This is a genomic window from Pantoea cypripedii, assembly GCF_011395035.1.
Lineage (GTDB): Bacteria > Pseudomonadota > Gammaproteobacteria > Enterobacterales > Enterobacteriaceae > Pantoea > Pantoea cypripedii_A.
This window is the reverse complement of record NZ_CP024768.1, coordinates 4132436-4190106: the sequence shown is the minus strand read 5'-3', so window position 1 is coordinate 4190106 and position 57671 is coordinate 4132436. Positions and strand designations below refer to the sequence as shown.

The 57671-nt window shown below is 53.7% G+C and carries 54 protein-coding genes and 1 riboswitch (1 of these 55 cut by a window edge); of the genes, 29 read left to right on the top strand and 25 right to left on the bottom strand.

Annotation, left to right across the window (positions count from 1 at the left end):
* The 3 genes in view from rfaD to rfaC are tightly spaced (at most 17 nt apart) and all read left to right on the top strand, a layout consistent with a single transcriptional unit that may run on beyond the window.
* A protein-coding gene (rfaD, locus tag CUN67_RS19600; protein WP_208716917.1) for an ADP-glyceromanno-heptose 6-epimerase crosses the window boundary here: on the top strand, positions 1 to 286 show its end. Its footprint begins 647 nt before the window's first position; 286 of the gene's 933 nt are visible here — the last part of the coding sequence; its start codon lies off the left edge, out of view; it ends in the stop codon at positions 284 to 286.
* A gap of 17 nt (positions 287 to 303) precedes the next feature.
* Positions 304 to 1347, top strand: coding sequence for an ADP-heptose--LPS heptosyltransferase RfaF (rfaF, locus tag CUN67_RS19595; protein ID WP_208716916.1), 1044 nt, complete (start codon positions 304 to 306; stop codon positions 1345 to 1347).
* Positions 1348 to 1349: 2 nt separating this feature from the next.
* Positions 1350 to 2318, top strand: coding sequence for a lipopolysaccharide heptosyltransferase RfaC (gene rfaC / locus CUN67_RS19590; RefSeq protein WP_208716915.1), 969 nt, complete (start codon positions 1350 to 1352; stop codon positions 2316 to 2318).
* Between the two features lie 57 nt (positions 2319 to 2375).
* Here the strand turns inward: rfaC and CUN67_RS19585 are convergent, their stop codons facing one another.
* The 4 genes from CUN67_RS19585 to envC all read right to left on the bottom strand — a co-directional run bounded on the left by CUN67_RS19585 (position 2376) and on the right by envC (position 6945).
* On the bottom strand, positions 2376 to 3287 hold the full coding sequence (locus tag CUN67_RS19585) for a glycosyltransferase family 2 protein (protein WP_208716914.1): 912 nt from the start codon (positions 3285 to 3287) through the stop codon (positions 2376 to 2378).
* A gap of 165 nt (positions 3288 to 3452) precedes the next feature.
* A complete protein-coding gene (locus tag CUN67_RS19580) occupies positions 3453 to 4574 on the bottom strand; it encodes a glycosyltransferase family 9 protein (RefSeq protein ID WP_208716913.1) in 1122 nt (373 codons plus the stop codon).
* A gap of 167 nt (positions 4575 to 4741) precedes the next feature.
* Positions 4742 to 5641 (bottom strand): divergent polysaccharide deacetylase family protein, encoded by a 900-nt coding sequence (locus CUN67_RS19575; RefSeq protein WP_208716912.1) that lies wholly within the window; start codon positions 5639 to 5641, stop codon positions 4742 to 4744.
* Between the two features lie 2 nt (positions 5642 to 5643).
* Entirely contained in the window at positions 5644 to 6945 is a 1302-nt protein-coding gene (gene envC, locus CUN67_RS19570) for a murein hydrolase activator EnvC (RefSeq protein WP_208716911.1), read from the bottom strand.
* A 248-nt stretch (positions 6946 to 7193) separates the two neighbouring features.
* On the opposite strand from envC, the gene CUN67_RS19565 reads away from it, so the two are divergent.
* The 5 genes from CUN67_RS19565 to cysE all read left to right on the top strand — a co-directional run bounded on the left by CUN67_RS19565 (position 7194) and on the right by cysE (position 10314).
* A complete protein-coding gene (locus tag CUN67_RS19565; protein WP_013511012.1) occupies positions 7194 to 7625 on the top strand; it encodes a rhodanese-like domain-containing protein in 432 nt (143 codons plus the stop codon).
* A 17-nt stretch (positions 7626 to 7642) separates the two neighbouring features.
* Positions 7643 to 7897, top strand: coding sequence for a glutaredoxin 3 (grxC, locus tag CUN67_RS19560; protein WP_208716910.1), 255 nt, complete (start codon positions 7643 to 7645; stop codon positions 7895 to 7897).
* A gap of 40 nt (positions 7898 to 7937) precedes the next feature.
* Complete coding sequence (gene secB, locus CUN67_RS19555; protein WP_013511010.1) at positions 7938 to 8405, top strand: protein-export chaperone SecB; 468 nt, start codon at positions 7938 to 7940, stop codon at positions 8403 to 8405.
* Positions 8405 to 9424 (top strand): NAD(P)H-dependent glycerol-3-phosphate dehydrogenase, encoded by a 1020-nt coding sequence (gpsA, locus tag CUN67_RS19550; RefSeq protein ID WP_084877920.1) that lies wholly within the window; start codon positions 8405 to 8407, stop codon positions 9422 to 9424. The genes secB and gpsA overlap by 1 nt, the downstream gene beginning before the upstream one ends.
* Positions 9425 to 9492: 68 nt before the next feature.
* Positions 9493 to 10314, top strand: coding sequence for a serine O-acetyltransferase (gene cysE / locus CUN67_RS19545; RefSeq protein WP_208716909.1), 822 nt, complete (start codon positions 9493 to 9495; stop codon positions 10312 to 10314).
* On the opposite strand, the gene trmL is transcribed toward cysE, so the two are convergent.
* Genes trmL through cpxR form a run of 3 tightly spaced genes read right to left on the bottom strand, consistent with a single transcriptional unit; the run spans position 10311 to position 12891 of the window.
* Positions 10311 to 10784: a tRNA (uridine(34)/cytosine(34)/5-carboxymethylaminomethyluridine(34)-2'-O)-methyltransferase TrmL gene (trmL, locus tag CUN67_RS19540; protein ID WP_208716908.1), complete on the bottom strand. Its 474-nt coding sequence runs from the start codon at positions 10782 to 10784 to the stop codon at positions 10311 to 10313. The genes cysE and trmL overlap by 4 nt on opposite strands.
* A gap of 35 nt (positions 10785 to 10819) precedes the next feature.
* Positions 10820 to 12196, bottom strand: a complete 1377-nt coding sequence (gene cpxA / locus CUN67_RS19535) for an envelope stress sensor histidine kinase CpxA (protein ID WP_084877911.1) — start codon at positions 12194 to 12196, stop codon at positions 10820 to 10822.
* Positions 12193 to 12891 (bottom strand): envelope stress response regulator transcription factor CpxR, encoded by a 699-nt coding sequence (gene cpxR, locus CUN67_RS19530; protein WP_084877909.1) that lies wholly within the window; start codon positions 12889 to 12891, stop codon positions 12193 to 12195. The genes cpxA and cpxR overlap by 4 nt, the downstream gene beginning before the upstream one ends.
* 150 nt (positions 12892 to 13041) lie before the next feature.
* Here cpxR and cpxP point away from each other — a divergent pair, with 150 nt between their 5' ends.
* The 6 genes from cpxP (at position 13042) to CUN67_RS19500 (ending at position 19387) form a co-directional block, all read left to right on the top strand.
* Positions 13042 to 13554, top strand: a complete 513-nt coding sequence (gene cpxP, locus CUN67_RS19525) for a cell-envelope stress modulator CpxP (RefSeq protein WP_208716907.1) — start codon at positions 13042 to 13044, stop codon at positions 13552 to 13554.
* 349 nt (positions 13555 to 13903) lie between these two features.
* Positions 13904 to 15103 carry an anthrax toxin-like adenylyl cyclase domain-containing protein gene (locus CUN67_RS19520; RefSeq protein ID WP_208716906.1) on the top strand — a complete coding sequence of 400 codons (1200 nt, stop codon included), beginning with the start codon at positions 13904 to 13906 and terminating at the stop codon, positions 15101 to 15103.
* A gap of 190 nt (positions 15104 to 15293) precedes the next feature.
* Positions 15294 to 16196: a CDF family cation-efflux transporter FieF gene (gene fieF, locus CUN67_RS19515; RefSeq protein WP_208716905.1), complete on the top strand. Its 903-nt coding sequence runs from the start codon at positions 15294 to 15296 to the stop codon at positions 16194 to 16196.
* A gap of 208 nt (positions 16197 to 16404) precedes the next feature.
* On the top strand, positions 16405 to 17367 hold the full coding sequence (gene pfkA, locus CUN67_RS19510; protein ID WP_208716904.1) for a 6-phosphofructokinase: 963 nt from the start codon (positions 16405 to 16407) through the stop codon (positions 17365 to 17367).
* A 145-nt stretch (positions 17368 to 17512) separates the two neighbouring features.
* Positions 17513 to 18502 (top strand): sulfate ABC transporter substrate-binding protein, encoded by a 990-nt coding sequence (locus CUN67_RS19505; protein ID WP_084877896.1) that lies wholly within the window; start codon positions 17513 to 17515, stop codon positions 18500 to 18502.
* 129 nt (positions 18503 to 18631) lie between these two features.
* Entirely contained in the window at positions 18632 to 19387 is a 756-nt protein-coding gene (locus CUN67_RS19500) for a CDP-diacylglycerol diphosphatase (protein WP_208717275.1), read from the top strand.
* 41 nt (positions 19388 to 19428) lie between these two features.
* Here CUN67_RS19500 and tpiA read toward each other — a convergent pair whose 3' ends face one another.
* The 3 genes from tpiA to fpr all read right to left on the bottom strand — a co-directional run bounded on the left by tpiA (position 19429) and on the right by fpr (position 21727).
* Positions 19429 to 20196, bottom strand: a complete 768-nt coding sequence (gene tpiA, locus CUN67_RS19495) for a triose-phosphate isomerase (protein WP_208716903.1) — start codon at positions 20194 to 20196, stop codon at positions 19429 to 19431.
* 121 nt (positions 20197 to 20317) lie between these two features.
* Positions 20318 to 20908 (bottom strand): YiiQ family protein, encoded by a 591-nt coding sequence (locus CUN67_RS19490; RefSeq protein WP_208716902.1) that lies wholly within the window; start codon positions 20906 to 20908, stop codon positions 20318 to 20320.
* A 72-nt stretch (positions 20909 to 20980) separates the two neighbouring features.
* Positions 20981 to 21727 (bottom strand): ferredoxin--NADP(+) reductase, encoded by a 747-nt coding sequence (gene fpr, locus CUN67_RS19485; RefSeq protein ID WP_208716901.1) that lies wholly within the window; start codon positions 21725 to 21727, stop codon positions 20981 to 20983.
* A gap of 290 nt (positions 21728 to 22017) precedes the next feature.
* Here fpr and emrD point away from each other — a divergent pair, with 290 nt between their 5' ends.
* On the top strand, positions 22018 to 23214 hold the full coding sequence (gene emrD, locus CUN67_RS19480; RefSeq protein WP_208716900.1) for a multidrug efflux MFS transporter EmrD: 1197 nt from the start codon (positions 22018 to 22020) through the stop codon (positions 23212 to 23214).
* Here emrD and glpX read toward each other — a convergent pair.
* The 3 genes from glpX to CUN67_RS19465 form a co-directional block, all read right to left on the bottom strand.
* Positions 23204 to 24214 carry a class II fructose-bisphosphatase gene (gene glpX, locus CUN67_RS19475; protein ID WP_208716899.1) on the bottom strand — a complete coding sequence of 337 codons (1011 nt, stop codon included), beginning with the start codon at positions 24212 to 24214 and terminating at the stop codon, positions 23204 to 23206. The genes emrD and glpX overlap by 11 nt on opposite strands.
* Positions 24215 to 24309: 95 nt before the next feature.
* A complete protein-coding gene (gene glpK / locus CUN67_RS19470) occupies positions 24310 to 25824 on the bottom strand; it encodes a glycerol kinase GlpK (RefSeq protein ID WP_208716898.1) in 1515 nt (504 codons plus the stop codon).
* A 30-nt stretch (positions 25825 to 25854) separates the two neighbouring features.
* On the bottom strand, positions 25855 to 26703 hold the full coding sequence (locus CUN67_RS19465; RefSeq protein ID WP_208716897.1) for an MIP/aquaporin family protein: 849 nt from the start codon (positions 26701 to 26703) through the stop codon (positions 25855 to 25857).
* 431 nt (positions 26704 to 27134) lie between these two features.
* Here CUN67_RS19465 and zapB point away from each other — a divergent pair, with 431 nt between their 5' ends.
* Complete coding sequence (gene zapB, locus CUN67_RS19460) at positions 27135 to 27374, top strand: cell division protein ZapB (RefSeq protein ID WP_208716896.1); 240 nt, start codon at positions 27135 to 27137, stop codon at positions 27372 to 27374.
* A gap of 57 nt (positions 27375 to 27431) precedes the next feature.
* Here the strand turns inward: zapB and rraA are convergent, their stop codons facing one another.
* The 6 genes from rraA to priA all read right to left on the bottom strand — a co-directional run bounded on the left by rraA (position 27432) and on the right by priA (position 34544).
* Positions 27432 to 27917, bottom strand: coding sequence for a ribonuclease E activity regulator RraA (gene rraA / locus CUN67_RS19455; protein ID WP_084877871.1), 486 nt, complete (start codon positions 27915 to 27917; stop codon positions 27432 to 27434).
* A gap of 153 nt (positions 27918 to 28070) precedes the next feature.
* Positions 28071 to 29402 carry an HslU--HslV peptidase ATPase subunit gene (gene hslU, locus CUN67_RS19450; protein WP_208716895.1) on the bottom strand — a complete coding sequence of 444 codons (1332 nt, stop codon included), beginning with the start codon at positions 29400 to 29402 and terminating at the stop codon, positions 28071 to 28073.
* Between the two features lie 11 nt (positions 29403 to 29413).
* On the bottom strand, positions 29414 to 29944 hold the full coding sequence (gene hslV / locus CUN67_RS19445) for an ATP-dependent protease subunit HslV (RefSeq protein ID WP_084877866.1): 531 nt from the start codon (positions 29942 to 29944) through the stop codon (positions 29414 to 29416).
* A gap of 141 nt (positions 29945 to 30085) precedes the next feature.
* Positions 30086 to 30994 carry a cell division protein FtsN gene (gene ftsN, locus CUN67_RS19440; protein WP_208716894.1) on the bottom strand — a complete coding sequence of 303 codons (909 nt, stop codon included), beginning with the start codon at positions 30992 to 30994 and terminating at the stop codon, positions 30086 to 30088.
* A 147-nt stretch (positions 30995 to 31141) separates the two neighbouring features.
* The gene (gene cytR, locus CUN67_RS19435) at positions 31142 to 32179 is read right to left on the bottom strand and encodes a DNA-binding transcriptional regulator CytR (RefSeq protein ID WP_084877861.1); all 1038 of its coding nucleotides are present in this window, start codon (positions 32177 to 32179) and stop codon (positions 31142 to 31144) included.
* Between the two features lie 166 nt (positions 32180 to 32345).
* On the bottom strand, positions 32346 to 34544 hold the full coding sequence (gene priA, locus CUN67_RS19430) for a primosomal protein N' (protein ID WP_208716893.1): 2199 nt from the start codon (positions 34542 to 34544) through the stop codon (positions 32346 to 32348).
* A 214-nt stretch (positions 34545 to 34758) separates the two neighbouring features.
* Between priA and rpmE the strand changes: the two genes are divergently transcribed.
* Positions 34759 to 34974, top strand: coding sequence for a 50S ribosomal protein L31 (rpmE, locus tag CUN67_RS19425; protein ID WP_208716892.1), 216 nt, complete (start codon positions 34759 to 34761; stop codon positions 34972 to 34974).
* Between the two features lie 79 nt (positions 34975 to 35053).
* Here the strand turns inward: rpmE and metJ are convergent, their stop codons facing one another.
* Positions 35054 to 35371, bottom strand: coding sequence for a met regulon transcriptional regulator MetJ (gene metJ / locus CUN67_RS19420; RefSeq protein WP_013510984.1), 318 nt, complete (start codon positions 35369 to 35371; stop codon positions 35054 to 35056).
* 279 nt (positions 35372 to 35650) lie between these two features.
* Here metJ and metB point away from each other — a divergent pair, with 279 nt between their 5' ends.
* The 3 genes from metB to metF all read left to right on the top strand — a co-directional run bounded on the left by metB (position 35651) and on the right by metF (position 40364).
* Entirely contained in the window at positions 35651 to 36811 is a 1161-nt protein-coding gene (metB, locus tag CUN67_RS19415) for a cystathionine gamma-synthase (RefSeq protein ID WP_208716891.1), read from the top strand.
* Positions 36812 to 36813: 2 nt separating this feature from the next.
* Positions 36814 to 39249, top strand: coding sequence for a bifunctional aspartate kinase/homoserine dehydrogenase II (locus tag CUN67_RS19410; RefSeq protein WP_208716890.1), 2436 nt, complete (start codon positions 36814 to 36816; stop codon positions 39247 to 39249).
* Between the two features lie 218 nt (positions 39250 to 39467).
* Complete coding sequence (gene metF, locus CUN67_RS19405; protein WP_208716889.1) at positions 39468 to 40364, top strand: methylenetetrahydrofolate reductase; 897 nt, start codon at positions 39468 to 39470, stop codon at positions 40362 to 40364.
* A 132-nt stretch (positions 40365 to 40496) separates the two neighbouring features.
* Here metF and ppc read toward each other — a convergent pair whose 3' ends face one another.
* Together ppc and argE are read right to left on the bottom strand one after the other, a co-directional pair.
* Entirely contained in the window at positions 40497 to 43148 is a 2652-nt protein-coding gene (gene ppc / locus CUN67_RS19400; RefSeq protein ID WP_208716888.1) for a phosphoenolpyruvate carboxylase, read from the bottom strand.
* A 244-nt stretch (positions 43149 to 43392) separates the two neighbouring features.
* Positions 43393 to 44541, bottom strand: a complete 1149-nt coding sequence (gene argE, locus CUN67_RS19395) for an acetylornithine deacetylase (protein WP_208716887.1) — start codon at positions 44539 to 44541, stop codon at positions 43393 to 43395.
* 168 nt (positions 44542 to 44709) lie between these two features.
* Between argE and argC the strand changes: the two genes are divergently transcribed.
* The 5 genes from argC to oxyR all read left to right on the top strand — a co-directional run bounded on the left by argC (position 44710) and on the right by oxyR (position 50379).
* On the top strand, positions 44710 to 45714 hold the full coding sequence (gene argC / locus CUN67_RS19390; protein WP_208716886.1) for an N-acetyl-gamma-glutamyl-phosphate reductase: 1005 nt from the start codon (positions 44710 to 44712) through the stop codon (positions 45712 to 45714).
* Positions 45715 to 45732: 18 nt separating this feature from the next.
* On the top strand, positions 45733 to 46509 hold the full coding sequence (gene argB / locus CUN67_RS19385; RefSeq protein WP_208716885.1) for an acetylglutamate kinase: 777 nt from the start codon (positions 45733 to 45735) through the stop codon (positions 46507 to 46509).
* A gap of 24 nt (positions 46510 to 46533) precedes the next feature.
* Positions 46534 to 47751, top strand: coding sequence for an argininosuccinate synthase (locus tag CUN67_RS19380; RefSeq protein WP_084877836.1), 1218 nt, complete (start codon positions 46534 to 46536; stop codon positions 47749 to 47751).
* Between the two features lie 73 nt (positions 47752 to 47824).
* On the top strand, positions 47825 to 49198 hold the full coding sequence (gene argH, locus CUN67_RS19375) for an argininosuccinate lyase (RefSeq protein WP_208716884.1): 1374 nt from the start codon (positions 47825 to 47827) through the stop codon (positions 49196 to 49198).
* Between the two features lie 263 nt (positions 49199 to 49461).
* Complete coding sequence (gene oxyR, locus CUN67_RS19370; protein WP_208716883.1) at positions 49462 to 50379, top strand: DNA-binding transcriptional regulator OxyR; 918 nt, start codon at positions 49462 to 49464, stop codon at positions 50377 to 50379.
* On the opposite strand, the gene sthA is transcribed toward oxyR, so the two are convergent.
* Positions 50362 to 51762, bottom strand: a complete 1401-nt coding sequence (gene sthA, locus CUN67_RS19365) for a Si-specific NAD(P)(+) transhydrogenase (protein WP_208716882.1) — start codon at positions 51760 to 51762, stop codon at positions 50362 to 50364. The genes oxyR and sthA overlap by 18 nt on opposite strands.
* A 193-nt stretch (positions 51763 to 51955) precedes the next feature.
* Here sthA and fabR point away from each other — a divergent pair, with 193 nt between their 5' ends.
* Complete coding sequence (fabR, locus tag CUN67_RS19360; protein WP_208716881.1) at positions 51956 to 52600, top strand: HTH-type transcriptional repressor FabR; 645 nt, start codon at positions 51956 to 51958, stop codon at positions 52598 to 52600.
* Positions 52601 to 52618: 18 nt separating this feature from the next.
* Positions 52619 to 52975 (top strand): YijD family membrane protein, encoded by a 357-nt coding sequence (locus CUN67_RS19355; protein WP_208716880.1) that lies wholly within the window; start codon positions 52619 to 52621, stop codon positions 52973 to 52975.
* Between the two features lie 34 nt (positions 52976 to 53009).
* Here CUN67_RS19355 and trmA read toward each other — a convergent pair whose 3' ends face one another.
* Complete coding sequence (gene trmA / locus CUN67_RS19350; RefSeq protein WP_208716879.1) at positions 53010 to 54113, bottom strand: tRNA (uridine(54)-C5)-methyltransferase TrmA; 1104 nt, start codon at positions 54111 to 54113, stop codon at positions 53010 to 53012.
* Between the two features lie 112 nt (positions 54114 to 54225).
* Positions 54226 to 54406: riboswitch (cobalamin riboswitch) on the top strand.
* 68 nt (positions 54407 to 54474) lie between these two features.
* Between trmA and btuB the strand changes: the two genes are divergently transcribed.
* Both btuB and murI read left to right on the top strand, forming a co-directional pair.
* A complete protein-coding gene (btuB, locus tag CUN67_RS19345; protein WP_208716878.1) occupies positions 54475 to 56349 on the top strand; it encodes a TonB-dependent vitamin B12 receptor BtuB in 1875 nt (624 codons plus the stop codon).
* Positions 56294 to 57145, top strand: a complete 852-nt coding sequence (gene murI / locus CUN67_RS19340) for a glutamate racemase (protein WP_208716877.1) — start codon at positions 56294 to 56296, stop codon at positions 57143 to 57145. The genes btuB and murI overlap by 56 nt, the downstream gene beginning before the upstream one ends.
* 316 nt (positions 57146 to 57461) lie before the next feature.
* On the opposite strand, the gene CUN67_RS30290 is transcribed toward murI, so the two are convergent.
* Positions 57462 to 57671: hypothetical protein (locus CUN67_RS30290; protein WP_217621298.1), on the bottom strand; the 210-nt coding region annotated here is incomplete at its 5' end.

Sequence of the window (57671 nt, the reverse complement as noted above, 5' to 3'; positions counted from 1 at the left end):
CGTTGCTGCGGTAAATCTGTGGTGCTGGGAAAACGGTATCTCCGGCATTTACAACTGTGGTACCGGCCGCGCGGAATCTTTCCAGGAAGTGGCCGATGCGGTGCTGAAATTCCATCAGCAAGGCGAGATTGAATACATCCCGTTCCCGGACAAGCTGAAAGGCCGTTACCAGGCGTATACCCAGGCGGATCTGACGAAACTGCGCGCCGCAGGTTATGACAAACCGTTCAAAACCGTGGCCGTCGGTGTCGCGGAATATATGGCCTGGCTGAACCGTAACGCATAAGGAAACCGGCAGCAGCGATGAAAATTCTGGTTATTGGCCCGTCCTGGGTCGGCGATATGATGATGTCGCAAAGTCTCTATCGCACGCTCAAGGCTGAGCATCCTGAGGCGGTTATTGATGTAATGGCACCCGCCTGGTGCCGACCGCTGCTGTCACGTATGCCGGAAGTCAATCAGGCACTGGCGATGCCGCTCGGTCACGGCGCACTGGCGCTGGGTGAGCGACGTCGGCTGGGCAAAACCTTGCAGGCCAGTGGTTATGATCGCGCTTACGTGCTGCCGAACTCCTTTAAATCGGCACTGGTACCGTTCTTTGCCGGTATCAAACGCCGCATCGGCTGGCGTGGCGAGATGCGCTACGGTGTGCTGAATGATGTGCGCGTGCTGGATAAAGCCGCGTTTCCGCTGATGGTTGAGCGTTATGTGGCGCTGGGCTACGACAAACCCGTGGCTGCGGCGCAACAGTTGCCGCAACCCTTGTTGTGGCCGCAGCTCAGGGTGGAGGAAGAAGAGAAGCGCATGACGGCTGCACAATTTGCGCTCTCTGCCGATCGTCCGGCGATTGGTTTCTGCCCGGGTGCTGAGTTTGGTCCGGCAAAACGCTGGCCGCATTATCATTACGCTGCGCTGGCGGAACAGCTGATCGGTGAAGGTTATCAGGTGGTGTTGTTTGGTTCGGCCAAAGATCGCGAGACTGGCGATACCATTATTCAGACCCTGCCAGAAGTGGCTCGTTCGCACTGTAAAAACCTGGCGGGCGAAACTCAGCTGGAGCAGGCGGTCATTCTGCTGGCGAACTGTGCTGCGGTCGTCAGCAATGATTCCGGTTTGATGCATATTGCAGCGGCGCTTAACCGCCCGCTGGTCGCGTTGTATGGCCCCAGCAGCCCCGATTTCACCCCGCCACTGTCGCATCAGGCACGCGTTATTCGCCTGATCACGGGTTATCATAAGGTCCGCAAAGGCGATGCCGAACAGGGCTATCATCAAAGCCTGATCGACATTCAGCCCGCGCGCGTGCATCAGGAATTAAGCGCTTTGCTCAACGCGGCGCAGGAGTAAACATGCACGTCCTGATTGTTAAAACTTCCTCTATGGGCGATGTCCTGCACTCACTGCCTGCGTTGACCGATGCAATGCAGGCGATTCCTGGCATTCGTTTTGATTGGGTTGTGGAAGAAAATTTTGCCCAAATCCCGGCATGGCATCCGGCGGTGGATAAAGTGCTGCCGGTGGCGATTCGTCGCTGGCGTAAGCATTGGTTTGGCAGCCAGCAACGCGAAGAACGCGTTTTATTTAAGCGCGAGTTACAGACACGCGAGTATGACGTGGTGATTGACGCACAGGGGCTGATTAAAAGCGCTGCGCTGGTAACCCGTCTGGCGAAAGGGGTGAAACACGGGCAGGATAGCCGCAGTGCCCGCGAACCCTTTGCCAGCTGGTGGTACGACAAACGCCATGAAATCAACAAGCAGCAACATGCGGTCGAACGCACGCGTGAATTGTTCGCAAAAAGCCTCGGCTACGAAAAACCAGCCACTCAGGGTGATTATGCGATCGCGGGGCATTTTCTCACTGAGCTTGCGGAAGATGCCGGGCAATATCTGGTGTTTTTGCATGCGACAACGCGTGACAACAAACATTGGCCGGAAGCCCACTGGCGTGAACTGATTGAGTTAGTGCAGCCAACCGGGCTGCGTGTGAAGTTACCCTGGGGGGCTGAGCATGAACATCAGCGCGCTCAGCGCCTGGTGGAAGGGTTTGAGCATGCAGAGGTGTTGCCGCGTCTGACGCTGGAGCAGGTTGCCCGCCAGCTGGCTGGTGCGCGTGCTGTCGTGTCAGTGGATACGGGGTTGAGCCACCTGACGGCAGCGCTGGATCGTCCAAATATTACGTTGTACGGTCCGACAGATCCGGGTCTGATTGGTGGATATGGAAAGAATCAGTTTAGTTTGAAAGCTGAGGATAATAATTTGTCTTCGGTTTTACCTGCTGTAGTTTATACCAGGCTAAGCGAACTGCTCCAGTTATAAATAAGCCTTCAATAATTCCGGCTCATTAATTTTTATGGGCTGGATTATCTTTATCGACTATTTAAACTTAAGTAAAATATATTTTTTCTTCACACTTAATCTTACGCTGGAGCTAAGGAAGAACTTTGATGTCGATGTTTTTTGCAGAATAGCGTACATCGCATCCTGTGCTACTTTTGATAACTTATTTTTATGTTTATATAATAATTGAACCACGTGGCTGGCAGTAAGATGACGCCATTCACTGCCTAACTCAGCATCCATCATTAATAACGCCTTAGCTTTCAGTTCAAGCTTTTCTGCTGATAAGGCACTGGAAAGACTATGAGGTTGCTTAATATAGATGTAGAACGGCCACTCACAAAAATAGATGCTCTCTGCTTTATGCAATATTTCCGGAATAAGAGCAATATCTTCATAGCAGTAAAATTCAGGAAAGTGTGAATTTCTGAATAAAGACTTTTTGACTATTTTTCCAATAAAATGCCCCTGGAATTTCTTATGGATAAGAAACTCTTCAATGGCAACTTCCTGGAGGATCTTCTGCGGGCTCTTCCATTGCCAGTTATCAAGCAGTGGAATCTCACCTTTTATTTCATAAAGTGGAGAGATCAGAATATCAACATCGTTGTTTTCGAGAAAATCTATCAGTTGGGCCAGCGATTTTTCATAAACCAGATCATCACCATCGACCATGGTAATGTATTCACTTTGGCATTTATCAATGGCGAAGTTTCTGACTTTACCGATGTTTTTGAATTCTGTACGGAAATAGAAAGCGTTCTCGTTTTTATCCGCAAATTCACGAAGGATATTGCTGGTTCCATCGACTGAGGCATCATCAATAAGGATCAACTCACAAGAAGATACTTTGTTGTCAGCCGCCAGAAGTATACTTTCCAGAGTTTTCTTAATATGCCCTTCCAGATTATGGGCTGTGACAACAATTGATAAAACCTTACTGTTCATAAAACATACCAGAACTTGTCGATGTTTATTACCTCTTCCAATTCTTAACTGAACTGAAGATGCCGTCATTCCATGAACATCTCTGAATGATTTCTTTTTCCTGGACAAAGTATAGCTAATAACATCAGGCCTGGAAAAAAAATTCGTCGGATTCAGAAAATTATCTTATTCGTGAGGTTTTTCCGCCAGTGGCATTCCGGGACGAATTTTGCTGAGAATTCGTTCTACCTGCTCAGCAACTCTCTCGGGTTTAATGACATCCATGATGTGCGCCAGATGATCCTGTGATTTCTGACGCCCGATATAAATCATATGGTGCAACTCGGGGTTTTGCAGCGCACCGGTAGCATAAGGGTTCGCCGTGACGAATAATCCTAAGGTCGGGGTTTTTACAGTGACGGCGATGTGCAAAGGGCCGGTGTCGCCGGTCACCAACAGATCAAAATCATTAATCAGTGTGCATAATTCGGGTAGAGAAGTCTCACCGACCCGATTAAGAATGCGATCATGATATTGCTCAGGGATAAGATTGATAAAGGATTCAGCTCTGCCTTTATCACCGGGACCGCCGATCAACATAAAAGACAAATTCGTATAATGATCAAGAAGCTGATGAGTCATGGTGGCAAAATTTTCTGGTGCCCAGCAACGTTCCGGCGTTGAAGCACCAAGCTGCAAACCTATCGTTGGTGAAGAGAGCACCTGTTTTTCTGCGACCCGAAGGGGGAGTTTCATTTCTATATCGGAAACGTCACAGCCCAAAGCCTGAACTAATTGAAGTTTACGCTCAATAATATGACCTTTGAATGCAATAATGTAATCAATAAGCCATTTATCGCGCAGTGGTACATTGTCCTTATAGTTATCCTTGATAATGTATTTTGCTCCAGCCATGATCGCGGATAAATAATCATAAGGCTCATGCGAATGCAGCAATAAAGCCAGCTCAGCTTTTGGGAACGATTTTAATTGCTTCAGCAAGCCGGGAATGGTTATGGCTTTATTGTTCCAGAACACCAGATTATCCCAGTCATCACCTTCCTGGAGAAACTCAGCGAATTTCTGATGGGCAACGAGTGTAATGATTGCGTCAGGATAGCGTTGGCGAACGGCACGAATCGCTGGGGTGTTAAAAAGAAAGTCGCCCAGTGCGGTAGTCGAGAAAATGAGAATGTGCGCTGGACGCAATGCTGAAAGATCGACGGATGTTTCAACCTGATGCCGCTTCACTAAATTGTGAATAACAATCGCCTTATCCAACAGCTTGGTTTTCCAGATCTTACGCATTGACTGACTCATTCTTCATGCACTGATAATAATGAAACTTATTTGACCTGCTGAACTGGGTTAAGTTTCATTGCCGGCGATGCTGTTTGGGTATTGTTTAACCGCATTGGCGATGCAATGCGGTCAGGGGAAAATTTTCCATTATCTGCGCGGCAATGGAAAGCAACTCAGAACAAATTTGTCAGATTTCGGATGAAGGGACTTTGCTGGATGCTCTCGGCGATCAGAGATACAGCACGGCTCTGCGGCACGGGTGACAGCGGTTTACTGGCCTTGCATACACCTGGTGCACGGAAATGAGGCACAGGCTCTGGTTGCGGTTTAGACGGCCCGGATCCCTGATGCAGTGGCTCATTCAGCAGCTGGCTGGGACGCACCAGGGTGATATCAGCAGGTAATGTTGGCAGCATTTGCTGCAACACCCGCACGGTATTGGGATGGGGGTGCCCGATGGCAATGGCATAGCCGTCGCGCTGCGCCAGTTTTACCGCGCGGGTAAATTGTTCGCGAATGGCAGCATCATTCTGGCTGTCATCGAGAAAAACCCGCCGCTTCAATACCTTAACATGTGTTCCCTGGGCGGCCGGGATTGACTGACTGTTGCCGATAGTCATGCTGTCGAGAAAGTAGAAATTATACTGATTCAGTACCTGCATCACTTTCTGCATCCCCGGCAGGCTGGATGTCATTTTGCTGCCCATGTGGTTATTCAGGCCCACTGCATACGGCACCTTGCCAACCGCATCGTGGATAATGCGTGCAATCTCGGCACTGGACATCTCTGGTGTAAGCGTATCCTTCTCCAATGGCTGCTTGCTAAGAGGCGCCATTGGCAGATGGATAAGGACTTCATGACCACTCTCATGCGCTTTGGTGGCCATTTGTCGGGCAAAGGTGGCGTTAGGCAATACGGCAACGGAGATGGCTGCGGGCATCTGCAACACTTTGTTCTCTTCGACCGGGCGATAGCCGAAGTCGTCAATCACAATCGAGAGTTTGCCCGCATGGGCGGAAAGTGACAAAAACAGGCCACATAACGCGGCCGGGAGTTTACGAGGTTGAAACAAGGCTATCTTCCTAACCACGGTAGTGGGTTGACGGCTTGTCCCTGACGCCGGATTTCAAAATAGAGCGAGGGCGTGCCGCGGCCGCCGCTGGTGCCCACCAGAGCGATAGGCTGTCCCGCCTTCACCTGGGCACCGACGCTCACCAGCGCACTTTGATTGTAGCCGTAAAGGCTCATATCGCCTTTACCATGTTCCAGCACCACAACCAGACCGTAGCCTTGCAGCCAGTCGGCCATCAGTACGCGTCCATCGGCGATGGCTTTAACTTCTGTACCTTCTGGCGCATCAATCACCAGACCTTTCCAGCGCAGTTCGCCTTGCATGGTTTCACCAAAGCGATGCTCTACACGTCCGTGAACTGGCCAGACGGCCTGGCCGCCAGGACGACCCAGACCCCCGGTACGGGCCATCAGCTCACGCTCACTTTGCGTTGGCTGATAGCTCGATCCTTTGGCTTTCGCCTGTGCCTGGCGCTGACGCACTTTCTCTGCCTCACGGGCTTCACGTTCGGCTCTCTCCCGGGCTTCACGTTCCGCTTTGGCGATTTTATCCTGCAGACGGCTTTCGTTCTCGCGCATTTCTACGAGGTCAGCCTGGTCTTTTTCCAGCGCGCTTTCCAGTGCCGTCAGGGTTTTCTTGCGGGCTGCGCTGGCGGACTCAAGTTTGGTCTGCTGCGTCTGCTGCTGTGCTAACAGCGTTTTTTGCTGCTGCTGTTTGTCCTGCAACGACTGACGCTGTTCAGCAAGCTGTTGCTGCGTTTGCTTCAGGTCATCGATGTTCTTCTGGCGCGCGGCATTCAGATAACCGAAATAGGCCAAAATACGTTCGCTGCGTTGTGCTTCTTCACCGCCCAGCAACAGCTGTAAACCATTGTGCTGACCCTGACGAAAGGCTGCATCAAGCTGCTGGGCCAGCAATTTTTCCTGCTGTGCCTGCTGTTTTTCGAGCCGGGCAATGGAGGCGTTGAGTTGGGCAATATCGTTGTTGAGGGCGCTCAGACTATTGCGGGTTTCACGCAGTTGGCGGCTGGCCTGAGCAATGACCTTTTCCTGGCTTTGCAACTGGTCCAGCAGCTTACTGCGCTGCAATTTTTGCGCCTTAACACTTTTCTCTTTTTCGGCGATATTTTGCTGAATGGATTTCAACTGCGTTTTGCTGTCATCATCACCGTGGGCAATGGGCGGCAATAGCAGAGCGCCCGCGCAGAGCAGGCTGAGGGAGAGTGTGGACCAGCGTGTTAACAACGGATGCGCTGGGCCGTTGTGACAGGTCCTTGTTGGTAAAACAATCGCTTTTCCCTTCATAGTCGCTAATTATTCCACGATGAACAGCCGCTTACCAGTTTCCCGGGCCGGGTTTTGCTTTTCCAAACATGTCGTTCCCAGCTTACAGGCAGAAACTTTGTCTTAATTTTGCGATTAGAACACTTTTTTTGGAAAATGACGCACAAATCGTAACTCTGGCCCCTTAGCGACTGTACATGCGAGGTGGCGCAGGTATACTCAGAACCCTTGTTTTAGCTTATTAGCCCGGTCTGGAGTCGTTACCCCTCATGCAAGAAATTATGCAGTTTGCAAGCAATCACCCCATCCTCAGTCTGGCATGGGTTGTCTTACTCGTTCTGGTGATTGTAACCACCGTTAAAGGAATGTTCTCGAAGGTAAAAACAATTAGTCGCGGTGAAGCAACCCGCCTGATTAATAAAGAGGACGCGGTGGTGGTAGACGTTCGTTCGCGTGACGACTATCGCAAAGGACACATTTCTGGGGCGCTGAATGTAGCGGCGGCAGACATCAAAAAAGGCAGCTTTGGCGAACTGGAAAAGCATAAGTCTCAGCCCATAATTGTGGTATGTGCCACCGGGCAGAGCGCTGGCGAACCGGCAGCCCAACTGAGCGCCGCTGGTTTCACGCAGGTTTCGGTTCTGAAAGATGGCGTGAGTGGCTGGAGCGGTGAAAACCTGCCGCTGGTGCGTGGTAAATAATTCGCAAAGGTAACTTCATGGCTAATGTCGAGATTTACACCAAAACGACCTGTCCTTATTGCCACCGGGCGAAGGCGCTGCTTAATCAGAAAGGTGTGACGTTTCAGGAGATCCCTATCGATGGGGACGCGGTGAAACGTGAAGAGATGATTCAGCGTAGCGGCAGAACAACCGTTCCACAGATATTTATCGACGCGCAGCATATTGGCGGCTGCGATGATCTCTTTGCGCTGGATGGGCGCCAGGGACTTGATCCCTTATTACAGGCATAACTTAACGGCCACACAATTCTAACTAACAGGATTTAGTAACATGTCAGAACATAGCACCAACGAAATGCAGTTCCAGATTCAACGTGTTTACACCAAAGACGTCTCTTTCGAAGCGCCGAACGCGCCGCAGGTTTTCCAGAAAGAGTGGGAACCGGAAGTGAAGCTGGATCTGGACACTGCGTCCTCTCAGCTGGCTGATGAAGTCTATGAAGTGGTGCTGCGTGTTACCGTAACAGCCAGCGTCGGTGAAGAAACGGCGTTCCTGTGTGAAGTTCAGCAGGCCGGTATTTTCACTATCAGCGGTATCGAAGGCACCCAGATGGCACATTGCCTTGGTGCGTACTGCCCGAACATTCTGTTCCCGTATGCGCGCGAATGCATTACCAGCCTGGTGTCTCGCGGTACTTTCCCGCAGCTTAACCTGGCACCGGTCAACTTTGATGCGCTGTTCATGAACTATCTGCAACAGCAGCAGGGTGAAGGCGACGCGCCACATCAGGATGCCTGATGACTACACTCAACGCTTCGATTAGCGTCATCGGTGCCGGCTCGTACGGCACCGCATTGGCCATCACGCTGGCCCGCAATGGTCACCCGGTTTTACTCTGGGGCCACAACCCGCAAAGCGTAGCGCAACTCCAGTCTGACCGCTGTAACACCGCTTTTCTGCCCGATGTTCCCTTCCCCGATAACCTCGTTCCAGAAGCCGATTTAGCACAGGTGGTCAACGCCAGTCGTGATCTGTTGGTGGTGGTTCCGAGTCATGTCTTCGGTGATGTCCTGCTACAGCTGAAGCCGCATCTGCGGAGCGATTCGCGTATCGTGTGGGCGACGAAAGGTCTGGAAAAAGAAACCGGGCGACTGCTGCAGGATGTGGCACGTGAAATCCTCGGTGATACCATCCCGTTAGCCGTGATTTCTGGGCCGACTTTCGCTAAAGAGCTGGCGGCAGGTATGCCAACGGCGATTGCACTGGCATCGACCGATGCGCAGTTTGCTGATGATCTTCAGCAGAAGTTGCACTGTGGGAAAAGTTTCCGTGTGTATAACAACCCGGACTTTATTGGCGTGCAGCTGGGTGGCGCGGTGAAAAACGTTATTGCGATCGGTGCCGGAATTTCTGATGGCATCGGTTTTGGCGCAAATGCGCGTACCGCACTGATTACCCGCGGCCTGGCCGAAATGAGCCGACTTGGCGCAGCGCTGGGGGCCGATCCTACCACCTTTATGGGGATGGCCGGTCTGGGAGATCTGGTGCTGACTTGTACCGATAATCAGTCTCGTAACCGTCGTTTCGGCATGATGCTGGGGCAGGGCGAGAGCGTCGATGAGGCGCAACGCATTATCGGACAAGTTGTAGAAGGCTACAGAAATACCAAAGAAGTCAGAGCGTTGGCCGCTCGCGTTGGCGTGGAAATGCCAATAACCGAGCAAATTTATCAGGTATTATATTGCGAAAAATCGGCGCGAGAGGCAGCATTGAGTTTACTCGGCCGTGCAAGGAAGGACGAAAACAGCCAAAGCTGAAGCAGGATGCCCAGCGTTATCACCTGGAGCGCCCCATCAGGCGCTTTTTTTATCGGGAGAACACAGCAATGTCGTCTGAAGAGTTAGAACTGGTCTGGAATAATATTAAAGCGGAAGCCCGGGCGCTGGCCGACTGCGAGCCGATGCTGGCCAGTTTTTTCCATGCGACATTGCTCAAGCACGAAAACCTGGGCAGTGCGCTCAGCTACATGCTGGCAAACAAGCTGGCTAACCCGATTATGCCTGCCATCGCCATTCGTGAAATCGTTGAAGAAGCCTACCGTGAAGACCCTTCAATGATCGTTTCTGCAGCCTATGATATTCAGGCGGTGCGCCAGCGTGACCCGGCAGTCGATAAATATTCCACGCCTCTGCTGTATCTGAAGGGTTTTCATGCCTTGCAGGCGTATCGTATTGGTCACTGGCTGTGGAAGGAAGGTCGCCGCGCATTGGCGGTTTACCTGCAAAACGAAATCTCGGTCTCATTTGCCGTGGATATTCACCCGGCTGCGCGTATTGGTCATGGCATCATGCTCGACCATGCCACCGGCATCGTGATCGGTGAAACGGCCATCGTGGAAAACGATGTTTCTATCCTGCAAAACGTCACCCTGGGTGGTACCGGTAAAACCAGTGGTGATCGTCATCCGAAGATCCGTGAAGGGGTGATGATTGGCGCGGGTTCAAAAATCCTTGGCAATATCGAAGTGGGGCGTGGCGCAAAAATTGGTGCCGGTTCCGTGGTTCTTCAACCGGTGCCGCCGCATACCACGGCAGCAGGCGTACCGGCACGCATTGTCGGTAAACCTGCCAGCGATAAACCCTCAATGGATATGGATCAGCACTTTAATGGCACCGTTCCTGGCTTTGAGTTCGGTGACGGCATCTAGCTCTTGATCAGCGCGCCAGCATAATCAAGCTGGCGCCACGCTTCGTACACCACGACCGAAACCGCATTTGACAGGTTCATACTGCGGCTTTCAGGCATCATCGGAATACGAATCTTTTGCTCGGGCGGCAACGCGTTAAGAATCTCTGCGGGCAGCCCCCGGCTTTCCGGACCAAACACCAGATAATCACCCGCCTGATAACGCACCGCGCTATGCGCCGGGGTGCCTTTGGTGGTGAGCGCAAACAACCGCTGTGGTGCCTCTGCTGCAATAAATGCCGCATAGTTAGCGTGATGCCTGATGGCGGTAAATTCGTGGTAATCCAGCCCGGCGCGACGCAAACGTTTATCGTCCCAGGCAAAACCCAGGGGTTCAATCAGGTGCAACTGAAAGCCGGTATTGGCACAGAGACGGATGATATTGCCGGTATTAGGCGGAATTTCAGGTTCAAATAAAACGATGTTAAGCATAAGGCCCCCGGAAACGAGGGCCGAAGCATAACAAATTATTGCCGGGCGGAGTACAACGGCAACCAGAGGGTCAGACGCAGGCCACCGAGCGGGCTGTCATCGGCTTTCACCCAACCGCGATGTTGTTGAACCGCAGTTTCGACAATCGCCAGTCCCAGGCCGGTACCGCCAGATTCGCGATCGCGTGCTTCATCAGTACGGTAGAACGGGCGGAAAATCTGCTCACGATCTTCCGGGCTGACGCCTGGACCATCATCATCCACATGCACGGTGATGCCTTCGATATCCACCGAGAAGCTGACGCTGATATGTGTGTGTGAATAACGCAGTGCATTGCGCACGATGTTTTCCAGCGCACTCTCCAGCGCGTGTGGGTTGCCATATAACGGCCAGGGACCCGGCGGATAAGGGACATCCATGCGTTTGCCCATCTGCTCGGCTTCGAATTTGGCATCTTCCAGCACGCCATTCCACAGATGATTGGCCTTCATCGCTTCGCTGACCAGCGCATTTTTATGCTGAGTGCGTGACAGCACCAGCAAGTCGTTGATCATACCGTCCAGTCGTTGGGCTTCCGTTTCAATACGCTCCAGCTCTTTGCCTTCACCCTGACGACGACGCAGCAGCGCGGTGGCTAACTGTAAACGGGTGAGGGGGGTACGTAACTCATGGCTGATATCCGACAGCAGGCGTTGCTGTGCTGTCATCATGCGTTCGAGCGCACTCACCATCTGGTTGAAACTTGAGCCAGCAGCAAGAAACTCCTGTGGTCCTGATTCCAGTTCCGGGTGTTGCCGCAAATTACCGCTCGCCACCTCATCGGCGGCGTGTTTAAGTTTGCGTGCCGGACGCGCCAGGCTCCATGCCAGCCACAATAACAGCGGGGAGCTGATCAGCATGGTGACGATGAGGAGCAGTAAGGGTCGGTCAAACAGCAGGTTGACGAAGTCAAGTTGTGAGCTGGTGGCCGGACGGATCAGGTAAAGCTGGTAGTTATCTTCGCCATCGCGCACGGCAAAGGGCCCCACCATCTCTACCCGGCCATATTTTTTCTTCTGCGGATGATCGGCATTGTCAGACTGGCCAATAAAGTTGCGGATAACCTGCATTTCATTGTGCTGGGCGCCAATGACGCGCCCTTCGCTGGTCACCAGCAACAATCGCTGTCCTGGCGGAGCCCATTTCTCAATCGCGCGAAATAACCGACGCCACCACATCAAATCGTTGGGCGGGTCCTGCGCCAGTTCGGCTTCAACATGCTGCTCGATCATGATGCCCTGCCGCTGTTCACTTTCCAGCAGCGAGGTCATCTGACGAGAGTCGAGTTTTGGCACCATCAACACCAACATCAACACCAACGCCAGGGTAAGCCAGAAGATGGCGAAGATGCGGGTAGTCAAACTTCCAATCATGATGCCGAAACCATCAGGTAGCCACGTCCGCGCAGAGTTTTAAACCACGGATGACCATCACGACGTTCCGGTAATTTACGACGCAGGTTTGAGATATGCATATCGATGGCACGGTCAAAGGGTGTCAGACGCTTGCCCAGCACTTCCTGGCTGAGATGTTCGCGTGATACCACCTGGCCAAGATGCTGTGCCAGCAGATAAAGCAGGGTGAATTCCGTGCCGGTCAGATCCAGGGTTTCATTATCGAAGCTGGCTTCCTGGCGGCCGGGGTTAAGTCGCAAGCAATCCACTTCCAGCGTGGGTGAACTGTTGTCGTGCTGCTGCTGTTGCTCACTCCAGTTGGAACGACGCAGAATGGCACGAATACGCGCGACCAACTCGCGATCGTTAAAAGGTTTTGGCAGATAGTCATCCGCGCCCAATTCAAGGCCAAGGACGCGATCCAGCTCGCTGCCGCGTGCAGTCAACATGATCACCGGTGTCTGGTGTTGTTGACGTAACTCTTTCAGGGTATCGATACCGTTCTTTTTCGGCATCATGACATCAAGCAGTAACAGGTCAACGGTGTTGTCCAGCAGGTTGAGTGCCTGCTCGCCATCGCTGGCGACAATCACTTCAAAACCTTCCATTTCAAGCAGTTCTTTAAGCAGCGAAGTCAATTCGCGGTCATCATCAACCAACAGGATCTTATTCATTTTTTATTGCCCTCCGCAGGCAAAATACCGTGTTCCCATATCGTCAATCCAACGCTTTACGTAGTTTTACACCCCCTGACGGATGTTTGCAGCTGTCGCCGTACACTAGTCCTCGTTGAATCGCAAAACGGAACAAACTGGGAGTAAACGATGCGCAACTTAACCGCCGTCGTCATTGCCTCAGCGATGGTTCTCAGTCACGCCAGCGCAGGAGCAGCAGACACGACGACGATTGACGAGATGCATCATAATGGCGGATTGACGACAGGCAGTATGACTCAAAATCCGCAAAGCCACATGTTTGATGGCATTGAACTTACTGAGCATCAGCGGCAACAAATGCGAGACCTGATGCAGCAAGCGCGACTCGAACGTCCCGCCGTCAGCGTTCAGGATATAGAAACTATGCATGACCTGGTCATTGCAGACAAATTTAACGAATCCGCCATCCGCCTGCAGGCAGAGAAAATTGCTCAGGCACAGGTCGAACAAAGTGTTGTGATGGCTCGGGTTCGTAATCAGATGTACCACCTGCTAACGCCTGCACAGCAAGCGACATTGCAGAAGAATTATGAGCGGCGCCTCAATGAAATGCGCAGGCTCTCAGAATTGCAGCCATCATCACCGCTGCAAGCAGTGAGTAGTACCAGCAGTAACCAGTAACATAGTATCCCTGTTTTCCTTGCCATAGACACCATCCCTGTCTTCCCCGCCATGATGGCGGGGTTTTTTTTATCAAAAAATCACAACAACAGAACCCGCTGATGAGCTTTAGCCATCAACCAATGAGAGCTGGCCGGAAACAACCGAAAAAAGATCGTGCTGTGGATGTTGTTGCGCGCGGGTACCATTTTTTACCTGTAGGAAACTTGATCTGTAACGCTGGAAAGCGGCGTGAATCTTACTGGGTGTACGAAATTCGAAAGTTTTTTCATAAAAACATAAGGACGATACTTTCAGATAACAGACAATTCTATCTTGCCAATACGCATTGATGACAAAAAGGAAGGGTATGCCAATAAATATACCTCAATTACATTCTCCCTGGCCTGCACCATCGACCCACTCATCATCTTCAGCGGAGTCATTACCCAAACAGCAGGTGGAAAACCTGGCTGAAGTTATAGATCTGTGCAAAAAAGAAAGTATAGGTATAGTGCCGATACATCTGATTAAGTTGCAACATCTATCTCAGAAGACGAATACTATAATTAGCATTCGCCCAGTTGATATGATGGCAACGGAACTCATCGAAAATGGATATCCAACCAAAGGGTTCCTCATAAAGGGAAAAAGCGCTAACTGGGGTCCGCAAACATCTTTTATATGTGTTAAACAGGGGCTAAGCAAGCTTGCCGATCGACCAGATAAACAAGAAAGATTTAATAAAGAAGTACAAGATTGCTTGAGCAAAGGTTATGCTAATAAAGTTGTATTAGAAATAACAAAGACGAGGCTGGATTTACTCGTCGAGAATAATTATATAAAAAATATAAAATATGGTGCCAACCGTCAACCTCTTGAGATAGAGGCCAGTACGCCAGAAGGCGTCATGCATAAGTTTGAGCTGGCACCCGGATCTGATAAAGGGGTCTGGCAGGTTATCTACAACGGCGAACCTGTTGAAGTTTTAGCCCCGGCTGGTTCAGGTCACAAACCTTTTACCGCCGATTATGACCTTTTTATGATTGCTCCGGCATTTGAGGAGTATGGAGTTGAAGATACATTATCTGTGCATGATGTATCTCATCATATATTTAAAGAGAGAATGGATAGTTATATAACCTCTCATGAAAAACTACCCGGTAAATTAAAGGGTGAATATTTAGATGAAGATGAGTTTTATGCGCAGGTAGATAAGGAGGTTGGTAATGTATCGATGCGTATTCGCAATATGATATCCAGTATTAATGAGCATCTGGTCGGCAACGGTGAGCCGGTTGTGCATCATAGTACCGACACCTGTAATCCCTATACAGATATTGAAGCAAACTTCCCAGCAGTCTTTACCCTGCCTAAAGGTTTTGGAGGGTTTGACGAAATATGTGTGGTGAGGAATGTGGAGGAATTAAAATCTTTCGCTCAGAAAGCCAAAGACGAAGGTTATTATGTGCCACTAAATCCAGTCTGGGATAAAGAAATAACGAATATTCGGTCTTCCAGATTTATGGATGCGAAAAATATTGCAATCCGGCTTTGGAAGCAGAGATAACCATTAAGTCTCAGGCTGTTAGCCAGGTCTTTCCTGCCATCATGTCTGTTCTGCCGCAAGATACGAAAAATAGCGGTTTTTCATTGTCGCTGGCAACGCCAGCCAGGCAGCGTTTACCCGCTAATGATAAACTTGAGCCATTCTGAGATGAAACGGGCGCATCATCGAACGTGTCCGAAGAGGCTATGGCATGGAACACTCCTATGCAAAGCTGGTGAGCCGTGCAGCGCTGTCTGCCACGGTGCTGGCATCGTTATTGTTAATTGTTAAAATTTTTGCCTGGTGGTACACCGGTTCGGTCAGTGTGCTGGCGGGGTTGGTGGATTCACTGGTGGATATCGCCGCTTCGCTGACCAATTTGCTGGTGGTACGGTACGCGTTACAACCTGCGGATGCTGATCATACTTTCGGTCACGGTAAGGCTGAATCTCTGGCGGCTCTGGCGCAAAGTATGTTTATTTCCGGATCGGCGTTGTTCCTGTTTCTTACCGGTATTCAGCAGCTTGCTTCTCCCGAAATTCTGCGTGCTCCGCTGGTCGGTATCGTGGTCACGGTGATTGCGCTCTGTTCCACGCTGGTTCTGGTCACTTTTCAGCGCTGGGTGGTACGGCACACCCGTAGCCAGGCGATTCGAGCGGATATGCTACATTACCAATCCGATGTGATCATGAACGGTGCCATTCTGGTTGCGCTCGGCCTGAGCAGTTATGGTTTTTCCCGCGCCGATGCATTATTCGCCTTAGGGATAGGCGTTTATATCCTGTATAACGCGCTGCGCATGGGCTATGAGGCGGTACAGGCACTGCTGGATCGCGCTTTACCGGAAGAGGAGCGTCAGGCGATTATTGATTTGATCGCCAACTGGCCGGGCGTCAGAGGGGCACATGACTTACGCACCCGGCAGTCTGGTCCGACGCGCTTTATCCAGCTACATCTGGAAATGGACGATCATCTGCCGCTGGTGCAGGCACACAAGGTGGCCGATCAAATTGAACAGGCGTTACGCAGCAAGTTTCCTGGCTCCGATGTCATCATCCATCAGGACCCCTGCTCAGTCGTGCCAGAAAATCAGCAGGGTTTTTTCCAGTTTTAATAGTTTTAAATCATCGTGTTGCGGGATAAAAATGACGGAACGCTAACAACTCTGTAAAAAAATAGCGAAAACTTGTCTGACCTGAATCAATTCAGCAATCAGCCTTTGATATACTATCTCTCAACTATAAGGCCGTGCGATCGCGAGCTGGTCTCCGCGGGGGCACTGGCGGGAATAATCCTTAGTTTTGAACAATCCAGAGGTTGTCATGATCAAAAAAATCGGAGTACTGACCAGCGGCGGCGACGCCCCAGGCATGAACGCAGCCATTCGCGGAGTTGTACGTTCCGCGCTGAGTGAAGGACTTGAAGTTTTTGGTATCTACGACGGCTATCTGGGGCTATATGAAGACCGTATGATCAACCTCGATCGCTACAGCGTATCGGACATGATCAACCGCGGAGGTACCTTCCTGGGTTCTGCGCGTTTCCCTGAATTCCGTAATGAAGAAGTTCGCCAGGTTGCCATCGAAAATATGCAAAAGCGCGGTATTGATGCGCTGGTGGTCATTGGTGGTGACGGTTCTTACATGGGGGCTAAACGCCTGACAGAAATGGGTTTCCCATGCATTGGCTTACCGGGCACCATCGATAACGACGTGGCCGGTACCGACTATACCATCGGTTACTTCACTGCGCTGGAAACTGTGGTGGAGGCGATTGACCGCCTGCGTGACACTTCTTCTTCACATCAGCGTATTTCCATCGTCGAAGTGATGGGACGCTACTGCGGCGATCTGACGCTGGCAGCGGCAATTGCTGGCGGCTGTGAATTCATCGTGCTGCCGGAAATTCCTTATACCCGTGAAGAACTGGTTTCCGAGATCAAAGCCGGTATCGCCAAAGGTAAAAAACACGCCATCGTGGCCATCACTGAGCATATTTGTGATATCGACGATCTGGCGCATTACATCGAAGCTGAAACCAAACGCGAAACCCGTGCCACCGTTCTGGGTCACATTCAGCGTGGTGGTGCGCCTTGTGCGTATGACCGCATCCTGGCTTCACGCATGGGGGCTTACTCCATTGAACTGCTGCTGCAGGGCTACGGTGGACGTTGCGTGGGTATCCAGAATGAGAAGATGGTGCACCACGACATTATCGACGCCATCGAAAATATGAAACGTCCGTTCAAACGCGATTGGCTGGATACCGCGAAAAAACTCTACTAAATCAGCAAAATCAAGGCGCGTCATGTAACGCGCCTTTTTTATGCCTGCTCATATTCTCTCCGGTTATAACAGCTTATTTTTAATTCTTTAATCTGTGGATTAGTTTGTGTCAGTCTTGTTCTATAACGACTTCGGAGAGCAAGCAATGAACAAGTGGACTATTGGTGTCACCCTGTTACTGGCTTCAACCAGTGTTTTGGCAAAGGATATTCAGCTGTTAAACGTGTCTTACGATCCGACGCGTGAACTTTATGAGCAGTACAACAAAGCCTTCAGCGCCCATTACAAACAGGAAACCGGGGATAACGTGGTGATCCGCCAGTCACACGGGGGTTCAGGTAAACAGGCCACCTCGGTGATCAATGGTATCCGTGCGGATGTGGTGACGCTGGCGTTGCAGTCTGACGTTGATGCCATTGCTGAGCGCGGTCGTATTGATAAAAACTGGATCAAACGTCTGCCTGATAACTCCGCACCTTACACCTCCACCATTGTATTCCTCGTGCGTAAAGGTAACCCGAAAGGTATCCACGACTGGGGTGACCTGATTAAACCGGGTGTATCAGTGATTACGCCAAATCCGAAGACATCTGGCGGTGCGCGCTGGAACTATCTGGCTGCCTGGGGCTGGGCGCTGGATCAAAATAACGGTGATCAGGCCAAAGCCGAGGCCTACGTCAAAGCGCTGTTTAAGAATGTTGAAGTGCAGGATTCTGGTGCGCGTGGTGCCACCAACACCTTCGTAGAACGTGGCATTGGTGATGTGCTGATTGCGTGGGAAAATGAAGCGTACCTGGCGGTTAACAAGCTGGGTAAAGACAAGTTTGAAATCATCACACCAAGTGAATCAATTCTTGCCGAACCGACGGTGGCAGTGGTTGATAAAGTGGTCGATGAACGCGGCACCCGCAAAGTCGCAGAGGATTATCTGAAGTACCTCTATTCACCGGAAGGGCAAACCATTGCTGCGGAAAACTTCTATCGTCCGCGTGATGAAGCGGTGGCGAAGAAATTTGCCAGCACCTTTGCGCCGGTAAAACTGTTCACTATCGACAGCAAATTTGGCGGCTGGGCGCAGGCGCAGAAAACCCACTTTGCAGATGGCGGCACTTACGATCAGGTTATGAAACCGTAATCGTTCTGCCATCAAAGTATCACGGCCAGCCTTTGCTGGCCGTTTTGCGTTATTACGCGGCAAAAGTCCGTGACATTCATCATCTGCCAGGCGAGGATGCTGGCAGATGATGAACCGAGGGACCACGCTATGCAGGGCAGCCGTCGTACCCTGAGTCTGATTACCTTTTTGCTTGCACTGTTGATTGTCGGCTTACTACTGGCCGCATTGCACTTCCAGAAAAACTCCAATGCCTTGTGGCAAATTATCAGCGAGAAGTGCCTGCCTGGCATGACGCAACGAGGCGATCCTGCCCCTTGTCAGCGGGTGGATTCGGCAAAAGGCTACGTCACGCTGAAGGATCTCAACGGTCCGTTACAGTATCTGCTGATGCCCATCGAAAAAATCACCGGTATGGAAAGCCCGATTTTGCTGCATCCGGCGACACCGAATTTGTTCGCGGATGCCTGGCAGGAGCGGAGTTTACTGGCGCAGCGTCGCGGTAAGCCGATTGACGATACTGCGCTATCACTGGCGATCAATTCACAATATGCCCGCTCGCAAAATCAGCTGCATATCCATATCTCCTGTCTGCGGCCGGATGTGCGTCAGCGCCTGAATGCTCTGGCCCCGCAACTCAGCGAGCAATGGCAAAGTGAAACGCTGCAAAAACATCGTTATCAGATACGCACCCTGACAGAGGCGCAGCTGGCGCAGCAAAGCGTTTTTATTCGTCTGGCAGCAGAAGTCCCTGATGCACGTAGCGAGATGGGGAAATACGGGATGGCGCTGGCAGCGTTGCCGGATGGTCGTCTGGCGCTGATGGCGATTGAACGTAACTGGGTCAAACTGGAAAGCGGTTCGGCAGAAGAGTTGCAGGATCATCGCTGCCAGATTTTGCAATAAAAAAGGCGGCTGTTAAGCCGCCTCGTCACGTATCAGAACGATTACGCGTTTTTCGCTGCGGCTGCGGCTTTTACAATCACGGCAAAGGCATCCGCTTTCAGTGACGCACCGCCCACCAGCGCACCGTCAATGTCTGGCTGAGTAAACAGTTCTGCGGCGTTTTTGTCATTAACGGAACCGCCGTACTGAATGATAACCTGAGCAGCGACTGCGGCATCTTTCTTCGCGATATGATCACGAATGAATTTATGCACGGCCTGAGCCTGCGCAGGCGTTGCTGACTTGCCAGTACCAATCGCCCATACCGGTTCGTAGGCAATCACGGCACCCTGGAAGGCTTCGGCACCCTGAGTTTCCAGCACGGCGTCGAGTTGACGAGCACAAACTTCTTCGGTTTTACCCGCTTCGTTTTCTGCTTCGGTTTCACCAATACAGAGTACCGGCACCAGGCCAGCAGCCTTCAGCACAGCGTATTTCTTCGCGATAAATTCGTCGCTTTCTTTATGATAAGTACGACGCTCAGAGTGACCGATGATGATGTATTTGGCGCCGATATCTTTCAGCATGTCAGCTGAAGTTTCGCCGGTGAAAGCGCCAGACAGATTGACGTCGACGTTCTGAGCACCCAGTGCAATGTGGCTACCGGAAATGGCATGTTTTGCCTGAGCAAGATAGAGTGCCGGCGGAGCAATCGCCACACCGCAGCCTTCAACACCAGACAGTTCTTTGCGCAAACCTGCGATCAGCTCGTCCGTCATGTGCTTGCTGCCGTTCAGTTTCCAGTTACCCATAACCAGTGGATGTCGCATTCTTTCCTCCGCATAACGCGATTCATGAAATAGCGCTGCTCAAAGGCAGCGATGTCTGCCAGACAGTATAGAGATCAAATATGCCGCTGGCTTTGCTTTTCGTCATTTTTGCCGGGGGTGATCAGGGCGTCGCAAGCGCCAGTTTGATCGGCTCTACGGCAAAGGTCAGACCCTTATCACCGTTGTCCGCGACCACAAAACGCAGCGCCCCTTCATTACGGGAAAAATAGCGTGAACCCTTGCCTGCGCTGAGCAGGGAATCGAGCTTTTTACGCCCGTCTTCTGGCGATAATCCCGGCGAGAAAAAGCGCAGCAGGGCGGTCATGTAAGCCATCGCCTTATCCTGGGCGTTCTTCTCATCCGGACCCGGCACCGGCAGCCAGGTGATCTGTAACGTTTTGATTTTACCGGTACCTTGCTCCAGCGCCGTAGAGGCATACAGGGTTTCGTTGATTTTGCTGGCAGCACGCGTCAGGTTACTTTTATCGTCCTGATTATCGATGGCACGATATTCCATCAGCGGTAGGTCAGGATTGGCGGCATTGTACTTTTCACGAAACTGCGCAATGGTCATATCAAAGGTGGGCGCACCGGGCAGTAAATAAGGGGCCGCAGGCAGATGCTCGCTGCGATCCTGCGGGGGTGCGTCTTCCGCCCAGACGGGAAATGTCAGTGCGAGGCTGAGTAGCAACGCGCCTGGCAGATTCTTCATTGCTTCGGTCCTAACCAATAACGTAGTCAACGATTAGAACGGTTTTTACCAGCGAAAGTCAAAACCCACCGCTTACCAGTAATGTTCACTGCTCATATGTCCGGGTTTGCGTTTGAAATGCTTCCGCATGCCGCGGTTATCTTTCAGCAATTGCTGGGTATCGCGCACCATTTGTGGATTGCCGCACAACATGATGTGGCTGGTAGCCGCGTCCATCGCTAGCCCAACCGCCTGCTCCAGTGCGCCACTTTCGATAAGCGCAGGAACTCGGCCATGCAGCGAGCCAGCGATCTCCTCACGGCTGACTATGGTCTGAATATGCAGTTTCCCCTGATAACGCTGTTGTAATTGCTGCATCAGTGGCAGGAAGCTGAGGTCGGCAGCATAACGCGCAGCATGGACCAGCACGATATTGTCAAAACGTTCCAGGCCGTCCTCTTGTTGCAGAATAGAAAGATAGGGACCAATGGCGGTGCCGGTAGCCAGCATCCACAGCGTCTGGCAATCAGGAATTTCATCCAGCACAAAAAAACCGGCCGCCTCTTTCGTCACCATTACCTGATCACCCGGACGCAGCGCCTGTAACCGCGGGCTGAGCTTGCCTTCCGGCACCGTAACCAGATAGAACTCCAGCAGCGGGTCCTGTGGTGCATTGACGTAGGAATAGGCGCGCTGCACGCGTTCGCCGTCGATTTCCAGCGCCAGCTTGGCAAATTGCCCGGCCATAAAGGGATCGATGGGGGCCTGCACGCGCAGGCTGAACAGGGCATCGGTCCAGTTTTTTACCTCTTTCACTTCAGCATTGACCCACTCCGCCATGTTCACTCCTTATTGTTGATTTTTCAGGCATGTCACTATCTTCGTCAGCCGTCGGGAAGATTTCCAGTCCCTGAGTGGTGAAATGGCTCTCAGCGACAAATACACAGCACTTAGCTTCAACTGTAGCGGGTGCTTTACAGACTGGTGTCGCAGCTTGACGAAGTCAGGAAAATTGCTTTGGTCTCCCCCCTCGCTTTGTCATCGAATCCTGATATTTTTGCCGCCATTCATGACAGGCAGCATTTTTTACTGCTGTCTTTACTTTATTTCTCAGACAGACATTTTGTTCCATGTTGATATCTAAAACGGAAAATCGCCGGTTGTTGTTAATGTTGATCGTGCTGGTGGCTGTCGGGCAGATGGCACAAACCATCTATGTACCGGCGATGGCGGCGATGGCAGACACTTTTAACGTGCACAGCGGCGCGATACAGCAGGTCATGGCGGGTTACCTGATCACCTACGGCGGATCGCAACTGATCTATGGCCCACTCTCCGATAGCATCGGGCGGCGGCCGGTGATCCTTGCCGGGATGACGATCTTCGCCTGCGGTGCCCTGATCGCGCTCTTCGCCCCATCGCTGCACATCCTGGTATTAGGAAGTGCCGTTCAGGGTCTGGGTACGGGCGTGGCTGGGGTGATGGCGCGTACCATGCCGCGCGATCTCCACCAGGGAGTGGCGTTACGTCAGGCCAATAGCCTGCTAAATATGGGCATTCTGGTCAGCCCGCTGCTGGCCCCGGTCATCGGCGCATTACTGACGCCGCTGTTTGGCTGGCATGCCTGTTTTGCCTTTTTGCTGTTGCTGTGTCTCGGCGTGACGGCGGCGATGGCGCGCTGGCTGCCGGAAACCAGACCCGCAGAAACGCCGGTGACGCCGTTTCTGCGGCGTTATGCCACCTTACTTAGCGATGGCCACTTTGTCCGTTATTTACTGCTGCTGATTGGCGCGCTGGCCGGTATCGCGGTATTTGAAGCCAGCTGTGGCGTGCTGCTGGGTGGGGTACTGGGATTGGATGGTTTGACGGTCAGCATCCTGTTTATCCTGCCGATTCCGGCCGCCTTCTTCGGTGCCTGGTTTGCCGGACGTGAACAAAAATCCTGGCACACGTTGATGTGGTATGGCGTGAACAGCTGCCTGCTGGCGGGACTGATGATGTGGGTGCCAGCCTGGTTTGGCGTGATGAACATCTGGACGCTGCTGGTGCCTGCGGCGCTGTTTTTCTTCGGTGCAGGTATGTTGTTTCCGCTGGCGACGTCCGGCGCGATGGAACCTTACGCGTGGCTGGCGGGGAGCGCAGGGGCGCTGATTGGCGGTTTACAGAATCTGGGGTCTGGCCTGGTCGCGTGGCTGTCGGCGATGATGCCGCAGCGTGATCAGTTCAGCCTTGGTATGTTGATGTTTGCCACCGCGCTGGTGATGTTGCTGTGCTGGTGGCCGCTCTCACGTCATCCCGAGAGCGGCAGGCAGACGGTTACAGGATAAACGGGTGCAATGCCGCATCTTTACGATCCAGATAATGGATCGACTGAATGCGGCGAATGGTGCGTGATTTACCGCGAATCAGCAGCGTTTCGCTGGTCGCGATATTCCCTTTCCGCGTGATGCCCTTGAGTAAGTCGCCAGTGGTGATGCCGGTAGCGGCAAAAATCACGTTATCGTTGCGCGCCATTTGCTCCAGCGTCAAAACCTTACCCGCTTCAATCCCCATTTCAGCACAGCGTTGTAATTCCTGTTCGCCAAGGCGGCGATTTTCTTCGCTGTCACCTTTTACCTGGTGACGCGGCAGCAGGCGAGCCTGCATGTCGCCATCCAGCGCGCGAATCACCGCCGCAGAAACCACCCCTTCCGGCGCACCGCCAATGCCGTACAGCACATCGACTTCGCTATCGGGCATGCAGGTGAGAATGGATGCCGCAACATCGCCATCGGGAAAGGTAAATACGCGTACGCCGAGTTGCTGTAGTTGGGCAATCACCGCGTCGTGACGCGGTTTTGCCAGAATGGACACCGTCAGCTGGCTGAGTGATTTGCCCAGGGCTGTCGCGATGTTTTCCAGGTTGGTTTCCAGTGGCAGATTAAGGTCGATAGCGCCATGCGCGCCGGGACCAACAATCAATTTTTCCATGTACATATCAGGTGCGTGCAGGAAACTTCCTTTATCGCCTACTGCCAACACGGCCAGCGCATTGGCCTGGCCTAACGCGGTCATGCGGGTGCCTTCAATCGGGTCAACGGCAATATCGACCACATCACCCTGGCCGGTACCCACCTTTTCACCGATGTAAAGCATGGGCGCTTCGTCGATTTCACCCTCACCGATCACAATCTGACCGTTGATATCGATGGTGTTCAGCATAATACGCATGGCGTTGACGGCAGCACCGTCGGCAGCATTCTTGTCGCCGCGTCCTAACCAGTGATAGCCCGCCAGCGCGGCGGCTTCGGTAACGCGGGAAAATTCAATCGCGAGTTCTCGTTTCATGGTCTGCACCTGACAAAAAACAGGCGGGCAGTGTAGCACAGCGGGGGAAAGCGGCGGGAAAAACCCGCGGCAGGGTGCCGCGGGTTGCAGGGGGATTACTCTTCGTGTTCTTCCCAGCTCTGGGCACGAGCGACAGCTTTCTTCCAGCCCGCATAGCGGACATTACGCTCAGTGGTTTCAATGCTCGGACGGAATTCACGTTCAATTACCGCTTTGGAACGTACTTCTTCCAGGTCATTCCAGAAGCCTACTGCCAGACCGGCCAGATACGCTGCACCCAGCGCGGTGACTTCACGTACTTCCGGACGCTCAACGCGCGTGCCCAGAATGTCGGACTGGAACTGCATCAGGAAGTTGTTCGCAACGGCACCACCATCCACGCGCAGAGATTGCAGGCGGGTGTTGGCATCATTTTGCATCGCTTCCAGTACATCACGCGTCTGGAAGGCAATCGACTCCAGCGTGGCGCGAATCAGATGATTGCCGTTAACACCGCGAGTCAGGCCAAAGATCGCGCCACGTGCATACGGGTCCCAATAAGGGGCGCCGAGGCCAGTAAAGGCGGGCACCATATACACGCCGTTGCTGTCTTTCACTTTCTGCGCGAAGTATTCAGAGTCAGCAGCATCGCTGAACAGCTTCATCTCGTCACGCAGCCACTGGATCGCCGCACCACCGATGAATACCGCGCCTTCCAGGGCATAGTTCACCTCGCCACGCGGGCCGCAGGCAATGGTGGTCAGCAGACCGTGGGTTGAGGTAACCGCTTCCGTACCGGTGTTCATCAACATAAAGCAGCCAGTACCATAGGTGTTTTTCGCCATACCCGGCTGTACACACAGCTGACCGTAAAGCGCGGCCTGCTGGTCACCGGCAATCCCGGCGATCGGAATACGCGTACCGCCTTTACCACCAATGTTGGTCTGACCGTAGATTTCAGACGAGCCTTTCACTTCCGGTAACATTTCACGCGGAATGTCGAGGATTTCGAGCATGCGCTCATCCCACTTCAGCTCATGAATGTTATACATCATGGTACGTGAGGCGTTGGTGTGGTCGGTGATATGCACACGGCCCTGGGTCATTTTCCATACCAGCCAGGTATCCACGGTACCAAACAGCAGCTCACCACGTTTGGCACGTTCGCGCGCACCTTCAACATTATCGAGGATCCACTTCACTTTGGTGCCGGAGAAGTACGGGTTAATCACCAGGCCAGTGGTGTGCTGGATATACTCTTCCAGGCCTTCTTTCTTCAGCTTGTTACAGTAATCCGCTGTACGCGGGTCCTGCCAGACGATGGCGTTATAAACCGGGTTGCCGGTGGCTTTATCCCAGACAATGGCGGTTTCACGCTGGTTAGTGATACCAATGGCGGCGATTTCGTCAGAACGGATGTTGGCATGAGCCAGCACTTCAACCAGCGTCGAACTTTGTGACGCCCAAATGTCCATTGGGTCATGTTCAACCCAGCCCGCTTTCGGGTAGATCTGGGTGAATTCGCGCTGCGAGACGGCGACGATGTTGGCGTCGTGGTCCAGAATCACGGCACGAGAACTGGTTGTGCCCTGGTCGAGCGCGACGATGTATTTTTTATCTGTCGTAGTCATATGATTTTCCTGATGATCTAAAAGTGAAACTTACGCTTTACGCTGCTCAGCGCGCGCGACCTGATTTTCTGTCTTGCTGGCTACCGGGACGTTAACTGGCAGGTGACGGCCAATCAGTGCGCGGTAACCGAAAGCTCCGAGGCAGGCACCAACCAGCGGGCCAAAAATCGGAACCAGGAAGTAAGGGATATCTTTGCCACCGGTGAAGGCGACGTTACCCCAGCCGGCCAGCCATGCGAACACCTTCGGACCGAAATCACGAGCCGGGTTCAGGGCGAAGCCAGTAAGCGGACCCATAGAGCCACCGATCACCGCGACCAGCAGGCCAATCAACAGCGGAGCCAGCGGGCCACGTGGTACACCGTTGCCATCATCGGTCAGCGCCATGATGAGAGACATCAATACCGCCGTAATCACCATCTCAACCAGGAATGCCTGACCTACACTGATATGGGGATTCGGATAGGTAGAGAAGATACCTGCCAACTGGAGGCTATCTACGCTGCCGCGTACCATCTGATGGCTTTGTTCGAAATCAAAGAACAAATTGTAGTAAAGGCCGTAGACCAGCGCCGCCGCACAGAACGCACCTGCAACCTGCGCCACAATGTAAGGCAGCACTTTGCGACCTTCAAAGTTGGCAAACAGGCAAAGCGCCACGGTGACTGCCGGGTTGAGATGAGCGCCTGAAACGCCAGCACTCAGATAAACCGCCATGGAGACAGCTAAACCCCAGATAATACAAATTTCCCATTGGCCGAAGCTGGCTCCGGCCAGTTTCAGTGCAGCAACACAGCCCGCGCCGAAAAAGATAATCAAACCGGTACCAAGAAACTCGGCGATGCACTGACCTGTTAGTGTGTTCGTTGTCTGGCTCATAATGGCATTCCTGAAGCGAGGTTAAATTTTATCAGTTGTTGTTCTCAATCCGTTGAGTCACCCAGCGCTCTTGTAGGGCTGCTGTAAATTTATCGTTAACGAGCATAAACGAGAAATAGCGAAATTGAATTCTGTGTGGTGTGTCATAAAAATGCGCGTTTTCGCGTCTTTTGCGTTTTTTTAAGCACTAATACCCCGGTTGTTAATAAGGAATTTCTCGTCATGGGGGAGAAATTCCTCCAATGGGACGCATTTTTTTAGGCATTGACTGAAAAGTGTTACAGACTCCCTTTGCAAGCCTTGCGCCGCTGGACTTGCCGGGGCGCGCTACATACAATCGGGACATCGTTGCTGGCCGCGTCATGGACGGGCGCGCGTTGCGTCGGGTCGGCACCATCAACGCCTTGCAAGATTTAGGAGAGGTCAGAAAGATGTCATTTGAAGTGTTCGAAAAACTGGAAGCGAAAGTACAGCAGGCGATTGATACCATCACCCTGTTGCAGATGGAAATTGAAGAGCTGAAAGAGCAGAACAATACTCTGAAGAATGAAGTTCAGCAGTCTTCCGGTAACCAGGATGCCCTGGTGCGTGAAAACCAACAGCTGAAAGAAGAACAGCATGTGTGGCAGGATCGGCTGCGCGCTCTGCTGGGAAAAATGGAAGAAGTCTAAGCGTACTTTGAACGCTTACAACAACGGGTGCCGCGGCACCCGTTTTCGTTTCTGATATTACTCAATATCGAGCGCATCTTCAGACAGGATGATACCGGTATTGTCAGCGTAGAGGTGGTCGCCGGAAAAGAAGGTCACGCCACCAAAATTGACGCGGACATCGCTCTCGCCAATGCCTTCCCCGGCGGCACCGGCCGGAATCGCTGCAATGGCCTGAATGCCAAGCTCCAGCTCCTCCAGTTCGTCAACCTGACGCACCGATCCGTACACCACAATGCCTTCCCACTCGTTTTGCACCGCGAGGCGTGCCAGCTGCGCATCCACCAGTGCACGGCGCACCGAACCACCGCCATCGACCAGCAAAACACGACCCCGGCCATTTTCTTCCAGCAGATCGTACAGCAGGCCGTTGTCTTCAAAACATTTCACTGTGGTTATCTGACCACCGAATGAGGTGCGTCCACCAAAGTTCGAAAAAAGCGGTTCAACAACGTTCACTTCTTCATGGTAGATGTCGCAGAGTTCAGATGTATCGTATTTCATAGGGATGTCGTCTGTTTGCCACAGGAGCGGTAAGTATATCGCTATCTGGCAAGTGTTGGCAAAATCATCACCCACTAAAAAAAGCGCTGCATCAATATCCTGCGCAAAAAAATGCCCGGCACAGTGGCCGGGCATGATTGTTGGGGCAGTGGCTTACAGGATAAAGCGGCTGAGGTCTTCGTCGGCCACCAGCTGATCCAGATGCTTGCCAACATACTCCGCGTCGATGATGATCGATTCACCATCAAGATCGCTGGCGGCGTAGGAGATATCTTCCATCAGACGTTCCAGCACCGTATGCAGACGACGTGCACCGATGTTCTCGGTGGTTTCGTTCACCTGCCATGCCGCTTCGGCAATGCGGCGAATACCGTCGTCGGTGAAATCAACGTTCACGCCTTCTGTCGCCATCAGCGCTTTGTACTGCACGGTGACTGACGCATTCGGCTCAGTCAGGATGCGCTCAAAGTCGTTCACCGTCAGCGCCTGAAGTTCCACACGAATCGGCAGACGACCCTGTAATTCCGGAATCAGGTCAGACGGGCTGGCGACCTGGAACGCACCGGAGGCGATAAACAGGATGTGATCGGTTTTCACCATGCCGTGTTTAGTGGAGACAGTACAACCTTCCACCAGCGGCAGCAGGTCACGCTGCACGCCTTCACGGGAGACGTCCGGGCCGGACGACTGGCCGCGTTTACAGATTTTGTCGATCTCATCGATAAACACGATGCCGTGCTGCTCAACCGCTTCGATGGCATCCTGCTTCAGTTCTTCCGGGTTCACCAGCTTGGCGGCTTCTTCTTCAATCAGCAGCTTCATGGCTTCTTTGATTTTCAGCTTACGCGGCTTCTGCTTCTGTCCACCCAGATTCTGGAACATGGATTGCAGCTGGCTGGTCATCTCTTCCATGCCCGGAGGGGCCATGATTTCCACACCCATTGGCGCGGCCGCCAGATCGATTTCAATCTCTTTGTCGTCCAGCTGGCCTTCGCGCAGTTTTTTGCGGAAAGACTGGCGAGCGGCAGAAGGCTCAGCGGTATGCTCTGGCTGGCCCCAGTTATTTTTCGCTGGTGGGATAAGCGCATCGAGAATGCGGTCTTCCGCCATCTCTTCGGCACGGTATTTGTTTTTCTCAATCGCCTGAATACGTACCATTTTCACGGCAGCATCGGTCAGATCGCGAATGATGGAGTCCACTTCTTTACCGACGTAACCGACTTCGGTGAATTTGGTGGCTTCCACTTTGATGAACGGTGCATGCGCCAGTTTTGCCAGACGACGGGCAATCTCGGTTTTACCGACACCGGTCGGACCGATCATCAGGATGTTTTTCGGGGTGACTTCATGGCGCAGCTCTTCGTCAAGCTGCATACGACGCCAGCGGTTACGCAGCGCAATGGCCACAGCACGTTTCGCGCCATCCTGGCCAATAATAAAGCGATTCAGTTCGCTGACAATCTCGCGGGGAGTCATCTCAGACATGATTCAGATCCTTACGCCTTAGAGGGTAATTCTTCAAAGTTAACATTATGGTTGGTGTAGATGCAGATATCGCCAGCGATATTCAGCGCTTTAGCCACGATATCTTTCGCACCCAAATCGGTATTTTCCAGCAGGGCGCGTGCCGCTGCCTGGGCGTAAGGTCCACCCGAACCGATAGCAATCAGATCGTTTTCTGGCTGAATGACATCACCGTTGCCGCTGATGATCAGTGAAGCGGATTCGTCCGCCACCGCCAGCAGGGCTTCGAGGCGACGCAGCATCCGATCGGTACGCCAGTCTTTAGCCAGCTCGACAGCCGCTTTCACCAGATGTCCCTGATGCATTTCCAGCTTGCGTTCGAACAGTTCGAAGAGGGTGAAGGCATCTGCAGTGCCGCCAGCGAAACCGGCGATGACTTTGTCGTTGTAAAGACGACGCACTTTTTTAACGTTGCCTTTCATTACGGTATTGCCGAGAGTAGCCTGGCCATCACCGCCAATCACTACCTGGCCGTTGCGTCGTACACTTACTATTGTTGTCACGGGCAGACCCCTTGTTGCAGTAGATAAAGGACTCCGCGCACCGGGCGCGGAGTATCATGCAAACTGATATGGGGTAGTTATCAGGAGTTTCAACCCCGATTTACCCGCATATTCCAGGGCTCTCGGGGGAACTCAGATTATTCAGGGGATAGCGAGGGGAATACAGCTTCCGTGGCCGGAGCTGTGCAGGCGTTTCACCGTGCTGTCCGCACTGCTGCGATCCTTGAAGGGGCCAATGACCACTCGATTCCAGCCACCACCGGTGGTGATACGGCTCTCGAAGCCTTCGAAGGCCAGCGCCGCGCGTGCGGATTCCGCCTGGTCAGTTCCTTTAAACGAACCACATTGCACCATCCAGCGCTGTGACGACGTCTTCTCAACGGGTTTGGCTTTCACGGTTTCCTGTGGTCGGGTCTGCGGCTCTGGCTCACGCGTAATGGGAGCCGGCTGCGGCTGACGGGTGACCGGTTGCTGCTGCATCTGTTGCTGGCGTTGCAGCTGCTGTTGCTGGGCCTGCTGCTGACGTTGCACCTGCTGCTCTTGCACCTGCTGTTGGCGCTGCAACTGTTGTTGCTGCTGCTGACGTTGCAGGGTTTGCTGGCGCTGCGCCGGGGTTTGCTCGTTCCACGGCACTTCATTCAGTTGGGTCGGCTGCTGGCGCATATCTGCCTGCATCTGTTCCAGTAACTGGCGTTGTTCGTCGGTCAACTGCGTTTGCGACTGAATGCCACCGCCGGCAGAAGGTTCCGTGGGTGTAGGCACTGTCAGCTGGCGGTTTTCCAGCTCTTTGATGTACTTCCAGCGTTCTTCCGGCTTCGGCGGCAGCCCATTACCGGCCGCTTTATGATCCGGCATCACTGGCGTCTCTTCTTTCTTATGATGGGAGATGAACCATAAGCCACCGGCAAAGGTGACCAGTACGGCCGCAGCCAGTACGATCATCAGTTTGGAGGTGCCAGAACCGCCTTTGCTTTTCTTGCTGCGGCCTGTGCTTTTTTTGCGACGCGTCCCTGTTGAACGCCCGCGGCCTACGTAATCTCTTTGTGCCACTCTCGTTCTGATACCCTTCAAAAAAATGCGGGCCTGTAAATATGCTGTTAATTGCCCGGCAAGGAATTCGCCATGTTACTCAAGGGCCGGAACTTTGACCAGCGGAGTCTGCCTTCAGAATCCGCTGAAAATGCGGTGTAAAGGTGGTCATTTTTCGCGTTTTGCGGCGGGAGCCGTACTTCCACGCACGCGTAATTCCGCATCCAGCAGGCGTGAACCGTTGTTAACGCGTTTCCCCTGCAACTCATCCAGCAGCAGTAGCATCGCCTCACGACCGATATCAAACCGTGGCTGGGCGACGGTGGTCAGCGGCGGATCGTAATACTGCGCCAGCTCGATATCGTCGAAACCCACTACCGAAAGGTCCTGCGGAATACGCATACCCAGCTTGCGTGCCTGGTTCATGGCACCCAGTGCCATCAAATCACTATGACAAAACAATGCCTTAGGCGGATTTGGCAGGCTCATCAGCTGCTTCAGCGCATTGGCTCCGGCTTCGAAAGTAAAATCGCCATGTACAATCAATGTGGGATCGACCGGCAGGCTGCTACGGCGTAGCGCCTGAATGTAGCCCTGCAAACGATACTGGCACAGCGGGATATGTTCGGGGCCGGTAATACAGGCGATCTGACGATGACCGAGTTGCAGCAAATGGTTCACCGCTTCAAACGCGGCGGTCAGGTTATCGATGTGTACCGTGGGCAGCGCCATCTCCGGTGCGAATTCGTTGCCCATCACCATCGGTGGCAGGTTGCGCTGGTCTTCCACGCCTGCCTCAAAGGGCAGCTGTGATCCGAGCAGCACCATGCCGTCGATCTGGCGTGTCAGCATCAGATTGAGAAATGTTTTTTCCTGCTGATTCTGATGCGCGCAATCGCCAATCAACACCAGATAACCTTCCTGGGCGGCGGTCACTTCCACGCCACGGATGATTTCGCTGAAGAAGGGATCACAAATGTCGGGCACAATCACCAGGATGGTTTGCGTCTCACCACGTTTGGCATTGCGTGCCAGGCCGTGGGGGGAGTAACCGACGGCAATCACTGCCTGTTCCACTTTCTGGCGGGTGGCAGCTGAGACTTTTTCCGGATTCATCAGCGCACGAGAAACCGTGGCGGTCGAAACGCCGGCTTTCTCTGCCACATCTTTCATGGTGGCGGCGGATGAGGGTTGCTTCTGGTCCAACGTTTACTCCTGACGCAGTTCGGCGCGTTGAATTTCTGTCGAAAGCCGGGCATCTGCCGGGTCGGCACTATTGTTAACCGAACCCCGGGCGGTGTTGTTACTTAATTTGCATAAAAATTGTGACTTGTGCGACTTTTTTCGATCCGGCTCGCAGATGTGACGCGCGTCAGCTCTCGGTCGGGTCGATATCCAGCGTCCATTTGACTTTACGCGCAGCGGGTAGCGTCGCAACCAGCGGCAGCGAGCTGCTGAGCAATTGTTGCAGACGTTTGCGTGACGGATGTTGCAGCAGCAGCTGCCAGCGCCAGCGTCCGCTGCGTTTTGGTTGCAGCGCCGGAACCGGCCCCATCAGCCACAGCGACTGATCTTTCAGTGGGCTGGCTTCCAGTAAGTTTCTTAACTGACTCAGAAATTCGGCCGCCTGCTGATTATCCAGATCTTCCGCGCGAAACAGCGCATGGCTGGTCCAGGGGGGCAGATGCACCGACTGACGCTCCAGCAGCGCCTGCTCGGCAAACGCGAAATAACCGCGATGCAGCAAGGTTTGCAGCAATGGATGCTCGGGATGGTGCGTCTGCAATAACACTTCGCCTTGCTTGCCCGCACGACCGGCACGGCCCGCGACCTGAGTATAGAGCTGCGCGAAACGCTCGGCAGCACGGAAATCGGCCGAGAACAACGCGCCATCGACATCTAATAATGAAACCAGCGTGACGTCGGGGAAGTGGTGACCTTTCGCCAGCATCTGCGTCCCTACCAGGATGCGCGCACCGCCGCGATGAACATCTGCCAGATGCTGCTCCAGTGCGCCTTTGCGGCTGGTGGTATCCCGGTCGATACGCGAGACCGGGACGCCAGGGAAGAGGGTACCGAGCTGTTGTTCCAGCTGTTCCGTGCCAACGCCGACCGGCATCAGGTGGGTAGAACCACATTGCGGACACTGATGTGGCAAGGGGCGCTGGCTGTCGCAATGATGGCAGCGTAGCTGACGATGATGCTGGTGCAGGGTGTAATAACGATCGCAGCGCTGGCACTCTGCCAGCCAGCCGCAGTCATGGCACATCAGGGCTGGCGAAAAACCGCGTCGGTTAAGGAACAGCAGCACCTGATTATTCGCCTGCAAATGCTGGCGCATTTTGCCCAGCAGCGCCGGTGCCAGCCCGCCTTTTAGCTGTTGTCCTTTGAGATCAACTAATTGCTGTAGCGCGGGTTTGGCATTACCCGCGCGTTTGGTGAGATTGAGCTGGCGATATTTGCCATTGCGCACATTGTGTAGTGTTTCCAGTGCCGGGGTGGCGGAACCCATGACAATCGGAATATCTTCCTCATGGGCGCGGAATACAGCCAGATCACGTGCCTGATAACGCCAGCCTTCCTGCTGCTTGTAGGAGCTATCGTGCTCCTCATCAATAATGATCACACCGGGACGCGCCAGCGGCGTAAACAGCGCCGAGCGGGTACCAATGACAATGGCGGTTTCACCACTGCGCGCCCGCAGCCAGACGGCGAGGCGTTCGCTATCATTCAGCGCCGAATGCAGTACATCAATCGGTGCGTGGAAGCGTTCACGAAAGCGGGCAATGGTTTGTGGCGTCAGACCGATTTCCGGCACCAGCACCAGCGCCTGTTTTCCTCGCGCCAGCACATTTTCCAGCACGCTGAGATAGACCTCAGTTTTGCCCGAACCGGTGATACCGGCCAGCAACCAGGCGGCGTAGCGATCGTCTTCGCTGCGAATGGCACCCACTGCCATCGCCTGATCGGTGTTAAGCCGCAACCTCTCACCTTTAACGGCGAACGTGTCGCGCCAGTCAACTAATTGCGCCGCGTGTTCACGCAGATCACACAAGCCTTTGGCGCGCAGCGCCTGTAACGCGGCATCGGTGAGGTCATGGTCGCTGACCTGATGACGATAAAGTGGCTGCTGCCGTAATGCTGCCAGCGCCTGCTGCTGCTTGCGTGCACGCTTCAGGCTTTCTAACGCCACTTCGCGCCCGGCATCATTAATCACCCATTGCCACAGCGGTGCTTCCTGGGCTGGTTTGCCCTGGCGCAGCAACACGGGTATGGCGTGGTTCAGCACTTCACCCAGCGGTGAATGATAATACTGCGCTGCCCACTGTAAAATGCGCCACAGTGCCGGAGAGTAGAGGCTGCTGCTATCGAGTATTTCATCAACCTGCTTCAGCTGTGTCAGCGGCAGATCGCTGGTTTCACGCACCCCGACGACGATGCCCACCATTTTACGGTTGCCAAATGGCACGCTGACGCGCACGCCCGCTACCGGCTGCGGTGCATCGGCAGGCAGCAGGTAGTCAAACAGGCGAGGCAGCGGGACGGGCAGGGCAACCTGAACAACGGGCATGACAATCTCTATCCGGTTCTGTAATAAGGAGAAGTAGTGTACACGCTGGCGCGGCAAGCGGATATCTTGCCAAAAGCGGTCATTTTCTGTATACTGCGCGCCGCCTTTGATGAGAAACGCTCGTCAAAGCTTACACATATTGTTCAACCGCGTGTGGTGCTGTGCAGGTTTAACCTGGCACGGAGAGCGACACGGCCTTTTATGAGGTTCTCCCATGAAAAAAGGTATTCACCCGAAATACGAAGCAGTGACCATCACTTGCTCTTGCGGTAACGTGATCAACACTCGCTCTACTATGAGCCACAACCTGAACCTGGACGTGTGCGGCAAATGCCACCCGTTCTACACTGGTAAACAACGTGTTGTTGACACCGGTGGCCGTGTTGATCGCTTCAACAAGCGTTTCAGCCTGCCGACCAGCAAGAAATAAGATTTGTTTGTCGTCGGCTCTTTCGGGAGTCGGCAACAAGAAAAAACCCAGCTTCGGCTGGGTTTTTTTGTTTCTGGCGTCAGTATTCCCAGGTATCGGGATTGATGCCCATCTCACGCATGATTTTCTTCGCTTCTTCCGGGATCTCATCACTGCGTTCTTTACGCAGATCAACGTCGTCCGGCAGAGGCTGACCGGTGAAAGCATGCAGGAAGGCTTCGCACAGCAGCTCACTGTTGGTGGCATGACGCAGGTTGTTCACCTGACGGCGGGTACGCTCGTCCGTTAAAATCTTCAGCACTTTCAGCGGGATAGAAACCGTAATCTTTTTGACCTGCTCGCTCTTCTTACCGTGCTCAGCGTAAGGGCTGATATATTCGCCGTTCCATTCAGCCATGGGTTACCTTAATCAATAAAAGTGGAATGTGGGGAAATCCGTTGATTATGCCCGATTTTTTGGTGCCTGACCCCTGAAAGTGCAGGTTTTATGCTTAAACATCACTTTCCCGAAGAAAGCGCATTTTGAACACCAGGCGATGACGCGTAATTTTAGCGGGTATTGATGCTTTGCTCAATCTATACGCAAAGACATTTAGATGTCCAGATGTATTGACGTCTATTGTCGGGATGCTATCCTGTGGCCTCTTCTTTTTACTCTTCAGGAACAGTAAGCACCATGACGCGTAAACAGGCAACCATCGCAGTGCGCAGCGGTTTGAATGATGACGAGCAATATGGCTGCGTTGTCCCACCCATTCACCTTTCCAGCACCTATAACTTTCTCGATTTCAATGAGCCTCGCGCTCACGACTATTCCCGTCGCGGTAACCCGACGCGTGATGTGGTGCAGCGTGCGCTGGCAGAACTGGAAGGTGGCGCAGGCGCGGTATTAACCAATACCGGTATGTCCGCGATTCACCTGGTGACGACGGTGTTCCTGAAGCCGGGCGATTTGCTGGTGGCCCCGCATGACTGCTACGGCGGCAGCTATCGTCTGTTCGACAGCCTGAGTAAACGCGGAGCGTACCGGGTGAAATTTGTCGACCAGGGCGATAAAGCCGCATTACAGGCTGCGCTGGCCGAGAAACCGAAACTGGTGCTGGTCGAAAGTCCAAGCAATCCTTTATTACGCGTGGTGGATATTGCTGCGATCTGTCAGGCCGCACGCGAAGCCGGTGCCATCAGCGTGGTGGATAACACTTTCCTCAGCCCGGCCCTGCAAAACCCGCTGGCTCTGGGCGCTGATCTGGTGCTTCACTCCTGTACCAAATACCTCAATGGTCACTCCGATGTGGTGGCGGGCGCGGTGATTGCGAAAGATCCGGCGCTGGTGACCGATCTCGCCTGGTGGGCCAATAATATCGGCGTGACCGGCGCAGCCTTTGATAGTTATCTGCTGCTGCGTGGTCTGCGCACCCTGGCACCGCGTATGGCGGCGGCACAGCGTAATGCACTGGCCATTGTTGATTACCTAAAGCAACAACCGCTGGTAAAAAAACTGTATCATCCTTCCCTGCCGGAAAATGCCGGTCACGAGTATGCGGTACGTCAACAGCGCGGTTTTGGTGCCATGTTAAGTTTCGAGCTGGACGCCGACGAAAGCCGCCTGCGCCGTTTTCTGAAAGCGTTACAGCTGTTTACGCTGGCGGAATCGCTGGGTGGTGTTGAAAGCCTGATTTCGCATACCGCAACCATGACGCATGCCGGCATGTCTGCCGAAGCGCGCGCAGCAGCGGGAATTTCTGAAACGTTGCTCCGCATTTCTGTCGGAATTGAAGATCACGAAGATTTAATCGCCGATCTGGATAATGCATTCAGGATCGCAGCCGAGGGGTAACCATGACGATTTCAGCAGGCGCGGGAACGCCGACCAGTAAGCAGTTGCACAAATTTGGTGGCAGTAGCCTGGCCGATGCGCGTTGCTATCAGCGCGTAGCCACTATTATGGCGGATTACAGCCAGCCGGGCGATATGATGGTGGTCTCTGCTGCCGGCAGTACCACTAACCAGCTGATTAGCTGGCTCAAACTGAGTCAAAACGATCGGTTGTCTGCGCATCAGGTGCAACAGGCTTTACGGCGTTTCCACAGCGAGCTGATCGCTTCGCTGCTGCCTGCTGAAACCGCAGAAACCCTCACCACGACATTTATCCGCGATCTGGAAAAACTGGCAGCACTGCTGGATGGCACCATTACCGATGCGGTTTACGCCGAAGTGGTCGGGCATGGTGAAATTTGGTCGGCGCGTCTGATGGCGGCGGTGCTGAGCCAGCGTGATATTGAAGCGGTCTGGCTTGATGCACGTGATTTCCTGCGTGCTGAACGCGCTGCACAGCCGCAGGTTGATGAAGGAAAATCCTGGCCGCTGTTGCAGGCGCTGCTGACACAGCATCCGCATAAGCGCCTGGTGGTGACCGGATTTATCAGCCGTAACGAGGCGGGTGAAACCGTTTTGCTGGGCCGTAACGGTTCGGACTATTCGGCCACGCAGATTGGCGCGCTGGCCGGTGTCGGGCGCGTGACTATCTGGAGTGACGTCGCCGGGGTCTACAGTGCTGACCCGCGTAAAGTTTCCGATGCCTGTCTGCTGCCGTTGCTGCGTCTGGATGAAGCCAGCGAGCTGGCGCGTCTTGCTGCGCCGGTGCTGCATACCCGCACCCTGCAACCGGTGTCGAATAGCGATATCGACCTGCAACTGCGTTGCAGTTATCAGCCAGAGCAGGGGTCTACGCGTATTGAGCGCGTGCTGGCTTCGGGTACCGGGGCACGTATTGTGACCAGTCACGATGATGTCTGCCTGATCGAGATTCAAATCCCTGACAGCCACGACTTTGGCATTCTGAACAAAGAGATTGACCTGCTGCTCAAGCGCGCACAGTTGCGACCGCTGGCAGTAGGGACACACCCGGATCGACAGCTTTTGCAGCTGTGCTACACCTCAGAAGTGGTGAATAGTGCCTTTAACCTGTTGCAGGACGCCGCATTGCCGGGTCATCTGCAACTGCGCGATGGCTTAGCGCTGGTGGCACTGGTAGGGGCAGGCGTGACGCGCAACCCGCTGCACAGTCACCGCTTCTGGCAACAAATCAAAGACCAGCCGGTAGAATTTGTCTGGCAGTCTGACGAGCATATCAGCATCGTGGCGGTGCTGCGTGTCGGACCGACCCAGCATTTGATTCAGGGACTGCATCAGTCGCTGTTTCGTGCAGAGAAACGTATTGGCCTGATGCTGTTCGGTAAAGGCAACATCGGCTCGCGCTGGCTGGAGCTGTTTGCCCGCGAGCAGGAGACGTTATCGGCGCGTACCGGGTTTGAGTTCGTTCTGGCGGGTGTGGCGGACAGTCGCCGTAGCCTGCTGAGCTATGACGGCCTTGAAGCCAGCCGTGCACTGGCGTTCTTTGATGATGAAGCTGAGGATCGCGATGAAGAGTCGCTGTTCCTGTGGATGCGCGCGCATCCGTTCGATGATTTGGTGGTGCTGGATGTCACCGCCAGTGAGCCGCTGGCGCAGCAGTATCTGGATTTCGCCAGCCATGGTTTCCATGTCATCAGTGCTAACAAGGTTGCTGGTGCGTCAAATAGCCAAAGCTGGCGACAGATTCGCGATGCCTTTGCCAAAACCGGTCGTCATTGGCTGTATAACGCCACCGTGGGGGCGGGCTTGCCGGTAAACCATACGGTGCGTGATTTACGTGAGAGTGGGGATGCGATTCTGGCCATCAGCGGAATTTTCTCGGGCACGCTTTCCTGGTTGTTCCTGCAATTTGATGGCACCGTGCCGTTCACCGAATTGGTGGATCAGGCGTGGCAGCAGGGGCTGACGGAGCCCGATCCGCGTGTTGACCTTTCCGGACAGGACGTGATGCGTAAGCTGGTGATTCTGGCGCGTGAAGCGGGCTACAACATCGAACCGGATCAGGTTCGCGTGGAGTCGCTGGTGCCGTCCAGCTGTGAAGGGGAATCGATCGATCACTTCTTTGAGAACGCAGATGAACTGAATGAGCAGATGCTGCAGCGACTGGAAGCGGCCCAGGAAATGGGGCTGGTGCTGCGTTACGTGGCGCGCTTCGATGCCAATGGCAAGGCTCGCGTAGGGGTGGAAGCTGTGCGCCCTGAGCATCCGCTGGCGGCGCTGCTGCCATGCGACAACGTGTTCGCTATTGAAAGCCGCTGGTATCGTGATAACCCACTGGTCATTCGTGGGCCAGGTGCCGGACGTGATGTCACCGCCGGGGCGATTCAGTCGGATATCAACCGCCTCGCGCAACTGCTGTAATCTGCTTTCTCCCGCAGACGACTTCCTGTCGTCTGCTTTTTTCATCTTCTCTGCCTCGATCATGAAACTCTTTCATGTTGGTTGAATATTTGTCACTCCTGTTTATTAATTTTCAGTTGACGCTACGCTGCGGATCGTTCATTTTGTGCATCTGGACGTCTAAACGTATGGATGTTCGCAGGCCGCAAATAATCGATGTGTGACGATGAGGTAACAGGATGAGTTTCTTTCATGCCAATCAGCGCGAAGCGCTGAATCAAAGCCTGGCTGAGTTGAACGGGCAAATTAATGTCTCCTTTGAGTTTTTCCCGCCACGATCCAGCGAAATGGAAGAAACCCTGTGGAACTCAATCGACCGCCTCAGCAGCCTGAAGCCGAAATTTGTCTCGGTCACCTATGGCGCGAATTCCGGCGAGCGTGACCGTACCCATAGCATCATCAAAGGGATTAAAGAGCGTACCGGCCTGGAAGCCGCTCCACATCTGACCTGCATCGATGCGACCCGTGACGAACTGCGCACTATCGCCCACGATTACTGGGATAGCGGCATTCGCCATATCGTCGCGCTGCGCGGCGATTTACCGCCCGGTGCGGGCAAGCCGGAGATGTACGGTGCTGACCTGGTTGAGCTGCTGAAAGAAGTGGGTGATTTCGATATCTCCGTTGCGGCTTACCCGGAAGTCCACCCGGAAGCCAAAAGTGCGCAGGCAGACCTGATCAACCTGAAGCGTAAGATTGATGCCGGTGCCAACCGCGCAATTACCCAGTTCTTCTTTGATGTCGAAAGCTACCTGCGCTTCCGCGATCGCTGTGTGGCGACCGGTATTGATGTGGAAATCGTGCCGGGTATCCTGCCGGTGTCTAACTTCAAACAGTTGCAGCGTTTTGCCACCATGACCAACGTGCGTGTTCCTGGCTGGATGAACGCGATGTTTGCCGGTCTGGATGATGACCCGGAAACCCGCAAGATGGTGGGTGCCAATATCGCGATGGATATGGTGAAGATTCTGTCGCGTGAAGGAGTGAAAGATTTCCACTTCTACACCCTGAACCGTGCCGAGATGAGTTACGCGATTTGCCACACGCTGGGTGTGCGTCCGGCCATTGCGGTTTGATGGTAAATTGCTGAATTAAAAAAAGGGGCCTCGGCCCCTTTTTTGTTTTTTTGCTGGTGCGCATGAATGCGCACCCTACAAATGTGTTTATTTATCAATATCGTAGGGTCGCCATTTATGGCGACCTGGTTATTAACCGGTATTACGCATTCCCGCCGCGACACCCGCGATGGTGACCATCAGCGCCTGTTCTACGCGCGCATCCGGTTCGTCACCGCGTTCTTCCTGCGCGCGTGAACGGTACAGCAGTTCAGCCTGCAGCACGTTAAGCGGGTCAGTGTAGACGTTACGCAGGGCGATGGATTCAGCAATCCACGGCTGATCCGCCATCAGATGCGCATCGTTAGCGATGGTCAGCACCGCTTTGATATCGGCATCCAGTTGATCGCGCAGCTGCTGGCCCAGCGGCCACAATGCTTTGTCTACCAGGCGTTGATCATAGTATTCCGCCAGCCACAGGTCGGCTTTCGAAAACACCATTTCCAGCATGCCGAGACGGGTGGAGAAGAACGGCCAGTCGCGGCACATCGCCTCCAGCTGATCCTGGTGGCCTTGTTCCATGGCTTTCTGGATCGCTGCACCAGCACCCAGCCAGGCGGGCAGCATCAGGCGGTTTTGCGTCCAGGCAAAAATCCACGGAATGGCTCGCAGCGACTCCACGCCACCGCTGGCACGGCGTTTCGCCGGACGTGAGCCGAGTGGCAGTTTACCCAGTTCCTGCTCCGGCGTTGCCGAGCGGAAATAAGGGACGAAATCAGGATTCTCGCGCACATAACCACGGTACATTGCGCAGGAGTGGGCGGATAAACCGTCCATGATGTCGCGCCATTCACGTTTCGGTTCCGGCGGCGGCATCAGGTTGGCTTCAAGAATCGCGCCGGTATACAACGACAGGCTGGCGATCGTCACTTCCGGCAGGCCGTATTTAAAGCGAATCATTTCACCCTGTTCGGTGACACGCAGGCCGCCTTTCAGGCTGCCCGGCGGCTGTGACAGCAGCGCAGCGTGCGCCGGTGCACCGCCACGACCAATAGAGCCGCCACGTCCGTGGAACAGCGTCAGGGCGATACCGGCTTTCTCGCAGGTCTTGATCAGGGCATCCTGGGCCTGATACTGCGCCCAGCTGGCGGCCATCACACCGGCATCTTTTGCTGAGTCAGAATAGCCAATCATCACCATCTGCTTGCCCTGAATAAAGCCGCGATACCAGTCGATGCCCAGCAGCTGGCTCATCACGTCATTGGCATTGTTCAGGTCATCAAGCGTTTCAAACAGCGGTGCCACTGGCATCGCGTAGGCGATACCGGCTTCTTTCAGCAGCAGATGCACGGCCAGCACATCTGATGGCACCTTGGCCATGGAGATGACATAAGCGGCAATTGAGCCTTGCGGAGCTTCGGCCGCCACTTTGCAGGTATCCAGCACTTCACGGGTGTTATCGCTTGGTTCCCACTGACGCGGCAGCAGTGGGCGTTTGGAATTCAGTTCGCGGATCAGGAAGGCCTGCTTGTCGGCTTCTGACCAGCTTTCGTAATCACCGAGGCCGAGATAGCGCGTCACCTCGGCAATCGCTTCAGTATGACGGGTGCTCTCCTGGCGTAGATCGATACGTACCAGCGGCACGCCAAAGCACTTCACGCGACGCAGGGTATCCAGCAGCTGACCATTGGCGATGATGCCCATGCCGCATTGTTGCAGTGACTGGTAAATGGCATACAGCGGCTGCCACAGCTGATCGTTGGACACCAGCAAATCGGCTGGACGCGGCACGCGCTCGCCTTTCAGACGGCGTTCCAGGAACGCCTGGGTGGTCACCAGTTGGCTGCGGATGCGCTTCAGAATGACGCGGTACGGCTCCAGCGCTTCCGGGTCGCCGCACAATTCACGCACTTCGTTGCTGCACTCGGACATCGACAATTCAGAAATCAACACACCGATATCGCGCAGGAACAGGTCGGCCGCTTTCCAGCGGCTCAGCTGCATCACCTGTCGCGTTACGCTGGAGGTGACATTCGGGTTACCGTCGCGGTCACCACCCATCCATGAAGTAAACTGAACCGGGACAAAATCCACCGGCAGCTGCATACCAAAGGTTTCTTCCACTTGCTCATTCAGCTCGCGCAGAAACGCCGGTACACCTTCCCACAGGCTGTTTTCCACCACGGCAAAGCCCCATTTGGCTTCATCGACCGGCGTTGGACGGTATTTACGGATTTCGTCGGTGTGCCAGGCCTGAGCAACCAGCTGGCGCAGACGGCGCATCACCTGGTTGTACTCATACTCGGTGATATCGCTATGGTCGAGTTGTTGCAGGCAGCTGTTCACTTCTACCAGTTTATGGATCAGCGTGCGACGGGTAATTTCGGTGGGGTGTGCAGTGAGCACCAGTTCCAGCGAGAGCGATTCAATAGCGGCACGGATATCGCTTTCGTTGAGGTCTTTCTGTTGTTTCAGGCGATCAAACGTGGTTTTCAGTAGCTCCGGGTGGTTGGCACCTTCACCGCTGCGTGCAATGGTCTGATACTGTTCAGCCACGTTGGTAAGATTCAGGAACTGACTGAATGCGCGAGCGACCGGTAATAGCTCGTCATTGGAGAGATTTTGCAGTGTGGACAGCAGTTCCTTACGATGAGTGTCATTTCCTGCACGAGATGACTTGGAGAGTTTGCGGATGGTCTCCACCCGATCGAGGATGTTCTCTCCCAGTGCATCCTTTATCGTATCCCCGAGCAGTTTGCCGAGCATACTGACATTACTTCGCATTGCGGAATATTGTTCGTTCATGTGACCCTGACACCCTTATCGTCTTTTTAATCTATATACCCAACGGGCATAACTTCGTCTTTTATCTAGCCACGTATCGCTCTGTTCGTCAATTGCCTTAAACTGACGAAATTTCGCTGCTAAATGATGGAAATTCAAAGAATTTAACGAGAGTGAAGCGAGATAAGTTATTCTTATTATCAAATCCCGAACATTGACAGGGCATTTTGCTGATTAAACAGTGAAATGCCCCATCAATTGTTCATCAGTGGCAAAAATGCTGCACGACCTGCGTGATAAGCGCATGGGTCGGTTTAATAAATGCCGTATCAATAAACTCATCCGGTTGATGGGCCTGATTGATGGAACCTGGGCCTAACACCAGGGTTGGGCAGAGTTGCTGAATAAACGGCGCTTCGGTGCAATAGTTCACCACTTCGGTCGGCGTGCCCAGCAATTTCTCCACCACTTTGACCAGCTCATGATCAACCGGGCACTCATAACCCGGAATCGGCGGATGTAACTCGCCCACGGTCAAACGGCCTGGCCAGCGTTCGCTCACCGGGGCCAGCGCTTCATTCAGCAGACCATCCAGATCGCTCAGGGTCAGGCCCGGCAGCGGACGAATATCCATATGCAGCTCGCAGCAGGCGCAAATGCGGTTGGCGGCATCGCCACCATGAATATGACCGAAGTTCATGGTCGGGTAGGGGATAGCAAAACCGTCGTGGTTGTAACGCGTTTTCAGCGTGTTACGCAGCTGCATCAGCTGGGTGATCGATTCATGCATCAATTCAATGGCGTTTACACCGCGTGACGGATCGCTGGAGTGGCCCGATTGTCCCTGAATACGAATCACATTGGAGAGATGGCCTTTGTGCGCACGCACCGGCTTAAGTGACGTCGGCTCGCCGATGATGGCGCAATCCGGACGCAGCTGGGTGGACTCGGCAAAATACTTCGCGCCTGCCATGGTGGTTTCTTCATCGGCCGTGGCGAGAATATAGAGCGGTTTGCTCAGTTTGGTCACGTCAACGTCACGCAGCGCATCCAGAATAAAGGCAAAGAAACCTTTCATATCTGCGGTGCCTAAACCGTATAACTTGTTGTCGTGCTCGGTCAGGGTAAAAGGATCGCGCGTCCAGCGGCCATCATCGAACGGAACGGTATCGGTGTGACCCGCCAGTAACAAGCCACCCGCGCCCGATCCCGTCTTCGCCAGCAGGTTAAATTTATGCCGTGTACCCGGTACCGGTTGCACCTCGGTACTGAAACCAAGATCACGAAACCAGCCTGCCAGCAAATTGATTAAAGTTTCATTGCTCTGATCGAGTGCGGCGTCAGTGGCACTGATCGACGGTGTGGCAATCAGCTGGCGGTAGAGTTCGATAAAAGGTGGTAATTTTGTCTTCACTGTTGACGGTCCTTGGGTTAGGATGTATCAATATTCATGCATTAATAGTGAATAAAAATACATTAACGTCGTCTGCATGTGAACAGTAAATTTTCTGCAAACGGCATCGTGGGCAACGGGGCAAGGCCGCGACCCGGAACGTGTGACTGTAATAAGGTATACAGCCTGATGTTGAATACGCTGATCGTTGGTGCCAGTGGTTATGCTGGCGTAGAGCTTGCCACCTACCTGAATCGCCATCCGCATATGAACATAACCGCTTTAGCGGTTTCAGCGCAAAGCCCGGATGCCGGAAAGTTACTGTCCGACCTGCATCCACAGCTGAAAGGGATTGTCGACCTGCCGTTGCAGCCGCTGAGTGATGCGTCTGAATGGGCGGATAAAGTCGATGTGGTTTTTCTCGCCACGGCGCATGAAGTCAGCCACGATCTGGCACCGGAATTCCTGAAAGCGGGTTGCGTGGTCTTTGATCTCTCTGGAGCGTTCCGCGTTAACGACGATGCTTTCTATACCCAATATTACGGTTTCACCCATCAGCACGGCGACTGGCTGGATAAAGCGGTTTACGGTCTGGCTGAATGGCAGCACGAGAAAATCAAAGAAGCACAGCTGGTCGCGGTGCCGGGCTGCTATCCGACTGCCTCACAGCTGGCGCTGAAACCGCTGGTGGAAGCGGGCCTGCTCAATGAAGCGCAGTGGCCGGTAATCAATGCCACCAGTGGCGTGAGCGGTGCCGGACGCAAAGCCAGCGTCACCACCAGCTTCTGCGAAGTCAGCCTGCAGCCGTATGGCATCTTCAATCATCGTCATCATCCGGAAATTGTTGCCCATCTTGGCACGCCGGTGATCTTTACGCCGCATCTGGGGAATTTCCCACGCGGCATTCTCGCCACCATTACCTGCCGCCTGAAGCCTGGCGTGAGTGAACAGGATGTGGCGGAAGCATTCCACAACGCCTACCATGACAAACCGCTGGTGCGTCTCTATAAGAAAGGCGTTCCGGCATTGAAAGGCGTGGTCGGCCTGCCATTCTGCGATATCGGTTTTGCCGTGCAGGGTGAGCACCTGATTGTGGTTGCCGCGGAAGACAACCTGCTGAAAGGTGCCTCTTCTCAGGCGGTACAGTGTTTGAATATTCGTTTCGGCTTCCCCGAAACGCTGTCACTGATTTAACGGGCGAGTAAGTAAACCATGACCAATCCTCTGATTATTAAACTGGGTGGCGTCCTGCTGGACAGCGAAGAAGCGCTGGCCCGTCTGTTTGATGCATTGCTGGCGTACCGCACCGAGTATCAGCGCCCGCTGATCATCGTGCATGGCGGTGGCTGCCTGGTGGATGAGCTGATGAAGAAGCTCGCACTGCCGGTGAAAAAGAAGAACGGTTTGCGCGTGACGCCAGCCGATCAGATTGACATTATTACTGGTGCCCTGGCAGGCACGGCCAACAAAACCCTGCTGGCCTGGGCGAAGAAATATGGCATCAATGCGGTAGGTTTGTGCCTGGGTGATGCTGGCCTGGTGAATGTTGCGCAGTTCGACGAAGAACTGGGCCACGTGGGTAACGCGACGCCGGGTAACCCTCAGCTTATCAACACGCTGCTGGGTGCAGGCTATATGCCGGTGATCAGCTCCATCGGTATCACCGATGCGGGTGAGCTGATGAACGTCAACGCGGACCAGGCGGCTACCGCGCTGGCAGCCACCATCGGTGCGGATCTGGTCCTGTTGTCTGACGTCAGTGGCATTCTGGATGGCAAAGGTCAGCGCATCGCAGAGATGACCGCCGCGAAAGCCGAGCAGCTGATTGCTCAGGGCATCATTACCGATGGCATGATCGTCAAAGTTAACGCAGCGCTGGACGCGGCACGTACCCTGGGTCGCCCCGTGGACATCGCCAGCTGGCGTCATGCTGAACAGCTGCCAACTCTTTTCAACGGTGTGTCGATTGGCACCCGGATTCTCGCTTAACGACTCTGATTCAAGGATTACGAAATGCAAACGCAAGGCATCAAAAAAATTGTTCTGGCTTACTCCGGTGGCCTTGATACGTCTGCCATCATTCCATGGCTGAAAGAGAACTACGGCGGTTGTGAAGTGGTTGCCTTCGTGGCGAATATCGGCCAGGACCCTGCAGATCTGGATGGCGTTGAGAAGAAAGCGCTGCAGTCAGGTGCCTCTGAGTGCCACGTGGTTGACCTGCGTGAAGAGTTCATCAGTGAATATGTTTACCCGGTTTTGCAGACCGGTGCGCTGTACGAAGGCACCTACCTGCTGGGTACTTCAATGGCGCGTCCGATTATCGCCAAAGCGCAGGTTGAGCTGGCACTTAAAGTGGGTGCTGATGCACTGTGCCATGGTGCGACCGGCAAAGGTAACGACCAGGTGCGTTTTGAAACCACCTATACCGCGCTGGCTCCGCAGCTGAAAGTGGTGGCTCCGTGGCGCGAATGGAACCTGCGTTCCCGTGAAGCGCTGCTCGACTACCTGAAAGAGCGCAACATCCCGACTACCGCGTCGCTGGAAAAAATCTACAGCCGTGACGAGAACGCCTGGCATATCTCCACCGAAGGCGGCGTGCTGGAAAGCCCGTGGAACGCCCCGAACAAAGATTGCTGGGTGTGGACCGTCGATCCGCTGGAAGCACCGGATCAGCCGGAAAACGTCACCGTGACCGTGGAAAAAGGCCGCGTGGTGGCGGTGAATGGTGAGAAACTCAGCCCGTTCGCCTGTCTGGAAAAGCTGAATGTACTGGGTGCGAAGCACGGTGTGGGCCGTATCGACATCGTGGAAAACCGTCTGGTGGGTATCAAATCCCGTGGTTGCTATGAAACCCCGGGGGGCACCATTATGGTCAACGCCCTGCGTGCGGTTGAGCAGCTGGTTCTGGATCGTGACAGCTTCAAATGGCGCGAGCAGCTGGGCCAGGAAATGTCATACGTGGTGTATGACGGTCGCTGGTTTGCGCCGCTGCGTCAGTCTATCCAGGCGGCTGCCGAGTCGCTGGCTGAGCTGGTGAACGGTGAAGTCGTGCTGCAACTGTACAAAGGCCAGGCTACCGCAATTCAGAAGAAATCTGCCAACAGCCTGTACTCAGAAGAGTTTGCCACCTTCGGCGAAGACGAAGTGTACGATCACCGTCACGCGGGCGGCTTTATCCGTCTGTTCTCGCTCTCTTCACGCATCCGTGCGCTGAACGAGCAGAAAAAGTAATTCCGCGCGAACGACACATTCATAAGGGCGGCTTCGGGCCGCCCTTTGTTTAACAGCATTCAGGAGTATTCAGATGGCACTTTGGGGTGGACGCTTTACCCAGGCAGCAGACCAACGGTTCAAACAATTCAATGACTCGCTGCGTTTCGACTATCGCCTGGCGGAGCAGGACATCATCGGTTCTGTCGCCTGGTCAAAAGCGCTGGTCACGGTCAATGTACTGAGCAGCGACGAACAGCAGCAGCTGGAGGCGGCGTTACAGGCGCTGCTGGCCGAAGTGCGTGCTAATCCGCAGCAAATTCTGCAGAGCGATGCCGAAGACATCCACAGTTGGGTGGAAGGCAAACTGATTGATAAAGTCGGTGCGTTGGGTAAAAAGCTGCACACCGGCCGTAGCCGTAATGACCAGGTCGCCACCGATTTGAAACTGTGGTGCAAAGAGCAGGTTGCGGTACTGCTGGACGCGACGCGTGAGCTGCAGAAAGCGCTGGTGGCGACGGCAGAGGCGAATCAGGATGCCGTGATGCCGGGCTATACCCACCTGCAACGCGCCCAGCCGGTAACTTTTGCCCACTGGTGTCTCGCCTATGTCGAAATGCTGGCACGTGATGAAAGCCGTCTGCAGGACACCCTGAAGCGTCTTGACGTCAGCCCGCTGGGCTGCGGCGCGCTGGCCGGTACCGCTTACGAGATTGATCGTCAGCAGCTGGCGGGGTGGTTAGGTTTTGCTTCTGCTACCCGCAACAGTCTTGATACCGTTTCTGACCGCGACCACGTGCTGGAACTGCTGTCTGATGCATCCATCGGTATGGTGCACCTGTCGCGCTTTGCTGAAGACATGATTTTCTTCAACACCGGCGAAGCAGGCTTTGTGGAGTTGTCGGACAAAGTCACTTCCGGTTCCTCACTGATGCCGCAGAAGAAAAACCCGGATGCGCTGGAACTGATTCGCGGCAAATGTGGCCGTGTGCAGGGCGCGCTGACCGGTATGATGATGACGCTGAAAGGGTTGCCGCTGGCCTACAACAAAGATATGCAGGAAGACAAAGAAGGCCTGTTCGACGCGCTCGACACCTGGCTGGACTGCCTGCATATGTCGGTACTGGTGCTGGACGGTATTCAGGTAAAACGTCCGCGTTGCCAGGAAGCGGCGGAGCAGGGTTATGCGAACTCCACTGAACTGGCGGATTATCTGGTCGCTAAAGGCGTGCCATTCCGTGAAGCGCACCATATCGTTGGTGAAGCGGTGGTAGAAGCGATTAAACAGGGCGTGGCGCTGGAAGCGTTAAGCCTGGCGCAGCTGAAGCAGTTCAGTGCGGTGATTGAGGACGATGTTTATCCGATTCTGTCGCTGCAATCCTGCCTGGATAAGCGTAACGCCCGTGGCGGCGTGGCACCACAGCAGGTGGCGCTGGCCATTCAGGAAGCGCAACAACGCCTGAGCTAAGGCCAAAAAAAAGCGGGCTATGGATAGCCCGCCAACCTCTAGCTTCGGAATTTCATTATTTTATAGGCACATCATCAAAGGGCTGGCACTCCCGGCCAACACAGTGATTTATCAGACTGATTGCAGGTGTTGCTCCGTCTTCTCAGCCTTTTTTCATCATTGCTTCAGATGGCACGTATTATTCCTGTCAGTGGCTTGATAGGGCTAATCGTTCATTGCTATTCTATCTATCGCCACGGGCTATCGTGGTTCGGAGGATATCAATGAACATTCGTGATCTGGAGTATCTGGTTTCGCTTGCGGAGCACCGTCATTTCCGCCGTGCAGCGGATGCCTGCCATGTCAGCCAGCCAACGCTGAGCGGACAAATTCGCAAACTGGAAGATGAACTGGGCGTCATGCTGCTGGAACGCACCAGCCGTAAGGTATTGTTTACCCAGGCTGGGCTGTTGCTGGTGGATCAGGCGCGCACCGTGCTGCGTGAAGTGAAGGTACTGAAGGAGATGGCCAGCCAGCAGGGCGAAACCATGTCCGGGCCGTTGCACATTGGGCTTATCCCCACCACGGGACCTTATCTGTTGCCGCAAATTATTCCGATGCTGCATCAGACCTTTCCCAAGCTTGAAATGTATCTGCACGAAGCGCAGACGCAGCAGCTATTGTCACAACTCGATAGCGGCAAACTCGACTGTGCAATTCTGGCGCTGGTGAAAGAGAGCGAAGCCTTTATCGAGGTGCCGCTGTTTGACGAGCCGATGAAACTGGCGATCTACGAGGATCACCCGTGGCACGATCGCGATCGTGTACCCATGTCGGATCTGGCTGGTGAAAAGTTGCTGATGCTGGAAGATGGTCACTGCCTGCGCGATCAGGCGATGGGTTTCTGCTTTGAAGCCGGCGCTGATGAAGACACCCATTTCCGTGCGACCAGCCTGGAAACGCTGCGCAATATGGTCGCTGCCGGAAGTGGCATCACGTTATTGCCTGCGCTGGCGGTGCCGAATGAGCGCGTGCGTGATGGTGTATGTTATCTGCCCTGTTATAAGCCAGTGCCACAGCGTACCATCGCGCTGGTCTATCGTCCCGGCTCGCCTCTGCGCAGCCGCTATGAGCAGCTGGCAGAAGCGATCAAAACCCATATGCAGGGTTATCTCGATAACACGTTAAAACAGGCGGTTTAAGCCATTTAACGCGGCAACGCGATAGGCTTCGGCCATAGTGGGATAGTTAAAGGTGGTATTCACGAAGTATTCAATCGTGTTACCGCCATTTTTCTGTTCCATGATGGCCTGGCCGATATGAATGATTTCTGCCGCACGTTCGCCAAAGCAATGAATGCCCAGAATTTCTTTGGTTTCACGGTGGAACAGAATCTTCAGACTGCCCACATTCATTCCGACAATCTGTGCACGCGCCAGGTGTTTGAACTGTGCACGTCCCACTTCATAGGGCACTTTCATTGCAGTCAGCTGCTGTTCCGTTTTTCCGACTGAACTGATCTCCGGAATGGTGTAAATCCCGGTGGGGATATCTTCAATCAGATGCGCGGTGGCTTCGCCTTTAATAATGGCCTGAGCAGCGATGCGACCCTGGTCATAGGCGGCTGAAGCCAGGCTCGGATAACCGATCACGTCACCGACCGCATAAATATGCGGCTGCGCCGTCTGGTACATGCTGTTGACCTTCAGCAGGCCACGACCATCTGCCTCCAGGCCGACATTTTCCAGCGCCAGTGAATCGGTATTACCGGTTCGACCATTGGCGTACAGCAGGCAATCTGCTTTCACCTTCTTGCCGGATTTGAGGTGAATGATGACGCCATCGTCCACGCCTTCAATCTTCTCAAACTCTTCGTTGTGACGAATCACCACGCCGCTGTTCCAGAAGTGATAAGACAATGAATCCGACATCTCCTGGTCGAGAAACGCCAGCAGACGATCGCGGGTGTTGATCAGGTCAACCTTCACGTTCAGACCGCGGAAAATGGAGGCATATTCACAGCCGATCACCCCGGCACCATAGATAATGACGTGGCCCGGTTCATGGTGCAGATTGAGGATCGAATCGGAGTCATAAATACGTGGATGGGTGAAATCGACATCATGCGGATGATAAGGGCGCGATCCGCAGGCAATAACAAACTTTTCTGCGGTTAAGCGTTCGCGGGTGCCATCCGGTTGTTCCACTTCGATGGTGTTGGCATCAACAAAATGCGCATCGCCCTGATACAGCTCACACCGGTTACGCTCGTAAAAACCCTGCCGCATCGACGTTTGCTGACTGATGACGTTTTCGGTGTGGTTAAGGATATCCGCAAAGGAGGAGCGCAGAAGCCGGGTGTGGTCACTATAAAGGGGGTTTTGATTGAACTCGATAATACGGCTGACAGCATGACGCAACGCTTTGGAAGGGATGGTGCCCCAGTGAGTACAACCGCCGCCGATGTTATGGTAGCGTTCGATCACTGCGATGCGCGCTCCCTGCTTCACCAGCCCCATGGCCGCACCTTCACCGCCCGGACCGGAGCCAATCACAATGGCATCGTAATCGTAAGACTTTTGCATACCAGTACGTCCTATGTTTCTATACATTTTTACAACGAGATTCTAACATCTCGCCGCGCACTTCTGAATTCTAACAGTGATTTTTGCCTGATTTTGACAAAGCGTGAGGTTCACAGGCATTCACAAACTTTGCGGCACTGGCGGCTACAAAGTTTGTTATAGTGCCTGCCTGATTACTCACAGGGCAGAGAGAATGGGCGTCAGAGCGCAACAAAAAGAACGTACAAGGCGTTCTTTGATTGAAGCCGCCTTCAGTCAGTTAAGTGCAGAACGGAGTTTCGCCAGCCTGAGCCTGAGAGAGGTCGCTCGCGAAGCTGGCATTGCGCCTACCTCGTTTTACCGTCATTTCCGGGATGTGGATGAACTGGGTCTGACCATGGTTGACGAAAGTGGCCTGATGTTGCGTCAGCTGATGCGTCAGGCACGCCAGCGTATTGCCAAGGGCGGCAGCATTATTAAGACCTCCGTCGCAACTTTTATGGAGTTTATCGGGAACAATCCCAACGCTTTTCGTCTCTTACTACGCGAGCGTTCCGGAACCTCTGCTGCGTTCCGTGCGGCAGTCGCGCGTGAAATTCAACACTTCATTGCCGAACTGGCGGATTACCTGGAGCTGGAGAACCGCATGCCGCGTAGCTTTACCGAAGCGCAGGCGGAAGCGATGGTCACCATCGTGTTCAGCGCTGGGGCGGAAGCGCTGGATGTGGATATTGAGCAACGTCGCAAGCTGGAGGACCGCCTGGTGCTACAGCTGCGTATGATCGCCAAAGGTGCGTATTACTGGTATCGCCGGGAGCAGGAGCGCCTGTCGGTAACACTGGAAAAAACCGAAGAGTAATGTGATAAGGATAATGAAATGATTGAGCAAAACCCTCGCGATAAAGGAACGCTTTTACTGGCTTTTATCACCGGTTTAGCCATCAACGGCTCCTTTTCGGTGCTGTTCAGTGCGTTTGTACCGTTTTCGATTTTTCCGCTGATCGCCCTGGGCCTGGCGGCCTGGTGCCTGCATCAGCGTTACCTGAACCGCAATATGCCGGATGGTATGCCTTCACTGGCAGCGGCGTTTTTTCTGCTGGGGATTCTGGTCTACAGCGCGTTGGTTCGTGCCGAGTATCCGGATATCGGCTCCAACTTTATTCCCACCATCCTGATGGTGGCGCTGGTGTTCTGGATTGCGACACGCTTTAAGCGACCGAAGAACAAGAATTAAAAAAAACGGGAACCTCAGGGTTCCCGTTTTTTATTCAGGCTTTGCGCGTCAGTAACACGCCACACTCCATATGATGGGTGTAGGGGAATTGATCAAACAGCGCGAGGCGTGCAACGTCATGGGTTTCCGCCAGCGTGGCGAGATTGTCGCACAGCGTCTGCGGATTGCAGGAGATATAAAGGATGCGCGGGTAAGCCTGCACCATCCGGACGGTTTCGGCGTCCAGCCCGCTACGCGGCGGATCAACGAAAATGGTTTCACACTGATAACTTTGCAGGTCGATACCTTCCAGGCGGTTAAAACTGCGCACGCCGTTCATGGCCTGGGTGAACTCTTCTGCCGCCATGCGGATGATCTGCACATTATCAATCTGATTGGCGGCAATATTGTATTGCGCCGCCGCCACCGAAGGTTTAGCGATTTCCGTTGCTAACACGCGACGGAAATTCCGCGCCAGCGCCAGCGAAAAGTTACCATTACCGCAATACAGCTCCAGCAGATCGCCGCGCGCGTTTTGTGTCACATCCAGCGCCCACTCCAGCATCTGAATATTCATCGCCGCATTGGGCTGGGTGAAACTGTTCTCTACCTGACGATAAATTAACTCTTTGCCCGCTACCGGCAGGCGCTCATCAATATAATCACGATCGAGACAGATTTTGGTTTTGGTGGCACGTCCAATCAGCTGGACATCAAGACCTTCAGCGCGCAGGGCATCGCGTAACGCCGTCGCCGCCTGCTGCCACTCCTCCTCCAGTTTACGGTGATAAAGCAGAGAAATGACGATTTGGTTGCTCAGCGTCGACAGATAATCGATCTGGAACAATTTATGGCGCAGGACGCGGTTATCACGGATCGCATCGATCATTTTTGGCATCAGCTGGTTGATCAATTCACTGGCGGCAGGAAATTGATCAACCCGAATGCGTTGTTTGGTCTGCTGATCAAAGATGATGTGGTACAGATCGTCACCATCGTGCCAGATGCGGAATTCGGCGCGCATGCGGTAGTGACTGACCGGTGAACGAAACACCTCCACCTCAGGCGCAGCAAATGGTGTCATCATCGCCTGCAAACGGCTGACTTTTTCCGCCAGTTGCGCGTCGTATTGTTCAATCGGGAGTTGTTCGGGTGTCATCTTTAATCCTGGTAATAAGCCTGCTTGCCGGGCGATTGTAGGCATTCACCTGCTGATGTCCAGCACCGCGCGAAAGAAGATGGCTGGAAGTCTGGATTTCTGGCCTTCTTATCCGTAGACTGCGGCAGCCGGCCTCCTTGAGTTAAAAGGGAATCCAGTGTGAATCTGGAGCTGACGCGCAGCGGTAAAGAATGTCGTGGTGATTGCTGATGCAGACACTGTCCTGTGGGATGGGAAGTCTTCACCATTAATGATTCTCAGCCCGAAGACCTGCCGGTGTGACGTCGCAATTCGTACGGTCATCGCGTGCTATCGATCGTATGCCTGCGGCATCCTGCTTCGTCTTTTGGATGCTATAACAATGAAAAAAACACATGCTTCGCTGTTTGCCTTCAGTGCAACGGCGGTGTCTCTCTGGGCGCAATATGGCTATGCCCAGCAGGATGATGATACGCAAATCGTTACCGCCAACCGTTTTGCTCAGCCGGTTTCTTCCGTGCTTGCACCCACCACGGTGGTTACCCGGGAAGAAATCGATCGCTGGCAGGCAAAAAGCCTCACCGATGTGATGCGTCGCCTGCCGGGCGTGGATATCGCGCAAAACGGTGGACTCGGCCAGCAAAGTTCGATGTTTATCCGTGGTACTAATTCCAGCCACGTGTTGATTCTGATCGACGGGGTGCGCCTGAACCAGGCGGGTATCTCCGGTTCTTCCGATCTCAGCCAGATTCCACTCTCGCTGGTGCAACGCATCGAATATATCCGTGGTGCTCGTTCGGCGGTGTATGGATCGGATGCCATCGGTGGCGTGGTGAACATCATTACCGGTCGCGATAAAACCGGTACGACGCTGACGGCGGGTGTCGGGTCGAAAGGTTATCAAAGCTACGATGGCTCGACGCAGCAACAATTGGGTGATGCGACCAAACTGACGCTGGCCGGTAACTATACCTATACCAAAGGCTATGATGTGGTGGCGAACCTGCCAGACATCTATGGCGATCCGGCGCAAAAAGACCGTGACGGATTTATGAGCAAAACCCTTTACGGCTCACTGGAGCATCAGTTCAGCGACCAGTTCAGCGGCTTCGTGCGTGGTTACGGCTTTGATAACCGTACCGCCTATGACGGCTACCCAACTTATGTTGAACCCAACACCTTTGTTGATACCCGTCAGCTTTACAGCCAGACATGGGATACCGGCCTGCGCTTTAATCAGGGCATCTATTCTTCTCAGCTGATCGCCAGTTACAGCCACACCAAGGATTACAACTACAGTCCTCAGCTGGGTAAATATGATGCCACCGCTTCGCTGGATGATGTTCAGCAGTACAACCTGCAATGGGGCAACACGGTACAGGTGGGGCATGGTGCCATTAGTGGCGGTGTTGACTGGCAGAAACAGACTTCAGAACCCGGTACCAATTCCACGGTGGATGGTCAGGAACAGCGTAACACCGGCATCTACGCGACGGCCCAGCAGCAGTTTGGTAGCGTGACGCTGGAAGGCGCGGTACGTGGTGATGACAACAATGCCTTTGGCTGGCATAGCACCTGGCAGAGCAGCGCCGCCTGGGAATTTGTTGATGGCTACCATGTCTTTGCCTCTTATGCGACTGCGTTCAAAGCGCCTAACCTGGGACAGCTTTATAGCAGTTACTACGGCAACCCAAATCTGAAGCCGGAAGAGAGTAAACAATGGGAAGGCGGTTTTGATGGCTTAACCGGCCCGGTAAACTGGCGTGTGTCGGGCTATCGCAATGACATCGATAACCTGATTGATAGCGACCCAAGCACCTACGTTTACTACAACATCGACAAAGCGCGTATTAAAGGCGTTGAAGCCACGGCTTCTTTCGATACCGGTCCTCTGAGTCATACGATTTCTTATGATTATGTCGATGCGCGTGATGCAGAAACCAATCAGCAATTGTTACGCCGTGCTAAGCAGCAGGTGAAATACCAGCTCGACTGGACGGTGTTCGATTTGGACTGGTCCATCACCTATCACTACCTCGGTGAGCGTTACGACAACGATTACAACCACTCCTATTCTGCGCAACGCATTAAACTGGGCGGCGTGAGTTTATGGGATCTGGCTGTATCGTATCCGGTCACCTCTCAGCTCACCGTTCGTGGTAGAATTGCCAACCTGTTCGATAAAGACTACGAGACAGTGTATGGCTATCAAACTCCAGGAACGGAGTATTACCTCAGCGCCAGCTACAGCTTCTGATCTGCGTCCCACCGTGCTGGTGTTTGACTCCGGCGTCGGTGGGCTCTCCGTCTACGAAGAGATTCGGCAACTTCTGCCGGATCTCCACTATCTCTACGCCTTCGATAATGAAGGTTTCCCCTACGGTGAAAAAACCGAAGACTACATCGTCGAACGCGTTGTTTCGGTGGTTAAGTCCATCACGCAACGGTTTCCGCTGGCGCTGGTGGTTATTGCCTGTAACTCGGCCAGTACGGTTTCTTTACCCGCATTGCGTGAAAAGTTCTCCTTCCCGGTGGTGGGTGTGGTACCCGCCATTAAACCGGCAGCGCGCTTAACGCGTAATGGTGTTGTCGGGTTACTGGCGACGCGGGGCACGGTAAAACGTCCGTATACCCATGAGCTGGTGGCGCAGTTTGCGCGCGAATGCCAGATTAAAATGTTGGGTTCTTCAGAGCTGGTCGAACTGGCTGAGGCGAAGCTGCACGGAGAAGAAGTGCTGCTGGATGATGTGCGCCGCGTGGTACAGCCATGGCTGCGCATGAAGGAGCCGCCGGATACGGTGGTGCTGGGATGTACTCACTTCCCTTTATTGCGCGACGAGTTACAGCTGGTGCTGCCGGAGGGGACGAGGCTGGTGGATTCTGGCGCGGCGATTGCGCGTCGAACAGCCTGGCTGCTGCAACAGGCTACGCCCACTGCACTATCTTCTGCGTCTAATATGGCATTTTGTACCCGGATGGATGAGGAAGTGCTGCAATTATCAGCAGTATTGCAGCGTTATGGCTTCCCATTGCTGGAAAAACTGGCGCTTTAGTGGCTTTTCGTCGAAAAAAACAACACTCAGAAATTAAATTGCATTTAGCACTTGTCAGCCTCAAAGAACTCCCTATAATGCGCCTCCACTGACACGGCACAACGGCTTACGAAGCGCTGAGTTAAGTAGGTGGCCTTAAGTGGCAACCTTCAGAAAAGCAAAAATAAATGCTTGACTGAAAACGCGGAAAGCGTAACATACGCAACCCGCGCCACACGAGAAATGTGGCACTGCTCTTTAACAATTTATCAGACAATCTGTGTGGGCACTCGCAGGATTGATATCAAAAGTCTACGGACTTAAAAAATATCAAGTCTCAAGAGTGAACACGTAATTCATTACGAAGTTTAATTCTTTGAGCATCAAACTTAAATTGAAGAGTTTGATCATGGCTCAGATTGAACGCTGGCGGCAGGCCTAACACATGCAAGTCGAACGGTAGCACAGAGGAGCTTGCTCCTTGGGTGACGAGTGGCGGACGGGTGAGTAATGTCTGGGGATCTGCCCGATGGAGGGGGATAACTAC

Bases quoted from the DNA above. Each gene is read 5' to 3' on its own strand.
- rfaF (WP_208716916.1), top strand. From the start codon at position 304: ATGAAAATTCTGGTTATTGGCCCGTCCTGGGTCGGCGATATGATGATG.
- rfaC (WP_208716915.1), top strand. From the start codon at position 1,350: ATGCACGTCCTGATTGTTAAAACTTCCTCTATGGGCGATGTCCTGCAC.
- CUN67_RS19585 (WP_208716914.1), bottom strand. From the start codon at position 3,287: ATGAACAGTAAGGTTTTATCAATTGTTGTCACAGCCCATAATCTGGAA.
- CUN67_RS19580 (WP_208716913.1), bottom strand. From the start codon at position 4,574: ATGCGTAAGATCTGGAAAACCAAGCTGTTGGATAAGGCGATTGTTATT.
- envC (WP_208716911.1), bottom strand. From the start codon at position 6,945: ATGAAGGGAAAAGCGATTGTTTTACCAACAAGGACCTGTCACAACGGC.
- CUN67_RS19565 (WP_013511012.1), top strand. From the start codon at position 7,194: ATGCAAGAAATTATGCAGTTTGCAAGCAATCACCCCATCCTCAGTCTG.
- grxC (WP_208716910.1), top strand. From the start codon at position 7,643: ATGGCTAATGTCGAGATTTACACCAAAACGACCTGTCCTTATTGCCAC.
- secB (WP_013511010.1), top strand. From the start codon at position 7,938: ATGTCAGAACATAGCACCAACGAAATGCAGTTCCAGATTCAACGTGTT.
- gpsA (WP_084877920.1), top strand. From the start codon at position 8,405: ATGACTACACTCAACGCTTCGATTAGCGTCATCGGTGCCGGCTCGTAC.
- cysE (WP_208716909.1), top strand. From the start codon at position 9,493: ATGTCGTCTGAAGAGTTAGAACTGGTCTGGAATAATATTAAAGCGGAA.
- trmL (WP_208716908.1), bottom strand. From the start codon at position 10,784: ATGCTTAACATCGTTTTATTTGAACCTGAAATTCCGCCTAATACCGGC.
- cpxA (WP_084877911.1), bottom strand. From the start codon at position 12,196: ATGATTGGAAGTTTGACTACCCGCATCTTCGCCATCTTCTGGCTTACC.
- cpxR (WP_084877909.1), bottom strand. From the start codon at position 12,891: ATGAATAAGATCCTGTTGGTTGATGATGACCGCGAATTGACTTCGCTG.
- cpxP (WP_208716907.1), top strand. From the start codon at position 13,042: ATGCGCAACTTAACCGCCGTCGTCATTGCCTCAGCGATGGTTCTCAGT.
- CUN67_RS19520 (WP_208716906.1), top strand. From the start codon at position 13,904: ATGCCAATAAATATACCTCAATTACATTCTCCCTGGCCTGCACCATCG.
- fieF (WP_208716905.1), top strand. From the start codon at position 15,294: ATGGAACACTCCTATGCAAAGCTGGTGAGCCGTGCAGCGCTGTCTGCC.
- pfkA (WP_208716904.1), top strand. From the start codon at position 16,405: ATGATCAAAAAAATCGGAGTACTGACCAGCGGCGGCGACGCCCCAGGC.
- CUN67_RS19505 (WP_084877896.1), top strand. From the start codon at position 17,513: ATGAACAAGTGGACTATTGGTGTCACCCTGTTACTGGCTTCAACCAGT.
- CUN67_RS19500 (WP_208717275.1), top strand. From the start codon at position 18,632: ATGCAGGGCAGCCGTCGTACCCTGAGTCTGATTACCTTTTTGCTTGCA.
- tpiA (WP_208716903.1), bottom strand. From the start codon at position 20,196: ATGCGACATCCACTGGTTATGGGTAACTGGAAACTGAACGGCAGCAAG.
- CUN67_RS19490 (WP_208716902.1), bottom strand. From the start codon at position 20,908: ATGAAGAATCTGCCAGGCGCGTTGCTACTCAGCCTCGCACTGACATTT.
- fpr (WP_208716901.1), bottom strand. From the start codon at position 21,727: ATGGCGGAGTGGGTCAATGCTGAAGTGAAAGAGGTAAAAAACTGGACC.
- emrD (WP_208716900.1), top strand. From the start codon at position 22,018: ATGTTGATATCTAAAACGGAAAATCGCCGGTTGTTGTTAATGTTGATC.
- glpX (WP_208716899.1), bottom strand. From the start codon at position 24,214: ATGAAACGAGAACTCGCGATTGAATTTTCCCGCGTTACCGAAGCCGCC.
- glpK (WP_208716898.1), bottom strand. From the start codon at position 25,824: ATGACTACGACAGATAAAAAATACATCGTCGCGCTCGACCAGGGCACA.
- CUN67_RS19465 (WP_208716897.1), bottom strand. From the start codon at position 26,703: ATGAGCCAGACAACGAACACACTAACAGGTCAGTGCATCGCCGAGTTT.
- zapB (WP_208716896.1), top strand. From the start codon at position 27,135: ATGTCATTTGAAGTGTTCGAAAAACTGGAAGCGAAAGTACAGCAGGCG.
- rraA (WP_084877871.1), bottom strand. From the start codon at position 27,917: ATGAAATACGATACATCTGAACTCTGCGACATCTACCATGAAGAAGTG.
- hslU (WP_208716895.1), bottom strand. From the start codon at position 29,402: ATGTCTGAGATGACTCCCCGCGAGATTGTCAGCGAACTGAATCGCTTT.
- priA (WP_208716893.1), bottom strand. From the start codon at position 34,544: ATGCCCGTTGTTCAGGTTGCCCTGCCCGTCCCGCTGCCTCGCCTGTTT.
- rpmE (WP_208716892.1), top strand. From the start codon at position 34,759: ATGAAAAAAGGTATTCACCCGAAATACGAAGCAGTGACCATCACTTGC.
- metJ (WP_013510984.1), bottom strand. From the start codon at position 35,371: ATGGCTGAATGGAACGGCGAATATATCAGCCCTTACGCTGAGCACGGT.
- metB (WP_208716891.1), top strand. From the start codon at position 35,651: ATGACGCGTAAACAGGCAACCATCGCAGTGCGCAGCGGTTTGAATGAT.
- CUN67_RS19410 (WP_208716890.1), top strand. From the start codon at position 36,814: ATGACGATTTCAGCAGGCGCGGGAACGCCGACCAGTAAGCAGTTGCAC.
- metF (WP_208716889.1), top strand. From the start codon at position 39,468: ATGAGTTTCTTTCATGCCAATCAGCGCGAAGCGCTGAATCAAAGCCTG.
- ppc (WP_208716888.1), bottom strand. From the start codon at position 43,148: ATGAACGAACAATATTCCGCAATGCGAAGTAATGTCAGTATGCTCGGC.
- argC (WP_208716886.1), top strand. From the start codon at position 44,710: ATGTTGAATACGCTGATCGTTGGTGCCAGTGGTTATGCTGGCGTAGAG.
- argB (WP_208716885.1), top strand. From the start codon at position 45,733: ATGACCAATCCTCTGATTATTAAACTGGGTGGCGTCCTGCTGGACAGC.
- CUN67_RS19380 (WP_084877836.1), top strand. From the start codon at position 46,534: ATGCAAACGCAAGGCATCAAAAAAATTGTTCTGGCTTACTCCGGTGGC.
- argH (WP_208716884.1), top strand. From the start codon at position 47,825: ATGGCACTTTGGGGTGGACGCTTTACCCAGGCAGCAGACCAACGGTTC.
- oxyR (WP_208716883.1), top strand. From the start codon at position 49,462: ATGAACATTCGTGATCTGGAGTATCTGGTTTCGCTTGCGGAGCACCGT.
- sthA (WP_208716882.1), bottom strand. From the start codon at position 51,762: ATGCAAAAGTCTTACGATTACGATGCCATTGTGATTGGCTCCGGTCCG.
- fabR (WP_208716881.1), top strand. From the start codon at position 51,956: ATGGGCGTCAGAGCGCAACAAAAAGAACGTACAAGGCGTTCTTTGATT.
- CUN67_RS19355 (WP_208716880.1), top strand. From the start codon at position 52,619: ATGATTGAGCAAAACCCTCGCGATAAAGGAACGCTTTTACTGGCTTTT.
- trmA (WP_208716879.1), bottom strand. From the start codon at position 54,113: ATGACACCCGAACAACTCCCGATTGAACAATACGACGCGCAACTGGCG.
- btuB (WP_208716878.1), top strand. From the start codon at position 54,475: ATGAAAAAAACACATGCTTCGCTGTTTGCCTTCAGTGCAACGGCGGTG.
- murI (WP_208716877.1), top strand. From the start codon at position 56,294: ATGGCTATCAAACTCCAGGAACGGAGTATTACCTCAGCGCCAGCTACA.